Source organism: Streptomyces sp. NPDC005485 (assembly GCF_040606085.1).
GTDB lineage: Bacteria > Actinomycetota > Actinomycetes > Streptomycetales > Streptomycetaceae > Streptomyces.
In genome coordinates this window covers 1-57373 of the sequence record NZ_JBEXDZ010000007.1, presented here as the reverse complement: position 1 = coordinate 57373, position 57373 = coordinate 1, and the positions used below count along the sequence as shown (strand labels likewise).

General features: G+C 70.7%; 48 protein-coding genes (1 of these 48 cut by a window edge). 26 read left to right on the top strand and 22 right to left on the bottom strand.

Features of this window, described 5'->3' with window-relative positions; translation table 11 throughout:
- Positions 1-170, top strand: partial view of an SgcJ/EcaC family oxidoreductase gene (locus tag ABZS97_RS04565; RefSeq protein WP_356133477.1) — the final stretch only. Its footprint begins 292 nt before the window's first position; 170 of the gene's 462 nt are visible here — the last part of the coding sequence; the start codon falls outside the window, past its left edge; the stop codon is at positions 168-170.
- Between the two features lie 82 nt (positions 171-252).
- Entirely contained in the window at positions 253-1134 is an 882-nt protein-coding gene (gene ligD, locus ABZS97_RS04560) for a non-homologous end-joining DNA ligase (RefSeq protein WP_356133475.1), read from the top strand.
- A 661-nt stretch (positions 1135-1795) separates the two neighbouring features.
- Here ligD and ABZS97_RS04555 read toward each other — a convergent pair.
- Positions 1796-2599 carry a nuclease-related domain-containing protein gene (locus ABZS97_RS04555; protein WP_356133473.1) on the bottom strand — a complete coding sequence of 268 codons (804 nt, stop codon included), beginning with the start codon at positions 2597-2599 and terminating at the stop codon, positions 1796-1798.
- Positions 2600-2704: 105 nt separating this feature from the next.
- Here ABZS97_RS04555 and ABZS97_RS04550 point away from each other — a divergent pair, with 105 nt between their 5' ends.
- The 7 genes from ABZS97_RS04550 to ABZS97_RS04520 all read left to right on the top strand — a co-directional run bounded on the left by ABZS97_RS04550 (position 2705) and on the right by ABZS97_RS04520 (position 9463).
- Positions 2705-3211, top strand: a complete 507-nt coding sequence (locus tag ABZS97_RS04550) for a dual specificity protein phosphatase (protein WP_356133471.1) — start codon at positions 2705-2707, stop codon at positions 3209-3211.
- 109 nt (positions 3212-3320) lie between these two features.
- The gene (locus tag ABZS97_RS04545) at positions 3321-4103 is read left to right on the top strand and encodes a hypothetical protein (RefSeq protein ID WP_356133469.1); all 783 of its coding nucleotides are present in this window, start codon (positions 3321-3323) and stop codon (positions 4101-4103) included.
- On the top strand, positions 4100-5557 hold the full coding sequence (locus ABZS97_RS04540; RefSeq protein ID WP_356133464.1) for a HAMP domain-containing sensor histidine kinase: 1458 nt from the start codon (positions 4100-4102) through the stop codon (positions 5555-5557). Before ABZS97_RS04545 ends, ABZS97_RS04540 begins: the two co-directional genes overlap by 4 nt.
- 70 nt (positions 5558-5627) lie before the next feature.
- Positions 5628-6044, top strand: coding sequence for an SH3 domain-containing protein (locus ABZS97_RS04535; protein WP_356133461.1), 417 nt, complete (start codon positions 5628-5630; stop codon positions 6042-6044).
- Between the two features lie 43 nt (positions 6045-6087).
- A complete protein-coding gene (locus ABZS97_RS04530) occupies positions 6088-7458 on the top strand; it encodes an FtsW/RodA/SpoVE family cell cycle protein (RefSeq protein WP_356133458.1) in 1371 nt (456 codons plus the stop codon).
- Positions 7455-8912: a penicillin-binding transpeptidase domain-containing protein gene (locus ABZS97_RS04525; RefSeq protein WP_356133456.1), complete on the top strand. Its 1458-nt coding sequence runs from the start codon at positions 7455-7457 to the stop codon at positions 8910-8912. The genes ABZS97_RS04530 and ABZS97_RS04525 overlap by 4 nt, the downstream gene beginning before the upstream one ends.
- Before the next feature lie 44 nt (positions 8913-8956).
- Positions 8957-9463, top strand: a complete 507-nt coding sequence (locus ABZS97_RS04520) for a DUF3291 domain-containing protein (RefSeq protein WP_356133454.1) — start codon at positions 8957-8959, stop codon at positions 9461-9463.
- A 195-nt stretch (positions 9464-9658) separates the two neighbouring features.
- Here ABZS97_RS04520 and ABZS97_RS04515 read toward each other — a convergent pair whose 3' ends face one another.
- Both ABZS97_RS04515 and ABZS97_RS04510 read right to left on the bottom strand, forming a co-directional pair.
- Entirely contained in the window at positions 9659-10582 is a 924-nt protein-coding gene (locus ABZS97_RS04515; RefSeq protein ID WP_356133452.1) for an ADP-ribosylglycohydrolase family protein, read from the bottom strand.
- A complete protein-coding gene (locus ABZS97_RS04510) occupies positions 10579-11703 on the bottom strand; it encodes a ferritin-like domain-containing protein (RefSeq protein ID WP_356133450.1) in 1125 nt (374 codons plus the stop codon). Before ABZS97_RS04510 ends, ABZS97_RS04515 begins: the two co-directional genes overlap by 4 nt.
- A 137-nt stretch (positions 11704-11840) precedes the next feature.
- On the opposite strand from ABZS97_RS04510, the gene ABZS97_RS04505 reads away from it, so the two are divergent.
- From ABZS97_RS04505 to ABZS97_RS04490, 4 genes are all read left to right on the top strand, one after another.
- Positions 11841-12779 carry a diiron oxygenase gene (locus ABZS97_RS04505; protein WP_356133448.1) on the top strand — a complete coding sequence of 313 codons (939 nt, stop codon included), beginning with the start codon at positions 11841-11843 and terminating at the stop codon, positions 12777-12779.
- 120 nt (positions 12780-12899) lie between these two features.
- Positions 12900-13625, top strand: a complete 726-nt coding sequence (locus ABZS97_RS04500; RefSeq protein WP_356133446.1) for a TetR/AcrR family transcriptional regulator — start codon at positions 12900-12902, stop codon at positions 13623-13625.
- A 25-nt stretch (positions 13626-13650) separates the two neighbouring features.
- Positions 13651-13950 carry a hypothetical protein gene (locus ABZS97_RS04495; protein WP_356133444.1) on the top strand — a complete coding sequence of 100 codons (300 nt, stop codon included), beginning with the start codon at positions 13651-13653 and terminating at the stop codon, positions 13948-13950.
- A gap of 153 nt (positions 13951-14103) precedes the next feature.
- Positions 14104-15231, top strand: coding sequence for an NlpC/P60 family protein (locus tag ABZS97_RS04490; RefSeq protein ID WP_356133442.1), 1128 nt, complete (start codon positions 14104-14106; stop codon positions 15229-15231).
- Here ABZS97_RS04490 and ABZS97_RS04485 read toward each other — a convergent pair.
- Genes ABZS97_RS04485 through ABZS97_RS04465 form a run of 5 tightly spaced genes read right to left on the bottom strand, consistent with a single transcriptional unit; the run spans position 15204 to position 20818 of the window.
- On the bottom strand, positions 15204-16457 hold the full coding sequence (locus ABZS97_RS04485; protein ID WP_356133440.1) for a styrene monooxygenase/indole monooxygenase family protein: 1254 nt from the start codon (positions 16455-16457) through the stop codon (positions 15204-15206). The two genes, ABZS97_RS04490 and ABZS97_RS04485, sit on opposite strands and share 28 nt — an antisense overlap.
- Positions 16458-16505: 48 nt before the next feature.
- Complete coding sequence (locus ABZS97_RS04480; RefSeq protein ID WP_356133438.1) at positions 16506-17144, bottom strand: ATP/GTP-binding protein; 639 nt, start codon at positions 17142-17144, stop codon at positions 16506-16508.
- The gene (locus ABZS97_RS04475) at positions 17125-17523 is read right to left on the bottom strand and encodes a DUF742 domain-containing protein (protein ID WP_356133436.1); all 399 of its coding nucleotides are present in this window, start codon (positions 17521-17523) and stop codon (positions 17125-17127) included. The genes ABZS97_RS04480 and ABZS97_RS04475 overlap by 20 nt, the downstream gene beginning before the upstream one ends.
- Entirely contained in the window at positions 17520-18029 is a 510-nt protein-coding gene (locus ABZS97_RS04470) for a roadblock/LC7 domain-containing protein (RefSeq protein ID WP_356133434.1), read from the bottom strand. The genes ABZS97_RS04475 and ABZS97_RS04470 overlap by 4 nt, the downstream gene beginning before the upstream one ends.
- On the bottom strand, positions 18026-20818 hold the full coding sequence (locus ABZS97_RS04465; RefSeq protein ID WP_356133577.1) for a nitrate- and nitrite sensing domain-containing protein: 2793 nt from the start codon (positions 20816-20818) through the stop codon (positions 18026-18028). Before ABZS97_RS04465 ends, ABZS97_RS04470 begins: the two co-directional genes overlap by 4 nt.
- A 368-nt stretch (positions 20819-21186) precedes the next feature.
- On the opposite strand from ABZS97_RS04465, the gene ABZS97_RS04460 reads away from it, so the two are divergent.
- Positions 21187-21972 (top strand): protein phosphatase 2C domain-containing protein, encoded by a 786-nt coding sequence (locus ABZS97_RS04460; RefSeq protein ID WP_356133432.1) that lies wholly within the window; start codon positions 21187-21189, stop codon positions 21970-21972.
- Positions 21973-22099: 127 nt separating this feature from the next.
- Here ABZS97_RS04460 and ABZS97_RS04455 read toward each other — a convergent pair whose 3' ends face one another.
- Positions 22100-22591 carry a MarR family transcriptional regulator gene (locus ABZS97_RS04455; RefSeq protein WP_356133430.1) on the bottom strand — a complete coding sequence of 164 codons (492 nt, stop codon included), beginning with the start codon at positions 22589-22591 and terminating at the stop codon, positions 22100-22102.
- A gap of 278 nt (positions 22592-22869) precedes the next feature.
- Here ABZS97_RS04455 and ABZS97_RS04450 point away from each other — a divergent pair, with 278 nt between their 5' ends.
- A complete protein-coding gene (locus ABZS97_RS04450) occupies positions 22870-23706 on the top strand; it encodes a lysozyme (RefSeq protein ID WP_356133428.1) in 837 nt (278 codons plus the stop codon).
- A gap of 19 nt (positions 23707-23725) precedes the next feature.
- Here ABZS97_RS04450 and ABZS97_RS04445 read toward each other — a convergent pair whose 3' ends face one another.
- Complete coding sequence (locus tag ABZS97_RS04445; RefSeq protein ID WP_356133426.1) at positions 23726-26764, bottom strand: COR domain-containing protein; 3039 nt, start codon at positions 26762-26764, stop codon at positions 23726-23728.
- A gap of 235 nt (positions 26765-26999) precedes the next feature.
- Positions 27000-29426: an endopeptidase La gene (lon, locus tag ABZS97_RS04440; RefSeq protein ID WP_356133424.1), complete on the bottom strand. Its 2427-nt coding sequence runs from the start codon at positions 29424-29426 to the stop codon at positions 27000-27002.
- Between the two features lie 162 nt (positions 29427-29588).
- Here lon and ABZS97_RS04435 point away from each other — a divergent pair, with 162 nt between their 5' ends.
- The gene (locus tag ABZS97_RS04435) at positions 29589-30383 is read left to right on the top strand and encodes a GNAT family N-acetyltransferase (protein WP_356133422.1); all 795 of its coding nucleotides are present in this window, start codon (positions 29589-29591) and stop codon (positions 30381-30383) included.
- Between the two features lie 18 nt (positions 30384-30401).
- Here ABZS97_RS04435 and ABZS97_RS04430 read toward each other — a convergent pair whose 3' ends face one another.
- On the bottom strand, positions 30402-31301 hold the full coding sequence (locus ABZS97_RS04430) for a rhomboid-like protein (RefSeq protein ID WP_356133420.1): 900 nt from the start codon (positions 31299-31301) through the stop codon (positions 30402-30404).
- 181 nt (positions 31302-31482) lie between these two features.
- Between ABZS97_RS04430 and ABZS97_RS04425 the strand changes: the two genes are divergently transcribed.
- The 4 genes from ABZS97_RS04425 (at position 31483) to ABZS97_RS04410 (ending at position 38221) form a co-directional block, all read left to right on the top strand.
- Positions 31483-32160: a spermidine synthase gene (locus ABZS97_RS04425; RefSeq protein WP_356133418.1), complete on the top strand. Its 678-nt coding sequence runs from the start codon at positions 31483-31485 to the stop codon at positions 32158-32160.
- Between the two features lie 113 nt (positions 32161-32273).
- Positions 32274-33011 carry a response regulator transcription factor gene (locus tag ABZS97_RS04420; protein ID WP_148010436.1) on the top strand — a complete coding sequence of 246 codons (738 nt, stop codon included), beginning with the start codon at positions 32274-32276 and terminating at the stop codon, positions 33009-33011.
- Positions 33012-33024: 13 nt separating this feature from the next.
- Entirely contained in the window at positions 33025-34128 is a 1104-nt protein-coding gene (locus ABZS97_RS04415) for a HAMP domain-containing sensor histidine kinase (RefSeq protein WP_356133412.1), read from the top strand.
- Positions 34129-34408: 280 nt separating this feature from the next.
- The gene (locus tag ABZS97_RS04410; RefSeq protein WP_356133410.1) at positions 34409-38221 is read left to right on the top strand and encodes a multifunctional oxoglutarate decarboxylase/oxoglutarate dehydrogenase thiamine pyrophosphate-binding subunit/dihydrolipoyllysine-residue succinyltransferase subunit; all 3813 of its coding nucleotides are present in this window, start codon (positions 34409-34411) and stop codon (positions 38219-38221) included.
- A gap of 136 nt (positions 38222-38357) precedes the next feature.
- Here ABZS97_RS04410 and ABZS97_RS04405 read toward each other — a convergent pair whose 3' ends face one another.
- The 5 genes from ABZS97_RS04405 to ABZS97_RS04385 all read right to left on the bottom strand — a co-directional run bounded on the left by ABZS97_RS04405 (position 38358) and on the right by ABZS97_RS04385 (position 47058).
- Positions 38358-39605 carry an FxsB family cyclophane-forming radical SAM/SPASM peptide maturase gene (locus ABZS97_RS04405; protein ID WP_356133409.1) on the bottom strand — a complete coding sequence of 416 codons (1248 nt, stop codon included), beginning with the start codon at positions 39603-39605 and terminating at the stop codon, positions 38358-38360.
- Between the two features lie 395 nt (positions 39606-40000).
- Complete coding sequence (locus tag ABZS97_RS04400; protein ID WP_356133408.1) at positions 40001-43330, bottom strand: SAV_2336 N-terminal domain-related protein; 3330 nt, start codon at positions 43328-43330, stop codon at positions 40001-40003.
- A 3-nt stretch (positions 43331-43333) separates the two neighbouring features.
- A complete protein-coding gene (locus tag ABZS97_RS04395; RefSeq protein ID WP_356133406.1) occupies positions 43334-44380 on the bottom strand; it encodes a MoxR family ATPase in 1047 nt (348 codons plus the stop codon).
- A 238-nt stretch (positions 44381-44618) separates the two neighbouring features.
- Entirely contained in the window at positions 44619-46610 is a 1992-nt protein-coding gene (locus tag ABZS97_RS04390) for a trypsin-like peptidase domain-containing protein (RefSeq protein WP_356133404.1), read from the bottom strand.
- Positions 46603-47058, bottom strand: a complete 456-nt coding sequence (locus ABZS97_RS04385) for a CU044_2847 family protein (protein WP_356133402.1) — start codon at positions 47056-47058, stop codon at positions 46603-46605. Before ABZS97_RS04385 ends, ABZS97_RS04390 begins: the two co-directional genes overlap by 8 nt.
- Before the next feature lie 209 nt (positions 47059-47267).
- Between ABZS97_RS04385 and ABZS97_RS04380 the strand changes: the two genes are divergently transcribed.
- Positions 47268-47453, top strand: coding sequence for a DUF6104 family protein (locus ABZS97_RS04380; RefSeq protein WP_018102711.1), 186 nt, complete (start codon positions 47268-47270; stop codon positions 47451-47453).
- Between the two features lie 25 nt (positions 47454-47478).
- Here the strand turns inward: ABZS97_RS04380 and ABZS97_RS04375 are convergent, their stop codons facing one another.
- The gene (locus tag ABZS97_RS04375) at positions 47479-48306 is read right to left on the bottom strand and encodes a hypothetical protein (protein ID WP_356133400.1); all 828 of its coding nucleotides are present in this window, start codon (positions 48304-48306) and stop codon (positions 47479-47481) included.
- A 233-nt stretch (positions 48307-48539) separates the two neighbouring features.
- Here ABZS97_RS04375 and ABZS97_RS04370 point away from each other — a divergent pair, with 233 nt between their 5' ends.
- Complete coding sequence (locus ABZS97_RS04370; protein WP_356133398.1) at positions 48540-49415, top strand: DUF4097 family beta strand repeat-containing protein; 876 nt, start codon at positions 48540-48542, stop codon at positions 49413-49415.
- 1 nt (position 49416) lies between these two features.
- Positions 49417-50472 (top strand): helix-turn-helix transcriptional regulator, encoded by a 1056-nt coding sequence (locus ABZS97_RS04365; RefSeq protein ID WP_356133396.1) that lies wholly within the window; start codon positions 49417-49419, stop codon positions 50470-50472.
- Positions 50473-50540: 68 nt separating this feature from the next.
- Here ABZS97_RS04365 and ABZS97_RS04360 read toward each other — a convergent pair whose 3' ends face one another.
- The 4 genes from ABZS97_RS04360 to ABZS97_RS04345 all read right to left on the bottom strand — a co-directional run bounded on the left by ABZS97_RS04360 (position 50541) and on the right by ABZS97_RS04345 (position 54036).
- Positions 50541-51110, bottom strand: coding sequence for a Clp protease N-terminal domain-containing protein (locus tag ABZS97_RS04360; RefSeq protein WP_356133394.1), 570 nt, complete (start codon positions 51108-51110; stop codon positions 50541-50543).
- A complete protein-coding gene (locus ABZS97_RS04355) occupies positions 51110-51319 on the bottom strand; it encodes a helix-turn-helix domain-containing protein (protein WP_356133392.1) in 210 nt (69 codons plus the stop codon). Before ABZS97_RS04355 ends, ABZS97_RS04360 begins: the two co-directional genes overlap by 1 nt.
- Positions 51320-51462: 143 nt before the next feature.
- The gene (locus ABZS97_RS04350) at positions 51463-52434 is read right to left on the bottom strand and encodes a zinc-binding dehydrogenase (RefSeq protein ID WP_356133390.1); all 972 of its coding nucleotides are present in this window, start codon (positions 52432-52434) and stop codon (positions 51463-51465) included.
- A gap of 327 nt (positions 52435-52761) precedes the next feature.
- The gene (locus ABZS97_RS04345; protein WP_356133388.1) at positions 52762-54036 is read right to left on the bottom strand and encodes an NADP-dependent malic enzyme; all 1275 of its coding nucleotides are present in this window, start codon (positions 54034-54036) and stop codon (positions 52762-52764) included.
- A gap of 559 nt (positions 54037-54595) precedes the next feature.
- Here ABZS97_RS04345 and ABZS97_RS04340 point away from each other — a divergent pair.
- The 3 genes from ABZS97_RS04340 to ABZS97_RS04330 are packed head-to-tail and all read left to right on the top strand — an operon-like array spanning position 54596 to position 57310.
- The gene (locus ABZS97_RS04340; RefSeq protein WP_356133386.1) at positions 54596-55558 is read left to right on the top strand and encodes an ABC transporter substrate-binding protein; all 963 of its coding nucleotides are present in this window, start codon (positions 54596-54598) and stop codon (positions 55556-55558) included.
- A gap of 28 nt (positions 55559-55586) precedes the next feature.
- Positions 55587-56552, top strand: a complete 966-nt coding sequence (locus tag ABZS97_RS04335; RefSeq protein WP_356133384.1) for an amino acid ABC transporter permease — start codon at positions 55587-55589, stop codon at positions 56550-56552.
- Positions 56549-57310 (top strand): amino acid ABC transporter ATP-binding protein, encoded by a 762-nt coding sequence (locus ABZS97_RS04330; RefSeq protein ID WP_356133382.1) that lies wholly within the window; start codon positions 56549-56551, stop codon positions 57308-57310. The genes ABZS97_RS04335 and ABZS97_RS04330 overlap by 4 nt, the downstream gene beginning before the upstream one ends.
- Positions 57311-57373: the final 63 nt, after the last annotated feature.

Sequence of the window (57373 nt, the reverse complement as noted above, 5' to 3'; positions counted from 1 at the left end):
GGTTCTCCGGCACCGGGACGGCGCTCGTCGTCAACAGGGCGGGACTCGTCCTGGCGGGCGAGACCGAGCCGCGCGGCGAGAACCGGGCACTGGACTCCTGGGTGCTCTCCGAGAAGGACGGCGCCTGGCAGATCCGGGCGTTCCACAACGTCCCGGAGAACGCGGGTTGAGTCCTGGGGCGAGGATCACAGGAGATCGGGTTTCCATCTGTTTCAGGTGATTTGAGCCGGATTTTCGTGGGATTCTCGTCGTATGACGCCGATCGCGGAGGTGGAGGGCCGGCGGGTGGCCCTGTCCAACCTGGAGAAGGTCCTCTACCCCGCGACCGGATACACCAAGGGCGAGTTGCTGCACTACTACGCCACCACCGCGGACGCGCTGCTGCCGCACCTCCGCAACCGGCCGGTGTCCTTCCTGCGCTACCCGGACGGTCCGGACGGCCAGGTCTTCTTCACCAAGAACGTGCCGCCCGGGACGCCCGACTGGGTCGTCACCGCCGAGGTCCCCCGGTCGGAGGGGCCCGCGCGGATGGTCCTCGTCCAGGATCTGGCCTCGCTCATGTGGGCGGCGAACCTGGTGACCGAGTTCCATACGCCCCAATGGCTGATCGATGCGCCCGACGAGGCCGACCGGCTCGTCCTCGACCTCGATCCGGGTGCGCCGGCGACCGTCGTCGAGTGCTGCGAGGTCGCGTTGTGGCTGCGGGAGCGGTTGGCGGCGGACGGGATCGAGGCGTACGTGAAGACGTCCGGGTCGAAGGGGCTGCATGTACTGGCCGCGGTGGTGGCTACGCCTTCGCGGCGGGTGACGTCGTACGCCAAGGAGCTTGCCGTGGCTGCGGAGCGGGCGATGCCCCGGCTGGTCGTGCACCTCATGAAGCGGAGTCTGCGGCCGGGGAAGGTCTTCGTGGACTGGAGCCAGAACGCTGCGCGGAAGACCACGGCGACGCCGTACACGGTGCGGGCCCGGGGGGCGCCGGCTGTGTCCGCGCCGGTTTCCTGGGAGGAGGTGGAGGGGTGTACGGCGGTGGGTGAGCTGGCTTTCCATGCCGGGGACATCGCCGGGCGGCTGGAGGCGTACGGGGATTTGCTGGCGCCGTTGTTCGAGCCGGGGGCGGGGGCGGTGGTGCCGTGAGCTGAGCCCGGTGGGGATCCGCTGCGCGGGGCTGGTGTTGGCCTGGGGTGGGCCCCGGCATCCCCGATTCGTTCGCACCCGGGGTGGGTGGGTAGGCCCCGGGTGCCGCTTCCTTTGCTGGTCACCCGGCGTGGTTGCTGGGCGGGGGTGGGTTGCGCAGCCCGGCGCTTACGGGGCGCCGCTGCGCCCACCCGTGCCGCCCCTGGCGGCACAATTGCCCGCAGAAACGAGGCTCCGCCGGCCACCCGGCACCCCACGCACCCGCCACTGCCGGGTGGGCAACCGCCCCCAGCCACACGCGCGCCCGCAGAAACGAGGCTTCGCCGGCCACCCGGCACCCCACGCACCCGCCACTGCTGGGCGGGCAGCCGCCCCCAGCCACACGCGCGCCCGCACAAACGAGGCTCCGCCGGCCACCCGGCACCCCACGCACCGCCGCAGCGTGGGCGGGCAGCCGCCCCTACCTCCACGCACGCCCGCAGTGACGCGGCTTCGCCGGCCACCCGGCGCCACACGCACCCGCCGCTGCTGGGTGGGCAACCGCCCCGACCTCCACGCGCACCCGCCGCAGTGTGGGTGGGCAGCCCCCCGGCGCAACACGCACACGCACCCCGCTGCATGGCTGGGCAGTCGCACGAATACCCCAGCCAAGCCCTCCCCGTCACACCTCCAACCACGTACGCCGGTCCCTCGCCATTGCGTGGAGGGCCTCTACGTCGGCCGGTTTGAGGGTGCCGCCGAGGTGGGCGAGGGTGGTGAGGTCGGTGTCCTGGAGGATGCGGACCTCGCGGGGCGGGGTGGTGATCTCCAGGGTGGTGGGGCCGCTGAGGGCGAGGAGGGGGCGGACCTCGGCCGTGAGGGCGTACGACGCGCGGTCGGCGTCGGCGCGGACGCGGCGCAGCAGCGCCACCGGTTCGCGGCGGCCGATCGTGACCATGGGGTCGGCGACCAGGACCCGCTGCTTGCGGGCGTACACCGTGCGTACGGCGAAGAGTCCGCCGGGGCCGATGACCAGGTGGTGGATGCGGTCGCCGCCCGGCAGCGACACGGAGTGCAGGGTGTGCCAGCCCGCGCCCTCCAGCCGGTCGAGGGCCTCGCCCACTGCCTGTTCCGCGGCGAGCGCCCGCCGCCGCGGGTCGGGACGCAGGCGGTGCGCCGGCCCCGGGTCGCGGTCGAGGTCGATCACCAGCGCCTCGCCGGGACGGTTCGGCGCGAGGTCGTCGTCCGGGTGAAGCGTGAGCCGGGCCAGCTCCGCCGGGGTCGGGACGGGGGGCGGTCCCACCGTCACCGGGCCGGTCAGGAACGGCCCGAGCGCATCGAGCACGTCCTCCCGCCGGTCGTCGCTGAGCAGGTTGACCCGGGCAGCCTCACGGTCGTACCAGGCGACGTTCCTCCCGTCCGTCAGGCAGACGTACAACCGCTCCTGACCATGCCGCCAGGTCGGTATGACGCGCAGTCCGCTCATGCACCATCACCCCTTGACCATGGGAACAGGCGGGGTGCTCCGGGGGCAAGAACCCGGTTACCTTTGTGAGCAGTTGGGGGAGTTGGGTGGGACTGGGAGGCATCGTTGCGGACCCGCAGAAAGCAACCCGATGTACCGGCTCCGGACAACCCGTGGAGCGAGGTCGTGCCCGGTCTGTGGATGGGCGGGCACGAGTTCGCGGGGGACTTGGGGCAGCTCGAATTCGCTGTCGTGCACGATGAGTTCGACCTCGTCCTGACGCTGCTGCGGCTTCCGGGGCACGGCCCGGACCCGGGCGTCGAGCACCATGTGTGGGCCGTCCCGGACGGGCCGCTGGACGGCACGCAACTGGCCGGCGTGATCCGTCTGGCGCAGGCCGCCTGCGACGCGCTCGACGAGGGCCGCCGCGTACTGGTCCGCTGCTACCACGGCTACAACCGCTCGGGGCTCGTCGTCGCGCATGCGCTGATCCGCAGGGGCCACTCCCCCGACGAGGCGATACGGCTCATCCGCACCCGGCGCTCGCCGTGGGCGCTGCACAACGAACTGTTCGTCGAGTACCTGCAGACCGGCCTCGCCACGGCCCGCCTGCTGGAGGAACTCGCCGAGTGACAGCCGGCGCCGGCCGCCCCCGTGCACCCACCCACCCCCACCGGTGAACAAAAAGGACTTCCCTACGAATAAGGTGTGTACGAGAACGGTCACCTGACGCAGGAGTGCAGTGATCCACAGCCGCCTCGCACGCGCGGCCCTCGGCGCCGCCACCTCCGCCGTGCTGGCGTCGGCCCTGGCGGGCTGCGGCGACGCGGGCGCCCTCAAGGGCGCCGGAGCAACCCCCACGGCCGTCGGGCCCACGAAGCTCTGGCCCCAGGTGCCGCCCGCCTCGACCCCGGCGCTCGACTACGGCGAGGCGGACACCGAGACGGTCAAGGGCGTCACGGCACCGGGCGACGACATCCACAAGGTCGACCCCGTCGACGTCGTACGCGCGGAGGTGGCCGCGCACCCGGACGACTACACCGGCCCGCACGCGGTGTACGCGAAGACGGTCCAACAGCTCAAGGACTGCAGTAACAAGAGCAAGAACAAGCACCAGGGCCAGGACCAGGGCCAGGAACGGAAGAGCAGCAAGAACTGCCCCATCCTCCAGGCGTACTACCGCGATCTCACCGGAGACGGGAAGGACGACCTCGTCCTCGGCATCCGTCTCCCCGACGACCAGCTGGCGGTACGCGTGTACACGTTCCTGCACCACAAGCTGGTGCAGATCATGGGGACCTCGGACAGCACGGTCAGCGTGGAGATCGCGGGCCGTGACGTGATCATCCGCTCGCCCTCGACGCTGCCGGGCTACGAGTACCGCACGGTCTGGTCCTGGGACGCGGAGCAGGACGCGATGCTGGCGACGCGCGACGAGATCCTCCGGGTGGGGACCCCCTCCCCGTCCCGTCACGGCACCGCCCCTCCCACCACCTCCCCGGCGCCCTCCGAGAGCGCCTCATGAGACCCGGACCCCACAGACCAGAGCTCCACAGACCAGAGCTCCGCAGACCAGGGCTCCGCAGGGCCGGACTCCGCAGACCCGCCCTCCCCCACTGGACCGCCACCCTCACCTGGAAGGCGGCCGCCTTCATCACGGTGATGTGCTGCGCGCTCGCCGCGCTCCTCGGTCTGCTCGTGCATGTCTCGGTGACCGACCAGACCGTCGGTGAGGCGCGCGATCTGGCGCTGGACCGGCTGACCGAGGTGGCGGCGGCGTACGAGGCGGGCGACCGGCTCCCGCGGGGTGCCGGGGTCGATCTCCCCGGAATGCCGGAGCCGCTGCGGACGCTCGCCTCGGTCGGGCAGCGCGGCACGATGGTCGGCGACGACGACCCGCACCCCACGATGTGGGCGGCCGGCCCCGCCGACGGCGGGCGCGCGCTCGCCGTGCGGGTCGACTACTCGCAGGGTGCCCACGCCATCGAGGCGCTCGACCGGGCCATCGTGTGGTCGTCGGCGCTGGCGATCGGCGCGACGCTGCTGGTGGGGTCGTTCGCGGTGACCCGGGTGACCCGGCGGCTGCACGCGACGGCGCAGGTGGCGCGGCGGATCAGCGCGGGCGACCTGGACGCGCGCGTCGACGATCCGCGTACCCAGGATCCGACGCGCCACCAGGACGAGGTGGCCGCGGTCGCGGGAGCCCTCGACACGATGGCGGCCTCCCTGCAGAGCAAGCTGCTGAGCGAGCAGCGGTTCACCGCGGACGTGGCGCACGAGCTGCGCACCCCGCTGACCGGGCTGCACGCGGCGGCCGAACTGCTGCCGCCGGGCCGCCCGACCGAGCTCGTACGAGACCGGGTGGCCGCCCTGCGCACGCTCACCGAGGACCTGCTGGAGATCTCCCGGCTGGACACCCGCAGCGAGCGCCTCGACCTGGACTCCGAGCAGCTCGCCCCGCTGGCCGAGCGGGTGGTGCGGATGGTGCGGGCCTCGGCAACCGGCACGGGGACGGACGCCGGGACGGGGACGGACGCCGGGACCGGCACCGGCCCTGGTACCGGCATCGGCCCTGGTACCGGCACGGAGATCCGTGTCGTACGCGACGCGCGCGTCGAGACCGACCGGCGGCGCCTTGAGCGGGTGCTCGGGAATCTGGTGGCGAACGCGCACAAGCACGGCAGGGGGCCGGTGGTGCTGACCGTCGACGGGCCGGTCGTCACCGTGCGGGACCACGGCGACGGCTTCCCCGGCTACCTCGTGGAGCACGGGCCGCAGCGCTTCCGCACCGAGGGCGGTTCGAAGGGCCACGGGCTCGGGCTGACGATCGCGCTCGGCCAGGCGGAGGTGCTCGGCGCACGGCTCGTGTTCGCCAACGCGCCCGACGGCGGCGCGGTGGCGACACTGACGCTCCCTCAGTGCGGGCCCCGTCCGGCGGCGGCGCCGGGCGAGGTCCGCGTCCCCGATGGCTCACTGTGAACTGCGCACACCCGAACCCCCTCCTAATGTGGCGATTAGTCAGCTTCGCCCCATTTCTGGAGGAGCCCTCATGGCCCTGCGGTCCATCCTCACCCGTCTCGCCATAGCCGCCGCGGGCGGCGCCCTCGTCGCCCTCGCCGCCACGACCCCCGCCGTCGCGAACGACGAATGGGGCGACGACCCCGGGGTCAGCAGCCGCAACGACGGCTGGGGACATCACGGCGAGCACCACGGTGACCACCAGAACCCACGCCTCTACGAGGGCCGGGTCACCGCCCGCGGCGGCCTGATCCTGCGCGGCGCACCCAACCGCGGCGGTGCGTACATCCGCACGGCCCCCTACGGCTCGATCGTCTCGATCTTCTGCAAGACGCCGGGCGAGACCATCGGCGGAAACCCGCTCTGGTACCTCCTGACCGACGGCACCTGGGCCTGGGGCGCGGCGCGCTACATCGACAACATCGGGCCCGCGCCACGCTGGTGCTGAGCAGCAAGGCACTCAAGACGCCTGATTTGGGTACGTTCCGGACATGACGATCAATGCCGGAACCACCGTGGCAGCGGATCCGCCGACTCCCGGTGTACGCCTCACCCGGCGCCGTGGCATCGAGTTCACCCTCATCGTCGTCGCCGTCCTGCTCTCCGTGTACGGCTACTGCGCTGTCGGTCTCGCCAAGAACGGCACCGTCCCGCCCGGCGCCGCCGGTTACGGCGCCGGGCTCGGCGTGCTCGCCCTGCTCGCGCATCTCGCGGTGCGGCTGCGGGCGCCGTACGCCGATCCGCTGCTCCTGCCGATCGCCGTGCTGCTCAACGGCCTCGGCCTGGTGCTGATCTACCGGCTCGACCTGGAGACCCCGCACGACCGGGCGGCCACCACGCAGCTCGTCTGGTCGACGCTCGGCGTCGGGCTGTTCATCGCGGCCGTGGTCCTGCTGCGCGACCACCGGGTGCTGCGGCGCTACGCGTACGTCTCGGTCGTCACCGCGCTGTTCCTGCTGCTTCTGCCGGTCTTCTTCCCGCCCGTGAACGGCGCCCGGATCTGGGTGCGGATCGCCGGGTTCTCCATCCAGCCCGGCGAGTTCGCGAAGGTCCTGCTGGCGGTGTTCTTCGCCGGATACCTGTCGGCCAACCGCAACGCGCTCGCGTACAGCGGACGCCGGATCTGGCGGTTCCGGCGGCTCCAGCTGCCCACCGGCCGCGTCCTCGGCCCGATCGTCGCCATCTGGCTGCTGAGCGTGGGCGTGCTGGTCCTGGAGCGGGACCTCGGCACGTCGCTGCTCTTCTTCGGGCTGTTCGTCATCCTGCTCTACGTCGCCAGCGGCCGCACCGGCTGGATCGCGGTCGGCCTGCTGCTCGCCTGCGTCGGCGCCGTCGCGGTCGGCTGGCTCGAACCGCACGTCCACAGCAGGGTGCAGGACTGGCTGCATCCCTTCGCGTCGATCGAGGCGGGCGACGGGCCCAACCAACTCGCCCAGTCCCTCTTCGCGTTCGCCGCCGGCGGAATGCTCGGCACGGGCCTGGGCCTCGGCCACTCGATCCTCATCGGCTTCGCCGCCAAGTCGGACTTCATCCTGGCGACGGCGGGCGAGGAACTGGGTCTGGTCGGACTGTCGGGAATCTTCCTGCTCTACGCCCTGCTCGTCGAGCGCGGCTACCGGGCCGGCCTCGCCCTGCGCGACCCCTTCGGACGGCTCCTCGCGATCGGTCTCGCCTCGATCATCGCGCTCCAGGTCTTCGTGATCGCGGGCGGCGTGACCGGGCTGATCCCCCTGACGGGCATGGCGATGCCGTTCCTCGCGCAGGGCGGCTCCTCCGTCGTCACCAACTGGCTCATCGTGGCCCTGCTGATCCGGATCAGCGACTCGGCCCGCAGCCAGTACGACGGGACGGCCGCCCCGTGACCAAGTACATCCGCAGAGCCGCGGTCCTGTGCGCCGTCCTGCTGGTCGCCCTGCTGGTGAACGCCACCCGCGTCCAGGTCCTCCAGGCCTCCTCCTACGACGACAATCCCGCCAACCGCCGCCAGACGATCGCCCGTTGGGGCCAGCCACGCGGCGACATCGTGGTCGACGGCCGGTCCGTCACCGGCTCCCGGGACACCGGCGAGCAACTCCGCTACGAACGGACGTACCGCAACGGCCCGTTGTACGCGCCCGTCACGGGCTTCGCCTCCCAGGTGTACGGCACCGCGTTCCTGGAAAGCGCCGAGGACAGCGTCCTGTCCGGCACCGACCCGATGCTCTCCCCGCTCCCCCTGTGGAACGACGTCACACGCGCCCAGAACGCCGGCGGCAAGGTCGTCACCACCATCAACGAGGCCGCGCAGCAGGCGGCGTACGGCGGACTCGGCGACCGCCGGGGCGCGGTGGCGGCGATCGAACCGTCGACCGGCAGGATCCTCGCGCTGGTCTCCGCGCCGTCGTACGACCCCGGCGAGCTGTCCGGGACCGGGGAGGAGGTGACAAGAGCCTGGCGGCGGCTCAACGGTGACGAGTCCAGGCCGATGCTCAACCGGGCCATCCGGCAGACCTATCCGCCGGGTTCGACGTTCAAGGTGGTGACCGCCGCGGCGGCGCTGGAGTCGGGTGTGGTGACCGATGTGGACGCGCCGACGAAGTCCCCCAACCCGTACACGCTGCCCGGCACCACCACGTCGCTCACCAACGAGGTCGACGGGTGCGAGGACGCCTCGCTGCGGTACGCCTTCGAGTGGTCGTGCAACACGGTCTTCGCGAAGCTGGGCGTGGATGTGGGGTTGCGCGACATGACGGGCACGGCCGCCAACTTCGGCTTCAACAACCGTGGGTTGAGGATCCCGTTCCCCGTCGCGCCCAGCAACTTCGACACCCGGCTGGACAAGGCGCAGCTGGCCCTCTCCTCCATCGGACAGTTCGACACCCGCGCCACGCCCCTCCAGATGGCGATGCTCTCGGCGGCCGTGGCGGGCGGCGGCTCGGTCAAGTCGCCCTATCTGGTGGAGAGAAGGACTTCCGCGGGCGGCGGCACGGTGTCGACGGCCGGGCCGCGGACCCTGCACCAGGCGATGAACCCGGCGACCGCGATGCGGCTGCGCGAGATGATGACGGACGTCGTGAGCGAGGGCACCGGCACGAACGCCGCGATTCCCGGCGCGACGGTCGGCGGCAAGACCGGCACCGCCCAGCACGGCATCGGCAACGCCGGTACGCCGTACGCCTGGTTCATCTCCTGGGCGCAGGCGGACGACGCCCTGCAGCCCGCCGTCGCCGTCGCGGTCGTCGTCGAGGACGCGGACGCCGACCGCGGGGACATCAGCGGGGGCGGGGATGCGGCGCCGATCGCGAAGGCGGTCATGCAGGCGGTGCTCGGGTTGTGAGACGGGGGTGGTGAGGCCTCCCCGGCCGACCTAACGTTCGGTCCATGACAGCCACGAGGGAAACCGCCGCGTACGAACTCGCCCAGGTCAACATCGCCCGCCTCAAATTCCCGTTGGACTCACCGGAGTTGAAGGACTTCGTGGATGCACTCGACCCGGTGAACGCCGTCGCCGACGCTGCCGACGGCTTCGTCTGGCGTCTGCAGAGCGACTCCGGCGACGCGACGGACATCGCCGTCTTCGACGACTCCTGGCTGATCATCAACATGTCCACCTGGCGCGACAACAACGCCCTGACGGCCTTCATGTACCAGGGTCAGCACCGGGAGCTGCTCGCCCGGCGGCGCGAGTGGTTCGAGCGGGTGGAGGAGGCGATGGCGGTGCTGTGGTGGGTGCCCGCGGGTCATCGGCCGACGGTCGGGGAGGCGGAGGAGCGGCTGCTGCACGTGCGCGAACACGGGGCTGCGCCGTACGCGTTCACGCTGCGGACGTCATATCCGGCCGGCCCGGCGAAGCCGTTGGGAGCCGCCGAGCCGGTCGCCACGGCCTAGGACCTGCCCGGCCGGGCAGGTCCTAGGGGGTGTTCTGAAAGTCCTGTGCGGTGTCCGCGGTGCCCGCGGTGTTCGGTGCGTGCCCTCGGCGTGCCGGACGAAGGTCCTCGTACTGGACGTACTTGGGGCTTCGGTCGGTGCGGCGAGGGTGCGTGCCGGGCGCTGTGGGTGCTGTGCGGGACTTTCAAACACCCCCTAGGCGCCGCCGGGAAGCGACTCCCTGCGCTCCAGCCACTCCTTCGGTACGCCGTCGACTCCTGTACGGGCTCCGACGATTCCGCCCGTGATCGCGCAGGTGGTGTCGACGTCGCCGAAGCCCTCGGCCGTGGTCCACAGGGCGGCGACGAGGTCGTCGGGGTGCCGGGCGGCGCTCCAGACGGCGAAGGGGACCGTGTCGTCGGCGCGGACGCGCTGCCCGTTGCCGAGCACGTCGGCGGCGTTCCAGGGCTCGGTCGCGAAGGGCAGGGCGGCCGCGCGCAGAAGGCCCTCGCGGACCGCGCTCGCCGGAGTGGCCGACGCGACGGTCTCGATGTCCAGTTCACCGCGGGTGGACAGTGCGGCCGCGACGGCCACGGCGACCGCGCCGGCGATGCCCTCCGGGTGCGCGTGGGTCACCTCCGCCGAGAGCGTCGCCTGCTCGACGACGCGGGGCAGGCTGCCGTGGAACCAGGCGCCCAGCGGGGCCACCCGCATGGCGGCTCCGTTGCCGAGGCTGCCCTCGCCCGCGAAGAGCCCGCTCGCCAACTCCCGCCAGCGGTGCGGCTCCTGGACCAGGCGGGGCAGGAGTTCGTGCATGCCGTAGCCGTAACCGCGGGCCGGGTCGGCGTCGTAGCCGAGGCCGAACACCTGGGCCAGTTCGGTGCGGCGGATCTCGCCGTGCTCGTCCAGGATCCGCAGGATGCCTAGCGCCATCGCCGTGTCGTCCGTCCAGTGCCAGTCCGGCTCCTCGGGCATGCGCCGGGCGCGGACCTCCTCGTACGCCTGCGGAGGGTCGCGGAAGAGCGGGAACCAGCGCTCGCCGAAGGCGTCCCCGAGGGCGAGGCCTTCGAGGCTGCGGCGGGCGGCGGATCGCTCCGCGGCGGGCGTGGCGGGCGTGGTGGTGGGCGTCTGGTCGGTCATGTGTCCGATGATGGGGCCGAGGACGCGCCCGCGTCGATCGCGTTCCGCACCTCGGCGACCCGCGCCCCCTCCTCCGCCGCGAACCGCTCCGCGTCCAGCTTCTCCGCGATCTCCTCGTCCTGGGACATCAGGAGGTCCAGGTTCGAGTTGCCCATGTCGAAGACGCCCATGTCGACGTACGCCTCCTGGAGGCGTTTGCCCCACAGGCCGATGTCCTTCACGCACGGGACGATGCGGCTGAAGAGCAACTGGCGGAAGAGGTGCAGGAATTCGGACTGCTCGCTGCACTCCTCGGCCTCGGCCTTCGGGATGCCGAAGTTCTCCAGGACCTCGATGCCGCGCAGCCGGTCGCGCATCAAGTAGCAGCCCTCGATGACGAATTCCTCGCGTTCGCGCAGTTCGGCGTCGCTGAGCTGCTTGTAGTAGTCGCGCAGCGCCATGCGGCCGAAGGCGACGTGGCGGGCCTCGTCCTGCATGACGTACGCGAGTATCTGTTTCGGGAGAGGCTTGTCGGTGGTGTCGCGGATCATGCCGAAGGCGGCGAGGGCCAGCCCCTCGATGAGCACCTGCATGCCGAGGTAGGGCATGTCCCAGCGGGAGTCGCGCAGGGTGTCGCCCAGCAGCGACTGGAGGTTGTCGTTGATCGGGTAGAGCATCCCGATCTTCTCGTGCAGGAAGCGGCCGTAGATCTCCGCGTGGCGCGCCTCGTCCATGGTCTGGGTCGCCGAGTAGAACTTCGCGTCCAGGTCCGGGACGGACTCGACTATGCGGGCCGCGCAGACCATGGCGCCCTGCTCGCCGTGCAGGAACTGGCTGAACTGCCAGGCGGTGTAGTGCTTGCGCAGTTCGCCCTTGTCGCGGTCGGTGAGCTTGGCCCAGTGCTTCGTGCCGTAGAGGGTCATCGCCTCGTCGGGGGTGCCGAGGGGGTCGTGCGGGTCGACTTCGAGGTCCCAGTCGATCCGCGTCCGTCCGTCCCACTGCTTGTCCTTGCCCTTCTGGTACAGGGCGAGCAGGCGGTCACGGCCGTCGTCGTACTCCCAGCTGAAGCGTGCCGCGCCGCTCGCGGGCACTTGCCAGAGGGGGTCTCCCGGATCCTTGGCGTACAGCTCATGCGTCGGCATACACCGCAGGCTCACACGTGGTAGACGCGGGGTCAACAAGTCGCGCAGAGGGGATTGACGGGCTTGCTGACAAGCAGTCTCATAAGAGGTGACCGCCGGTAACCCGTGAACTTCCCGTACGACGAGGTGGGACAGCGATGACGACCGTGACGGAAGGCGAAGACGCAGTCGATGCCCTGCGCGACGCGCTCGGCCTGCTCAAGGACCGTGAGCAGGTGGCCGAGCGGCTGCTCGACTCTTCCGCCAAGCACTCCTTCGACCCCGACAGGGAACTGGACTGGGACGCGCCCTTCGAGGACGGCAAGTGGTTCTGGCCACCGGAGCTGGTGTCCCTGTACGGCACCCCGCTGTGGAAGCGGATGAGCGAGGAGCAGCGGATCCTGCTGTCGCAGCACGAGGCCGCGGCCCTGGCCTCGCTCGGGATCTGGTTCGAGATCATCCTGATGCAGCTGCTGGTACGGCACATCTACGACAAGGCGGCGACGAGCGCGCATGTGCGGTACGCGCTCACGGAGATCGAGGACGAGTGCCGGCACTCGAAGATGTTCGCGCGGCTGATCTCCCGTGGGGGCACGCCGTACTACCAGGTCAGCCGGGCGCATCTGAACCTCGGGCGGCTCTTCAAGACGATCTCGACCACGCCGGGGTCGTTCACGGCGACGCTCCTCGGTGAGGAGATCCTCGACTGGATGCAGCGGCTGACGTTCCCCGACGAGCGGGTCCAGGCGCTGATCCGCGGTGTGACGCGCATCCATGTCGTGGAGGAGGCCCGCCATGTGCGGTACGCGCGGGAGGAGCTCCGGCGCCAGATGGTGACCGCTCCGCGGTGGTCGCAGGAGTTCACCCGGGTCACGTCGGGCGAGTTCGCCCGGGTCTTCTCGGTCGCCTTCGTGAACCCGGAGGTGTACACGAACGTCGGCCTCGACAAGCACCAGGCCGTGGCCCAGGTGAAGGCCAGCGGCCATCGTCAGGAGGTCATGCAGACCGGCGCGAAGCGGCTGACCGACTTCCTGGACGACATCGGGGTGCTTCGGGGCGTGGGGCGGCGGCTCTGGAAGTCGTCCGGCCTGCTCTGACCCGGCGTGGGCCGCTCGCCGGCGTGGGCGCCTCTCACGGGCTCCTTGTGCCGGTGGGGGGCCGGGGCCGCGGGTGCGCGGTCAGTACTCAGGTCTCCGAACACGGTTACGCTGCGGGACATGACCTCCGAGGCTCCCATCCGTGCGTACCGTCGGCTGAGTGTGGAGGAGCGGCGGCGTCAGCTGCTCGAAGCGGCGCTGTCGCTCTTCGCGCACCGCGCGCCGGAGGAGATCTCGCTGGACGACGTGGCGGAGGCGGCCGGGGTGTCGCGGCCCCTGGTGTACCGGTACTTCCCGGGCGGCAAGCAGCAGCTGTACGAGGCCGCCCTGCGCTCGGCGGCGCAGGAGCTGGAGCACTGTTTCGCGGAGCCTCCGCAGGGGCCGCTCACCGAGCGGCTGGGGCGGGCGCTCGACCGCTACCTCGCCTTCGTGGACCAGCACGACGCCGGGTTCAGCGCACTGTTGCAGGGCGGGAGCGTGGTGGAGACGTCACGGACCACCGCCATCGTCGACGGGGTGCGCAGGGCGGCCGCCGAGCACATCCTCGACCATCTCGCCGCGCGGGATCCGGGGCCGCGGCTGCGCATGACGGTACGGATGTGGATCACCGCCGTGGAGGCCGCGTCGCTCATCTGGCTCGACGAGGACAAGCAGCCGCCGCTGGACGAGCTGCGCGACTCGCTCGTCGAGCAGTTCGTCGCGGTGCTCGTGTCGACGGCGGGCCGCGACCCACAGACCGAGCACGTCGTACGGGCCGCGATCGCGCTGGAGAGCGCGGAAGGGGCCGCGGGGACGCTGGCCCGCCGGGTGCTGCCGATCCTCGGGGACGCCGCTCACCTGCTGTGACGGCGGCGTTTGTGACACTGGTGCGGTGAAGCGAGAAGACACGCCCTTCGTGGGCGGCCCCCTGGACGGCCGCGTGCTGCCCGTACTGCTGGGCATCACAGGCCATCCCCCGAAGATCTACCGGGTCCCGGTTCCCGCCGCGGACGGCGGGCCCCCGACGGTCCTCGTCTACCGCCGCGTACAGGCGAAGCAGAGCGCGCGGCTCGGTCTTCACCAGGGTTGGAAGTACGAGTACGCCGCCGAAGGTGAAAAGGGCGCGGGGAAGGCCGGCAGCGGGCTGCGGTGGCCCTGGTCCAAGCCCGGCTCGGGAAGCTCGGCGGGCTGACGCACGGGCCTCCCCGTGCACGTACGTCCTCGCCCTCCCCCTGGACGAGTGAGCGCGTTACGCCGAACCGCCCACCCGCCAGGTGCGGACCGGCCCGGGGCCTGATGCTCGCCGTGCGGAGTGGAGGGGCCGCCCCGCAGCGGAGGTGATGGCGTGTCAGGAAGGCTTCTGCGTCTGGTGTGCACGGCGGCGGTGGCGGCCGGCGTGGTCCTCGCGCCCGGGCCCGCCATGGCCGTGCCGGAGCCCGAAGGGCGCTCGGTGAGGCAGTTGCTGACGGACCTTCAGCGGCTTTACCGGGAGGCCGAGCAGGCCAGTGAGGCTTACAACGCGACCGCCGAGAAGCTGAAGGAGAAGCGGGCCGAGGTCGCCGGAATCGATGCGCGGCTCACGAAGGCGAGGCTCTCGCTGCACGACAGCCGTGGCGTCGCGGGGCGGCTGGCGCGGCAGCAGTACCAGAACAGCAGCGAGATCTCCTCGTACGTCCGCCTCCTTCTCGCCCGTGATCCGCAGCACGCGCTCGACGAGGGGCATGTGATCCGGCAGCTGTCGCAGGAGCGGGCCGAGAGTGTCCAGCGGCTGGCCGGGAGCGAGAAGCAGGCCGACGCGCTGGCGCGGCAGGCCCGCAGGGCGCTCGACGACCGGCTCACCCTCGCCGAGCGGCAGAAGAAGCAGCGGGACGGCGTACGAAAGCGGCTGGAGGCCGTCGAGGAACTGCTCGCCTCGCTCAGCGCCGAGCAGCTCGGGCAGCTCGCCGCGCTGGAGCGGGCGGGGACGGCCGCCGCGCAGCAGAAGTTCGTGGCCTCCGGTGCGCTGAGCAGCGAGCGGGCGCCCTCCGAGGAAGGGGACGCCGCGCTGCGGTACGCCGTACGGCAGATCGGCAAGCCGTACGAATGGGGGGCCGAGGGGCCGGCATCGTACGACTGCTCGGGGCTGACCTCGCAGGCCTGGGGCCATGCCGGGCAGGCGATTCCGCGGACCAGCCAGGAGCAGTGGGCCGAGCTGCCGCGCATCCCGGTCGGTGAGCTGCGCCCCGGTGACCTGGTGATCTACTTCCCCGAGGCCACGCATGTCGCCCTCTACCTCGGCGACGGCATGGTGGTGCAGGCCCCGCGGCCGGGGGCGAAGGTCAAGGTCTCGCCGATCGCGGCCAATCCGGTGCTGGGCGCCGTCCGGCCCGACCCCGGCGGGGAGCCCGTGCGGCGGTACACGCCGCCGAAGCTCCCCCGCGGTGCCACGGACGGGTCGGACGAGGGCTACGCGCCGGTGACGGAGGCGAGGTAGGCCGCGGTCTTCTCGGGCTCGTAGAAGAAGTTCTCGAAGTCCGACGGGTCGTCGAAGCCGTTGGCGAAACGGTCGGCGACCGGCGGGAGTCCGCCTGCCGCGCCGATCAGGTTGAGCACGTGCTCCGGCGGGACCCCGAGCATGGCGTTCGTCCACTTCGTCACGTGCTGGGCCGTGTCCCAGTAGCGGTCGAAGGTGGCCTGCATCCACTCCTCGTCGAAGGGCTTGTCGCCCTGGTCGAGGATCGAGGCGAGGTACGCGGCCGCGCACTTGGCGGCCGAGTTGGAGCCCTGGCCGGTGATCGGGTCGTTCGCCACGACCACGTCCGCCACGCCCAGGACCAGGCCGCCGCCGGGGAGGCGGCCGATCGGGTTGCGGACGGTGGGGGCGTAGCGTCCGGCCAACGTGCCGTTCACGTCGGTCAGTTCGACCTTGGTGGCCCGCGCGTACTCCCAGGGCGTGAACTTCTCCATGAGTTCCAGGGTCAGGGAGAGGTGCTCGGCCGGGTCCTTGACGCCGTTGAAGACGTCCAGCGGGCCGCCGGGTATGCCCTCCCAGAACAGGATGTCGGCGCGGCCGGAGGTGGTGAGGGTCGGCATCACGAAGAGCTCGCCGACGCCCGGGACGAGGTTGCAGCGGACCGCCTCGTGCTCCGGGTGCTCGGGGCGGGGGCCGAGGCCGTGGACGTAGGCGACGGCGAGGGCGCGCTGCGGTTCGCTGAAGGGGGACCGCTCAGGATCCCGGCCGAACATCGAGACCAGCTCGCCCTTGCCCGCCGAGACGAGTACGAGGTCGTAGGTGCGGGAGAAGTAGTCGAGGTCAGAGACCGCCGCGCCGTGTATCACCAGCTGGCCACCGCGCTGCGCGAACGTCTCCAGCCAGCCGGCCATCTTCACGCGCTGGTCGACCGACTGCGCGTACCCGTCGAGCCTGCCCACCCAGTCGATCGCCCGCTGGGTCGGCCCCGGGTCGTGCGAACCGGGGGCGGCGACCGAGACGCCGAGTCCTTCGATCTTCGGGGCCTGGGACTCCCAGAAGTTCAGCTGGAGATCGCGCTCGTGCTGCAGGGCCGTGTCGAACATGCACTGTGTCGACATGACGCGCCCGGAGCGGATCTCGTCCGCCGTCCGGTTCGACATCAGGGTGACCTCGTACCCGTGCGACTGGAGGCCGAGGGCGAGCTGGAGTCCGGACTGGCCGGCTCCGACGACGAGTATCTTCCGCATGCGGGTCCCTAACTCTCCGTGCGACGTACGACGTACGACTGTTCGCGACTATTCGGGGCTCACGTCGAGCGCGTGTCCCACCAGTGCGAGCAGGGTCTCGACGGCCGAGATCCTGCGCCGCGCGTCCATGATCATGACAGGTATGTGTGCGGGCACGGTGAGCGCCTCACGCACGTCCTCCGGCTCGAACCGCTCGCTGCCGTCGAAGTGGTTGACGGCGACGACGTACGGCAGTCCGCAGCTCTCGAAGTAGTCGAGTGCCGGGAAGCAGTCCGAAAGACGGCGCGTGTCGGCGAGGACCACCGCGCCGATCGCCCCGCGCACCAGGTCGTCCCACATGAACCAGAACCGCTGCTGGCCCGGCGTACCGAAGAGGTACAGCACCAGGTCGTCGTCGAGCGTGATGCGTCCGAAGTCCATGGCCACGGTGGTGGTCAGTTTCCCCGGTGTGCCGGTGAGGTCGTCGGTGTCCTCGCTGGCCTCGGTCATCAGCGCCTCCGTCTGGAGGGGCGTGATCTCCGAAACGGCGGTGACGAGCGTGGTCTTGCCGACGCCGAAGCCGCCCGCCACCACGATCTTCGTGGCGATCGGGGCGCGCGTGCGGTCGGTCTGCCAGGCCCTGAGGCTCTCCTCCTCGTCGAGGAGCGGGGCGACGCCCGGGGGGACGTCAGAGACGGCGGAGTCCACTCAGCACCCTTTCCAGCAGAGCGCGGTCCGGCTGTCCCGGGCCGTGACCGGTTCCGTACACACGGATCTTTCCCTGGTCCGCGAGGTCGCTGAGCAGCACCCGGACGACGCCGAGCGGCATCCTCAGCAGTGCGGCGATCTCCGCCACCGTGCGCATCCTGCGGCAGAGTTCGACGATGGCCCGCATCTCCGGCATCACCCGGGTGTTGAGCGAGCCGTTCGTCAACTCCTTGCGCTCGTCCGGGGCTTCGAGCGCCGCCACGAACGTCTCGACGAGCAGGACGTGGCCGAAGCGGGTGCGGCCGCCGGTGAGCGAGTAGGGCCGTACGCGGGCGGGTTTGCGGTCACTGCCCCGTATCGGAAGCTTCGGCGCGCTCATCGGCCACTCCCCGCCGTCTCGGTCTCGGTCTCCAGTGACCTGCGCAGCTCGCTGCGGAGTTCGGGGGTCAGGACGTGTCCGGCGCGGCCGACGAAGAGCGCCATGTGGTACGCCACCACGCTCATGTCGCAGTCCGCGGAGCCGTGCACCCCGAGCAGCGAGCCGTCGCTGATCGACATGATGAACAGGCTGCCCTCGTCCATGGCGACCATCGTGTGCTTGACCCCGCCGGAGTCCATCAGCCGGGCGGCGCCGATGGTCAGGCTGCCGATGCCGGAGACGATGGTGGCGAGGTCGGCGGAGGAGCCGCGCGGGCCCGTGGGCCTCTCGTCCCGGGCCGCCCGTGCCTCCTCGTTTCTTCCCGGGTCGGAGGAGAGCAGCAGCAGTCCGTCGGAGGAGACCACCGCGACCGACAGCAGGCCCGGCACCTCCTCGACGAGGTTCGTCAACAGCCAGTGCAGATTGCGGGCTTCACTGCTCAGTCCGAAGGTACTGGGCGCGGTCAACTGCTTGCCTCCTCGACAGTGCCCCCCGATGGTTCTACGTCCTGTGCCGCGTTCCGTGCCGCGGGCGCCTTTGTCTCCGCGGTCTTTTCGGCGATCTCCGCCTCCACGTCGCGGCGGCCCTCCTTGGCACCGTGGTGGAAGCCGCCGAGCCTGCGCCGCAGCGCCTCGGCGTCCACGCCCCCGGCGCGCGGCCTGGCCGCCGGCGCGGGTGCGGAGATCTTCGGGGTGCGCTTGGGCAGGCCCTTGTCGGTGACCCGCTGCTGCGGTTCCGGCTCCTCGTGGGCCCGCTCGTGGGCGTCGGGGCCTATGGCGTACGGGTCGCCGGTCGCCTGGGCGGGGAGGTTCACCTCGGGAGCGGGGTCGGGGCGGGGAGCGGACCGGGCCCGGTCCTCATCCTCTTCCCCGGCCTCCGCAGTGGTCTCCTCGGCCGGGAGCTCCGGTACCAGAAGCTCCATCGTGGTCTCGGGCGTCACCTCGGGCGTCGGCTCCGGGGCGCCGGGTTCGGCGGACTCGGTGGGCTCCGTCTCCCGTACGGCCTGCTCGGCCGCCGCGATCAGCGGATCCCGGGTCGAACGGCCGTACAGGACATTGGAGTTGACCTCCGCGTCCGCCCCGGGGAGCGTCAGCGGGAACGTACCGTCGCCGATGACGACCGATGCCGCCGGGGGAACTGCGGTGCCGGGCGCGGCGGGCAGCATGCCCTCGGGGAGGACGACGACGGCCGCGATGCCGCCCTGCTTCTGCTCGCGCAGCTGCACCCGGACGCCGTGCCGGTGGGCGAGCCGGGCGACCACGTACAGGCCGAGCCCGAGTCCCTCGCCGCTCTCCTGCTCGTAGGCGTCCTCGGGATCGAACTCCGCGAGGCGGGAGTTGAGCCGGGTCATCCGCTCGGCGGTCATCCCGATGCCCTCGTCCTGCACGGAGAGCATCACCTCGCCGTTCTCCAGCAGCCACCCGGAGACCTCGACCGAGAGGTCGGGCGGCGAGAACGAGGTGGCGTTCTCCAGGAGTTCGGCGAGCAGATGGCTGAGGTCGTCGGCGGCGAAGCCGGCGAGGTGGGCGTGCGGCGGCAGCGTGGCGATGCGGACGCGCTCGTACCGCTCGATCTCGCTGACCGCGGCCCGTACGACGTCGACGAGCGGGACGGGCCCGGCGTGCTGCTGGCCGTGCTCCGCGCCGGCGAGGACGAGAAGGTTCTCGCTGTGACGGCGCATGACCGTGGCGAAGTGGTCGAGCTTGAAGAGCGTGCCGAGGCGGTCCGGGTCCTGCTCGCGCTCCTCCAGGCCCTCGATGACGGCGAGTTGCCGCTCGACGAGGCCGAGGGTGCGCAGCGCCAGGTTGACGAAGGTGCCGTGGATGCTGCCTCGCACCTGCGCCAGGTGGGTGGCGGCCTCGGCGAGTTCGGCGCGCAGCTTCTCGCGTTCGTCGGCCATCAGCTGACGCTGGCCGATGAGGTGCTTGCGGTCCGATTCGAGGGTCGCGAGCCGCTCGTGCAGGCCGGCGGCGTGCGCGTGCAGCGCGTTGACGGAACGGACGACCTGGGCGAACTCGTCGTTGCGGCCGGTGAACTTGACCGGTTCCTCGGCGGCCGGGTCCTCGGATCCGGCCAGCCTGGCCGAGCCGCGGCGCAGCACGGACAGCGGGCGGGTGAGCGTACGGGCCATGGCCATGGTGACGCCGGAGGCGACCAGCAGCAGGGCGCCGATGAGGGCGATCCGGATCTCCAGCGCGGTGACGTCGTCGTCGCGCAGTGCCTCCAGGTCCCTGGTGCGGTGGTCGTTGAGGGAGGCCTCGGCGCCGCGCATCAGCTCGACGCGGGCGGAGAGCGCCGCGTCCACCTTCTTCGTGCCGGTGCCGAGTTCGTCGTCGGAGAGCTTCGGCTGGTCGGTGAGGGCCGCGAGGTACTTGTCGGCGGAGTTGACGTCGGGGCCGGTGACCGTGGAGTCGTACGAGGACCGGGCGGCCGTGGGCGCGGTCTCGTGGAAGTCGGCGAGGGCCGCGTCGGAGCGGAGGCGGGCCTGCTGGGCGGCGGCACTGAGCGCGTCGCGCTGCCTGGTGTCGGCCTCCGACGAGGTGGTCGTGGTGGCCGGCAGACCGGTGATCGGGTCGATGGTGGTCTGCGTGGTGCGCGGGATGCTCAGGGCCGCGAGGAGCAGTCCGCGGGCGGCGGCGGCCTGCTGGACGGCGGAGTCGAGTTCGGCGACGGCGTGCGCGCCGGAGCCCGCGCGGGGCGGCAGCTGCTCGGCCAGGTCCTCGGCGAGGGCGTGGAGTTCGGTGATGGTGGCGGAGTACGCCCGATGCGCTTCGAGAGCGGTGCTCTTGCCGGTGAGCGCCGCTCTGCGGACGGCGGCGATGGTGTCCAGGTCCTTGCGGAGCGAGGCGGGCGCGTCGGTGTCCGCCCGCAACTCCTCGACCTGCCGGTCGACCCGGGCACTGCGCTGCTCGGCGGGCGCCTTGGCCTTGGACCTGCCCGCCGCGATGTACGAGGTGACCTCGTCGCGCTCGTCGGCGAGGGAGTGCGCGAGGGTCAGCGCCTCCTGCGTCCGCTGCGCGAGCGTCACCAGGTTCTGGGAGTCGTTCAGTTGGCCGGCGGCGGCCAGCACCGTGGGGGCTCCGGCGCCGGCGATGGCGGCTGCCACCACGGCCACGGAGACGATCAGCCGATTGCGCACACGGGCGGGGCGGCGGCCCTTGCCTGCGGGGTTCTCTCCCGTGGCGCCCGGCTTGCGCCCGGCGCTTCCGTCGGAGGCCGTCTGCTTGCCTGTGCGCCGAGGCCGCATTTTCTGCACCGGTGCTCGCATTCCTGACTCGTGTACCCATGGGCCCGGGTGACGTTCCGTCAACCGGTACGTCCTCCCGGTACGGCTCCCGACCCTCCCAGTGCCGGTGGGCAGTGGTCCTGCATCGCCTGGCCCGCCACCCGAAGGAGTGAACATCGGACGGGAGTTGGCGGGCAAGTTCCGCCGGCCCGTGCAGCGGCCTTGCGCGGCGGGCCGGTTGGACGTCGGCGATGTGCTTTGGCAGTATTCGCCGCCACGCTTCACCGGAGTCGATCATTCCATGCCAAAACCGGCGGCTGAGCTGCTGGTCTGCACCTGTTCGGCAACCGTTGCCAGCCTTTCGTGGACCTTGTGAAGGGCTCGTGCAGACTGGCCGGATGCGCACTGAACTCGTCTCGGAGCCCGGCGACCGGGCCCGCCCCAATGAGGACTTCGCATCGGTCGGGCTTCCCGCCTCGGGACAGGGCGGCTCGCTGGTCGTGCTGGACGGCGTGACCCCACCGGCGGACGGTTACGCGTGTCTGCATTCCGTCGCCTGGTTCGCCTCGCGCCTCGGCGGAGCCCTGACCGAACTATCCGTTTCCCGCCGGGATCTCCCGCTGTCCGCGGTGCTGGCGGAGGCCATCCGCCGCACCGCCGACGCCCACGCCGATTCCTGTGACCTTTCTCACCCGCGTACGCCTCAGGCAACCGTGGTGCTGGTCCGCTGGTCCGCCGACACCGTCGAGTACCTGGTCCTCTCCGACTCGGCGCTCCTCGTCCAGTCGGCGGACGGCGCCGTCACCGCCGTACTGGACGAGCGTCTGTCCCTGCTCCCCCGCGCCTCCCTCGCCACGGACGCCATCGCCGACACGACGGTCCGCAACAAGGAGGGCGGCTTCTTCACCGCCGCCGCGGACCCCTCGGTCGCCTCCCGCGCGGTGAGGGGCACCCTTCCGCGTGCCGAGGTGCGCGCCCTCGCCGCCCTGACGGACGGCGCCGGGCGCTGGGTGGAGAAGTTCCGCGAGGGCGACTGGAACGCGTGCTTCACGATCGTGCGCAAGGAGGGCGGGCAGGCCCTGATCGACCGCGTACGCGCGCTGGAACGCGCCGACACCCGGCGGGTGCACCTGCGGCGGAGCAAGACCCACGACGACGCGACGGTGGTGTTCGTGGAGCTGTGAGGGGACGGGTGGCGGACTCGGTGAAGTCCGCGCCGTCCGCGCCCTGAAGGGGCGCGGGGAACTGCGCGACCAGCCACGACCGGCCCGCAGACGTCCGACGGCCGGACTCGAAATATCCAGCGGAGCGCTACCGCTCCATCCTGGTGTTCAACTGATGCAGCAGCCGGGCCAGTTCGGCGACCTCGCCGCGGTCCCAGCCGGAGAGTTCGCTCACATACCGGGCGCGCCGCGCGTCGCGGGCGGTGCGGAAGCGGGCGCGGCCCTCCTCGGTGAGGCGGACGAGCCAGGCGCGGCCGTCGGCGGGGTCGGGCTCGCGGGCGACCAGGCCCAGGTCCTCCAGCGCCCGCAGCTGGCGCGACATGGTGGCCTTGCCTACGCCGATGTAGGCGGCGAGCTCGGTGGCCCGCTGGGCGCCGCACTCCTCCAGTCGTACGAGCAGTCCGTACGCGGAGGACTCCAGGTCGGGGTGGACCTCGCGGACCATCTCGCCGGAGGAAGCCCGGGCGCGCCGCAGGAACACGGTCAACTCGCGCTCCAGCGACAGGAATTCGTGGTCCACACCACTTCCCGGCGCCTCGGATTCGACACGCGGCCCGCCGCCGTTTCCGTCCTCGTGCACGTCAAGCCCCTGACCCGGTTTCCCGATCCTGAAAGTTTCTGCCAAAAGTCGCCATTGCCGCAGCTCCGCCAGTATTTCGCAGGAGTAGACCAACGGCAGCCGCCGGGCCCTCTTCCCACCTGGTCTTCTACGTGCGTAGCTTCTTTATCAGGCAATCACTGGCATGCCCACGCCATCGACAAGTCGATGAGGTCCTGACCCCCCACAGTCGGCGCATGCCCCCCAGCGTCCCCCCACCGAGCACCATCGCGCACCACCGAGCTTCTCGGAGGCATGTCATGCCTGTGCACAGATCCGGAACCGGAACGGACCGCCGCTCGCGTGCCCTGCGGCGGCTTCCCGCGGTCGGCATCCTGCTCGCCGCCCTCTCCCTGCTGTTCGCCCTGCCCGCCCCGGCCGCCGACACCCCCGCCCGCGGCTCCGCCCGCATGGGCATCGGGGTCATCGCCCACGACGGCCGGGGCGGCCTGCCCAGCAGCGGTGACGCCACCCAGACGGAGGGCGTGGACGTCAGCGCCTACCAGGGCAACGTCGCCTGGTCGACCCTGTGGAACAGCGGGGTCAGATGGGCGTACGTGAAGGCGTCGGAAGGCACGTACTACACGAACCCGTACTTCGCGCAGCAGTACAACGGCTCGTACAACGTGGGCATGATCCGGGGGTCGTACCATTTCGCCACCCCGGACACGACGAGCGGAGCCACCCAGGCCAGTTACTTCGTCAGCCACGGCGGCGGCTGGTCCAGGGACGGCAGGACCCTCCCGGGCGCCCTCGACATCGAGTGGAACCCCTACGGTGCCGCCTGCTTCGGCAAGTCGACGAGCGGCATGGTCAGCTGGATCGCCGACTTCGTCAACACCTACCACTCGCTCACCGGCCGCTACCCCGTGATCTACACGGCCACCAGCTGGTGGACCCAGTGCACCGGCAACTACGCCGGCTTCGCGGCGAACAACCCGCTGTGGATCGCCCGCTACGCCTCCGACCCGGGCACGCTCCCGGCGGGCTGGGGCTACTACACGATGTGGCAGTACACCTCGTCCGGCCCGACCGTCGGCGACCACGACAAGTTCAACGGGGCGCTGGACCGGGTGGTGGCGCTGGCCAACGGATAGCCGCCAGGTGCTCCCGGGTTCACGGCGCGGCGGGCTGTGGTTCACCGTCCGCGCGCGGGCCCGGGAGCACCGGTGTGCCGCCGGGAGCGGTGAGCCCGGCCGGCCCCGCGGGCAGGTAAGGGCGGGCATGCTGCGCGCAGAGCCAGAGCGTGTCGCCCTCCGGGGTGACGACCTTGTTCAGGTCTCCCCAGCGCCGTTCGGGGTCGAGGCTTTCGAGCAGCGCGTGCATGGCCCGGAAGTCCGAGTCGAACTCGGCCCGGGTCAGCGAGCGCAGCCCGTCCAGCTCCGGAAGCTCCTCGCCGGGCACCGCGTCGACCAGGACCTGCATCAGCTTGATGTCGTCCTTGAGCTGCTTGTTGAGCTCCTCCGCGGCGACGTCGAGCACCGCGCCGGCCACCGGGACGGCAAACCTCAGCACCTTCAGGACCGTGCGCGCGTACGGCAGGAGTTCCGCGACCCGCTCGGAGGTGGCCCGGACCTCGTAGGGCTCGTGGCCGGGCGCCGGGTGCCAGGCTCCCGGTGCCTCGCAGTACAGCCGTAGCTGGAGGACCCGGACCGGCGTCAGGCGCAGTGCCCTGCGCCGTTCCACCCGGGTGACGGAGAGGAGGGTCGGACAGCTCACCTCCTGCGCCGTGCGGTCGCCGCGCCAGGTCGCGAGGGCCACGCGCTGCTGCTCGGCGGCGATCGCGGTCCGCTGCGCCTTCGCCAGTTGCAGTTCCTCCAGCAGGTCCGTCTGGCGTACCGCCTGGTCCTGGCCCTGCTCCTGGACCATGACCTGCAGTCTGCGCACGGCCTCACGGGTCTCCCTGGCCAGCTCCACGGACCGGTCGGCCGAGGGTGACTCGATGCCCTGGAGCAGCAGCCGGACGTCGTGGTCGTCGTAGTCGACCGGGCACTCCACGGTGTCGCGGGGCGGTGTCCGCGTCAGCCGGTCCTTCAGCTGCGCGTGCGGGAACTCGTGGGTGCAGCCCGCCCCACCGGCGAGCCTGCCGGGACAGGGCACGAGCCGGGTGATCTCCAGGCCCGGATAGCGCTGGAGCGTCTGTTCGAAGCCGTCCTTGAGCACGGCGAAGAAGTCCTGCGGGTAGGGGCCGCGCACCTGCAGCTCGGCCGTCTTGGTGAGGCGGTCGACCGTGATGAGCGCGGTGTGCTCGCCGTCCTCGGTGGACTGGCGCAGCAGCGCGCCGGTGCGCCAGTGCAGGCCCTGGGTGAACCGGTGCTCGCGGGCGATGAACCAGGTCGGGATGCCCGGTGGCACGGTGTGCATCCGGTAGCGCAGCCGCAGTTCACGGTGGTGGCGCAGCGCCGCGGCCGCCCACTCCGCCTCGTAGGCGGGCGGGTCGAGGGGGAGCAGTTCCACGACGAGGCTGTGGGCGCCGACGTCGGTGCGGTAGGAGAGGTCGAAGCGCTCCATCATCGCCACGAAGTGCTGGCGCAGGCTCGGATCGAGGTCCCGCCACAGCTGGGCCTGATGCTGCCTGGTGAACAGGGCACGGTTCTGGCGCACGCCGCGCGAGTCGAGGACACGGCTGATGTATCCGGTCACCCACTGCGGGCGCAGTACGGCGATGTCCTCCAGCTCCGGGTCGTCGGCGTACGCCAGGATGTCCCCGAGGCTGTTGAGGGCCGCCCGCAGGCCGCGCTGGTGGTCGGGGTCGCGGACGCCGTACGCGGCCAGCAGGTCGTCCAGTTCGGCGGGCGTGACGTGGTTGCGGCGGTCCGCGCGCACCGCTTCCGAGGCACGCAGCCAGGTGCCGGGCCACCTCACGCCCATCAGGGGCAGCCGTGAGGCGCGCAGGGCCAGGCACTCGACGACCTTGTCGATTCCCTCGCCGGTGCAGCTGTCGGCGGTCAGCGAGTCCACGATCATGCCCGGGTACGCCGACTGCAGCTCGGCCAGCGGCAGTTCGGCGGGGCGGGGTCCCAGATGGGTGGCGACGAGCACCACGGGTGCCCGGGGCGCCCTGGCCTTGATCATGTCCAGCCAGTAGTAGAGCTTGCTCGCCTCCCAGCCGAGCTGGGCGTCCCAGACGAGGACGAAGAGCGAGCGGTCGGTGAGGAAGAACTGGTGGGTGGCGTGGTAGATCTCCTGGCCGCCGAAGTCCCAGGTCGCCAGGTTCATGGTGACGTGGGCGTGGGCCGGGTCGGGGTGCGGGAGTTCCAGGGTGTCGACGTGCAGGCCGTGGGTGCTGCTCTCCTGCGGGTCGAAGCGATCGCCGCGCACGGCCTTGAGCAGCGAGGTCTTGCCGGAGCGGCCTTCGCCCACGACGACGATCTTGGAGGACCACTGCGGAACGGGGGCCCGGGCGCGCTCCCGGAGGAAGGCGAGGAGGGTGCCCGTGCCGGCCGAGACCACCTCGGGGGGCAGCGCGGTCAGGGGGTTCGCGTCCAGCCGGAGCGAGGCGAGCCCGATGAGGGAGCCGAGGGAGTCCGGCAGGTCCCGCAGCTCGTTGGCGTCCACGACGAGTGTGGTGAGGGCGGTGAGGTCGCCGAGCCAGTCCGGCAGTTCGGTCAGCTGGTTCGCCCTCAGGTACAGGTTCCTGAGCCGGAAGAAGCGGCGCATGGAGTCCGGCAGCGAGGTCAGCCGGTTGTTGCCCAGGTCGATGCCCTGGAGCCGGCTGAGACTGCCGAACGACTCCGGCAGCTCGGCGATCTTGTTGAAGTCCAGGTTGACGGAGGTGAGTGCGTCGAGGTCGCCGATCCACCAGGGCAGTTCGGTGAGGTCGTTCTGGCTCAGGTCGAGCGAGGTCAGCGAGGCGAGACCACGGACCGCCACCGGGAGCGTGCGCAGACTGCACTGGCGCAGATAGAGCGTACGCAGGGAGGTGAGGTTGCGGACCGAATGGGGAAGCGTGCTGATCGGGTTGTCGCTCAGGAGGAGCCCGGTGAGCGAGGTGAGTTCACCGATCCGGCCTGGCAGAGTCGTCAGCCGGTTGCGGGACAGGTCGAGCATCCTCAGCCTGGTGAGTTCGCAGACCTCCTCCGGCAGCGAGGTCAGCCCCATCTCGCTCAGGTCCAGGTTCCCCGACTCCCGCGCCGCGGCGATACGTGCCGCCACAGCGCCCTCCATGAAGGCCACCACGCACCCGACTCCCGAACTTCCCCGCCCGACCCCGACACTCCCAGTGTGGCGATCCGGAGCCCCGCCGACGTGCGCGTTCCCCTATCGGGGGAACCGTTCGAGGCGCTGTTCGGCGTTTCCGGGGCGGTGTCGGGCCGTCCGGAAAGCCGGGTGGCCCCCGCCCGGAGCCTCAACTCCTCGGCGGGGGCCACCCTTTACCGGTGAACGTCCGTCACGCGGCCACCGGAACCTCCGTGCTCGCGCCGTTCGTCGCCGGGGCGAGGGCCAGGTCCAGGACCTGGCGGACGTCCGTGACGGCGTGCACGTCGAGCTTGGCGAGGACCTCGGCGGGGACGTCGTCGAGGTCGGGCTCGTTGCGCTTGGGGATGATGACGGTGGTCACGCCGGCCCGGTGCGCGGCGAGCAGCTTCTGCTTGACGCCGCCGATGGGCAGGACACGGCCGGTGAGGGAGACCTCGCCGGTCATCGCCACGTCCGTGCGGACGAGCCGTCCGGACAGCAGCGAGGCCAGTGCCGTCGTCATCGTGACGCCCGCGCTCGGTCCGTCCTTCGGGACCGCGCCCGCCGGGAAGTGGATGTGCACACCCCGGTCCTTCAAGTCAGCCACGGGGAGCTCCAGTTCGGCGCCGTGACTGCGCAGGAACGACAGGGCGATCTGTGCGGACTCCTTCATCACGTCGCCCAGCTGGCCGGTCAGCGTCAGGCCCGCCGCCCCCGTCTCCGGGTCGGCCAGCGACGCCTCCACGAAGAGGACGTCGCCGCCCGCGCCGGTCACCGCGAGACCGGTGGCGACACCGGGCACCGCCGTACGGCGCTCGGCCGGGTCCTGCGCGGACTCGGGCACGTGGTGCGGCCGTCCGATCAGGTCGCGCAGCTCGCCGTCGGTCACCGTGAACGGCAGTTCCCGCTCCCCCAGTTCGTGCTGGGCCGCGACCTTGCGCAGCAGCCGCGCGATGGCCCGCTCCAGGGTCCGTACACCGGCTTCCCGGGTGTACTCACCGGCGAGCTTGCGCAACGCGCTCTCGTCCAGCGTCACTTCGGCCTTCTCCAGACCGGCACGCTCCAACTGCCGCGGCAGCAGGTGGTCCCGGGCGATGACGACCTTCTCGTCCTCGGTGTAGCCGTCGAGCCGGACGAGCTCCATACGGTCGAGCAGCGCCTCCGGGATGGCCTCGAGGACGTTTGCCGTGGCGAGGAACACCACGTCGCTCAGGTCGAGTTCGACCTCCAGGTAGTGGTCGCGGAAGGTGTGGTTCTGGGCGGGGTCGAGGACTTCGAGCAGGGCCGCGGCCGGGTCGCCGCGGAAGTCGGAGCCGACCTTGTCGATCTCGTCGAGCAGGACCACCGGGTTCATGGACCCGGCCTCCTTGATGGCGCGGACGATACGGCCGGGCAGCGCGCCGACGTAGGTACGCCGGTGGCCGCGGATCTCCGCCTCGTCCCGCACGCCGCCGAGCGCGACCCGCACGAACTTGCGTCCCATCGCGTGGGCGACGGACTCGCCGAGCGAGGTCTTGCCGACGCCGGGCGGCCCGACGAGCGCGAGCACGGCGCCGCCGCGGCGCCCGCCGACGACGCCGAGGCCCCGGTCGGCGCGCCGCTTGCGCACCGCGAGGTACTCGGTGATGCGCTCCTTCACGTCCTCCAGACCGGCGTGCTCGGCGTCCAGGACGCGCTGGGCGCCCGTGATGTCGTACTCGTCCTCGGTCCGCTCGTTCCAAGGCAGTTCGAGGACGGTGTCGAGCCAGGTGCGGATCCAGGAACCCTCGGGCGACTGGTCGCTCGAACGCTCCAGCTTCTCGACCTCCTTGAGCGCGGCCTCGCGGACCTTCTCGGGGAGGTCGGCGGCCTCGACGCGGGCCCGGTAGTCGTCGGACTCCTCGGCGTCGGAGGAGTCGCCGTTCAGCTCGCGCAGCTCCTTGCGGACGGCTTCGAGCTGGCGGCGCAGCAGGAACTCGCGCTGCTGCTTGTCCACGCCCTCCTGTACGTCCTTGGCGATGGACTCGGCGACGTCCTGCTCGGCGAGGTGCTCGCGCAGCTGCTCGGTGGCGAGCTTCAGCCGGGCGACGGGGTCCGCGTTCTCCAGCAGTTCGACCTTCTGCTCGATGGAGAGGAAGGGCGAGTAGCCGGAGTTGTCGGCGAGCGCGGAGACGTCCTCGATCGCCGTGACGCGGTCCACGACCTGCCAGGCGCCGCGCTTGCGCAGCCAGCTGGTGGCGAGTGCCTTGTACTCCTTGACCAGTTCGGTGACATGGCCGGGCAGCGGGTCGGGCACGGTCTCGTCGACGCGGGTGCCCTCGACCCAGAGCGCGGCACCGGGGCCGGTGGTGCCGGCGCCGATCCGCACCCGGCCGCGCCCGCGGATCAGCGCGCCCGGGTCGCCGTCGGCGAGCCGGCCGACCTGCTCGACGGTGCCGAGCACGCCCGTGCTCGCGTACGTGCCGTCGATGCGCGGCACCAGCAGCACCTTGGGCTTGCCCGGCGTCGACCGCGCGGCGGCCTGCGCGGCCTCCACGGCGGCGCGTACGTCGGGGTCGTTCAGGTCCAGCGGCACCACCATGCCGGGCAGCACGACCTCGTCGTCGAGCGGCAGCACGGGCAGGTTGAGTGACGTGGACGGAATGGACTCGGCAGCCATGATCTCCCTCTCGACAAGCAAGTTGAGCTATACGCACTCAATGCTTGTGAGCCCCCGAATGTTCCCCCAGGGGCGTTCGCTGTGAGCGATCACGTCCGCCAGGCTCTCCCGCACCAGGAAAACCAATGTCCCCACCGCCTTTATGCCCCGTACGGTCACCGCGTGACAGACAAAGCGATCCTCCTCGCGGCCTACGACGACCAGATGCGCGGCGCCCCTCCGCACCCGCCCGCCGGAATCACCCACGAACAGGACGGGCCGCTGCTCAGGATCGTCGGCCAGTTCCGCGGCTTCGTCAGCGGGCCGCGCGACCTCGGGGTGCGGGGCGCGGAGTTGGACGGGCTGATCGCCCGGCAGCGCGACTTCTTCGCCGCCCGGGGCGAGGCGGTGGAGTGGAAGACCCGTGGGCACGACCGCCCGGCCGACCTCACCGACCGGCTGCGGGCCGCGGGGTTCGTGCCCGAGGAGCGGGAGACGGTGCTCGTCGGTGCCGCCGAGGACATGGCTGTACGACAGCCCGCCCTGCCGGCGGGTGTGGTGCTGCGGCAGGTCACGTCGGACACGGACATGCACCGGATCGCCGCCCTGGAGACGGCCGTCTGGGGCGAGGACATGAGCTGGCTCGCCAAGGACCTGATCGGCCGGGTCGCCGCCGCCCCCGACGAGATCGCCGTGTTCGTCGCCGAGGCAGCAGGTGAGGTCGTCTCGGCGGCCTGGCTGGTCTTCCGCGCGGGGACGGAGTTCGCCGGACTCTGGGGCGGTTCGACGCTGGCCGAGTGGCGGGGCCGGGGCATCTACCGCGCCCTCGTCGCCGTCCGCGCCGAACTCGCCGTCAACCGCGGCGTGAAGTACCTCCAGGTGGACGCCTCCGACGACAGCTCCCCCATCCTCCAGCGGCTGGGCCTGCACGCGGTGACGACCACGACGCCGTACGTCTGGACCCCACCGGGCTCCTGAACCGGCAGCCCGCCCGCCTCACAGGGCGTCAGACGGCGGGGCCGACGCGCTGACGACGCGGGAGCGCATACGGCGGCCGCGGCGCACCAGCGGCCAGGTCGCGACGCCGATCGCCAGGGCCGTCAGATGGCCCCAGTTCGTCATCGGGTCGGTGAACGCGAGCAGGTCGTCGACGAGCATCGCGCCGAAGGCGGCGAGTACCGGCCAGCGCAGCCACGGTGTCAGCAGCCCGGCCAGGGCGCCCACGCTCGCGGCGACACCGAAGCTGATGCCGTAGTCGAGGCGGTGCAGGGAGCTGTCGGGAAGGTGGCCCACCCATACGGCGACGCCGACCGGGATCTCGGTGGCGAGGGTGGCGAGCACATGCCCGAGCAGGAAGACGCCGGCCGCGCACCGGGCGCCCGTCCGCCGCTCCAGGGCGGTGAGGACGAGCAGGAACACGATCGCGTACGACGAGGTCACGCCGCCCACGATCCACAGGGCGCTGGCGGGCAGGACGAGGACCGGGTCGCTCAGGAGGTGGGCGACGTCCGTGCTGGAGCCCTGGCGCAGGGAAGCCACGAGCGCGGGGTCGAGGTGCTCGGAGACCACCGAAATGACGGCGAGGACGGCGGCGTAGAAGAAGGTGAAGGGCGTGCCCGTGGGGCTGGGCAGCAGCCGCCAGGGGCGCAGCGCGCGCAGCCGGGCGAGGGCGTCGGCGGCGCAGGGAACCGGACTTGCGGTCAGCGCGTCGGCGGCGCAGGGAACCGGACTTGCCGTCGGGGCCTCGCCCGGGCCCGGTGTCGCGGTGTCCGTGGGCCCGATCGCGGCGACGGGTGCCGTCGCACGCTGCCGTGGGATCCCGTCCAACAGCGGGAAGGGCGGCGCGTCCTCGGCGGGTTCGGCCGTCGCGGGCGCGGTCCGGTGCGCGATGTTCAAGGTGAGGCGCTCCTTCCTTCGCCCCCCACCTTTCGTTGTCCCGCGCGTCGCTGTCTATGACCTCCGCCACGCGAGACCCGATTCACAGCAACCTCCAAGGGTTTTTTCGCGTCCGGACACCTCCGGGTGACCGGCCCGAAATTCCGCACCTCCAGCGCGGACGGACTGCCACGATGGGCCGATGCCCACCTCGTACGACATTCCGGAAGTCATAGACCGTCGCGAGGGCCCCTACGGCGAGGTCGTGCTGCGGAGGCACGGGACGCTGCTGCAGATCATCGCCAACGGGTGTTTCCTGATGGACACCTCGGACGGCCGCTCGGAGCGGCTGCTGGTCGACGCGGCGCTGGACGCCCTCGACGGGCGCGCGGAGCCGGACGTGCTGATCGGCGGACTCGGCGTCGGCTTCTCGCTCACCCACGCCGCGGCCGATCCCCGCTGGGGGCGGATCAGCGTGGTGGAGCGCGAGCCGGCCGTCGTCGACTGGCATCGCGAAGGCCCGCTGGCCGAGTTGTCCTCCCGGGCGCTCGCCGACCCGCGCACCGAGATCGTGGGAGCCGACCTGATCACATACGTCCATGAGACTTCCGCCACGTACGACGCCTTGTGCCTGGACATCGACAACGGGCCCGGCTGGACGGTCACGGAGGGCAACGGCAGCCTCTATTCAGCGGCCGGACTTGCAGGCTGCGCACGGGTGTTGACACCGGGCGGGGTGCTCGCCGTGTGGTCCGCTCGGCCCTCTCCGGAATTTGAAGGAAGTTTGCGGAATGCCGGGTTCCAGGGGGTGCGTACCGAAGAGATCCCGGTTGCCCGGGGCGTTCCGGACGTCGTCCACCTCGGGGTCCGACCTGGATAGCCCCAGCACGGTGACTGCCCGTACTCTGCTCACCTGACGCGGATCATTCAAGCGTCAAGCGCAGTCATGGGATCACCCCACGGATTCCGGAAAGCACACATCAGGGGCGGGCGATGGAGCAGACCCACACATCCCACAACGGCACGGCGGCGACGCAGGGCGCACAACGCCGGGTGCTGGTGGTCGAGGACGACCCGACGATCGTCGACGCCATCGCGGCCCGCCTGCGCGCCGAGGGATTCCTCGTGCAAACCGCGGGCGACGGCCCGGCCGCAGTCGACACCGCCGAGGCCTGGCAGCCCGACCTGCTGATCCTCGACATCATGCTGCCCGGCTTCGACGGCCTGGAGGTCTGCCGCCGGGTGCAGGCCCAGCGCCCGGTGCCGGTGCTGATGCTCACCGCGCGCGACGACGAGACCGACATGCTGGTCGGGCTCGGCGTCGGCGCCGACGACTACATGACGAAGCCGTTCTCGATGCGGGAGCTGGCGGCACGGGTGCACGTGCTGCTCCGCCGGGTCGAGCGCGCCGTCGTGGCCGCCTCGACACCGCGCAGCGGGATCCTGCGGCTCGGCGAGCTGGAGATCGACCACGCGCAGCGCCGGGTACGGGTGCGCAGCGAGGACGTCCACCTCACTCCCACCGAGTTCGACCTGCTGGTCTGTCTCGCGAACACGCCGCGAGCGGTACTCTCGCGCGAGCAGCTGCTCGCCGAGGTGTGGGACTGGGCGGACGCGTCGGGTACCCGGACCGTGGACAGCCACATCAAGGCTCTGCGCCGGAAGATCGGCGCCGAACGGATCCGCACGGTCCACGGGGTGGGCTACGCGCTGGAGACACCGACTCCCTGAGAGGGTTGACGTCATGAGCGGTATCGGCGAGCCGCGCAAGAGCACGGGCCCCTGGGGCGGGCTGCGTCCCTTCTCGATCAAGACGAAGCTCGGAGCACTCGTCGTCATCTCGGTGCTGATCACCACCGGCCTGTCGATGATCGCGGTGCACACCAAGACCGAGCTGCGCTTCATCACGGTCTTCTCGATGATCGCGACCCTGCTGATAACGCAGTTCGTGGCGCATTCGCTCACCTCGCCGCTGGACGACATGAACGCGGTGGCCCGGTCCATCTCGCACGGCGACTACACACGCCGGGTGCGCGAGAACCGCCGGGACGAGCTGGGCGACCTGGCCGAGACGATCAACGTCATGGCCGACGAGCTGGAGGCCCAGGACCGCCAGCGCAAGGAACTCGTGGCGAATGTCTCGCACGAGCTGCGCACCCCCATCGCGGGCCTGCGCGCGGTCCTGGAGAACATCGTGGACGGCATCTCCGCCGCCGACCCCGAGACGATGCGTACGGCGCTGCAGCAGACCGAGCGGCTGGGCCGGCTCGTGGAGACACTCCTCGACCTCTCCCGGCTCGACAACGGCGTCGTACCGCTGAAGACGCGCCGCTTCGAGCTGTGGCCGTACCTGTCCGGGGTGCTGAAGGAGGCCAACATGGTCGCCTCCGCGCGCGCGGGCATCGCCTCCGGCTCCGGCAGCCACACACGCACCGACGTCCATCTGCATCTCGACGTCTCCCCGCCCGAGCTGACCGCGCACGCGGACCCGGAGCGGATCCACCAGGTCGTGGCCAACCTGATCGACAACGCGGTCAAGCACAGTCCGCCGCACGGCCGCGTCACGGTGAAGGCCCGGCGCGGCACCGCCCCGGAGTCCTTGGACCTGGAGGTCCTGGACGAGGGGCCCGGCATTCCGCAGTCGGAGTGGCACCGCGTCTTCGAGCGGTTCAACCGCGGCGGGGTCCCCTCTCCGCACGGTCCTGGCAGCGACGGCGGTACGGGTCTCGGGCTGGCCATCGCCCGTTGGGCGGTGGATCTGCACGGCGGGCGGATCGGGGTGGCCGAATCCCGGCGGGGTTGCCGGATCCAGGTCACTCTTCCGGGACTCCCCCTGCTGCCGAGTTGACGTAAAGTTCGAACCGGAGCAACAAGATCCACGACTGTCCCCGCTGCGGGACACGTGTGACCAGGCAAAGGCCCGCGCCGTCATGGCCGCGGGCACGGGTCGGCGTACCCATTCCGCACCGGAACCCCGCTTGTTTCCCGCCATTTCCTTGCCTGAAACACAGCTTCCGGTGTGACTTACGCGACGATGACCGGCCCGGCCTGCACCTCTCGGCCATGGGGGCGTAGCCTTAATTCCCGCTGTCCATCACCTTGTGAAGCGGAAGAGGGCGGTTGCCGCCGTGTCGCCACAGTCCCCCAGTAACTCGAGCATCTCGACCGATGACCAAGCCGCCGGGAAGAACCCCGCCGCGGCGTTCGGTCCCAATGAGTGGCTCGTCGACGAGATCTATCAGCAGTACCTCCAGGACCCGAATTCGGTAGACCGAGCCTGGTGGGACTTCTTCGCCGACTACAAGCCGGGGGCGGCCACGTCCCCGACTCCGGCGGGTACTGCGGCCGCGGGGGCCGCAGGCACCACCACCGCGGCTCCTGCCGCACCCGCAGCGTCGCCCGCGGCTCCGGCCCAGGCCGCGCCCGCGGCTGCTCCGGCCGCCCCCGCTGCGCCGAAGCCCGCCGCTGCTCCGGCTCCGGCCGCCGCACCGGCTCCGGTGAAGGCCGCTCCGGCCGCCGCCAAGCCGGCCGCTGCCGCGAAGCCGGCCGCCGCGCCCGCCACCGAGGCCCCCGAAGGCCCCGAGTACGTGACGCTGCGCGGACCCGCCGGTGCCGTCGCGAAGAACATGAACGCCTCGCTGGAGGTGCCCACGGCGACGTCCGTGCGCGCGGTCCCGGTGAAGCTGCTCTTCGACAACCGCATCGTCATCAACAACCACCTCAAGCGCGCCCGGGGCGGGAAGATCTCCTTCACCCACCTCATCGGCTACGCGATGGTGCAGGCCATCAAGGCCATGCCCTCGATGAACTACTCGTTCGTCGAGAAGGACGGCAAGCCGACCCTGGTCAAGCCGGAGCACATCAACTTCGGCCTCGCCATCGACCTGGTGAAGCCCAACGGCGACCGCCAGCTGGTCGTCGCGGGCATCAAGAAGGCCGAGACCCTGAACTTCTTCGAGTTCTGGCAGGCCTACGAGGACATCGTCCGCCGCGCCCGCGACGGCAAGCTGACGATGGACGACTTCTCCGGTGTCACGGTCTCCCTGACCAACCCCGGCGGCCTCGGCACCGTCCACTCCGTCCCGCGTCTGATGCCCGGCCAGTCGGTCATCATGGGCGTCGGCTCGATGGACTACCCCGCGGAGTTCCAGGGCACCTCCCAGGACACCCTGAACAAGCTCGGCATCTCGAAGGTCATGACGCTCACGTCGACCTACGACCACCGGGTGATCCAGGGCGCCGCCTCCGGCGAGTTCCTGCGGATCGTCGCGAACTTCCTCCTCGGCGAGGGCGGCTTCTACGACGACATCTTCGAGGCGCTGCGCATCCCCTACGAGCCGGTCCGCTGGCTCAAGGACATCGACGCCAGCCACGACGACGACGTCACCAAGGCCGCCCGCGTCTTCGAGCTGATCCACTCCTACCGGGTCCGCGGCCACGTCATGGCCGACACCGACCCGCTGGAGTACCGCCAGCGCAAGCACCCCGACCTGGACATCACCGAGCACGGCCTCACCCTGTGGGACCTGGAGCGGGAGTTCGCGGTCGGCGGCTTCGCCGGCAAGTCCCTGATGAAGCTGCGCGACATCCTCGGCGTGCTGCGCGACTCGTACTGCCGCACCACCGGCGTCGAGTTCATGCACATCCAGGACCCCAAGCAGCGCAAGTGGATCCAGGACCGCATCGAGCGCTCGCACTCCAAGCCGGAGCGTGAGGAGCAGCTGCGCATCCTGCGCCGCCTGAACTCCGCCGAGGCCTTCGAGACGTTCCTGCAGACGAAGTACGTCGGCCAGAAGCGCTTCTCCCTGGAGGGCGGCGAGTCCGTCATCCCGCTGCTCGACGCCGTCATCGACAGCGCCGCGGAGTCCCGCCTGGACGAGGTCGTCATCGGCATGGCCCACCGCGGCCGGCTGAACGTCCTCGCGAACATCGTCGGCAAGTCGTACGCGCAGATCTTCCGGGAGTTCGAGGGCAACCTCGACCCGAAGTCGATGCACGGCTCCGGCGACGTGAAGTACCACCTGGGCGCCCAGGGCACCTTCACGGGCCTCGACGGTGAGCAGATCAAGGTCTCGCTGGCCGCGAACCCGTCCCACCTGGAGACGGTCGACCCGGTCATCGAGGGCATCGTCCGCGCCAAGCAGGACATCATCAACAAGGGCGGCACGGACTTCACGGTCCTGCCGGTCGCCCTGCACGGTGACGCGGCCTTCGCGGGCCAGGGTGTGGTCGCCGAGACGCTCAACATGTCGCAGCTGCGCGGCTACCGCACGGGCGGCACGGTCCACATCGTCATCAACAACCAGGTCGGCTTCACCGCCGCCCCGGAGTCGTCGCGCTCCTCCATGTACGCCACCGACGTGGCCCGCATGATCGAGGCGCCGATCTTCCACGTGAACGGCGACGACCCCGAGGCCGTCGTCCGCGTCGCTCGCCTGGCCTTCGAGTTCCGCCAGGCGTTCAACAAGGACGTCGTCATCGACCTCATCTGCTACCGCCGCCGCGGACACAACGAGTCCGACAACCCGGCGTTCACGCAGCCGCTGATGTACGACCTGATCGACAAGAAGCGCTCGGTGCGCAAGCTCTACACCGAGTCCCTCATCGGTCGCGGCGACATCACGCTGGAAGAGGCCGAGCAGGCGCTGCAGGACTTCCAGGGCCAGCTGGAGAAGGTCTTCACCGAGGTCCGCGAGGCTGTCTCGGCTCCGGCCGAGGCGCATGTCCCGGACCCGCAGGCCGAGTTCCCGGTGGCCGTGCAGACCGCGATCTCCCAGGAGGTCGTCAAGCGCATCGCCGAGTCGCAGGTCAACATCCCCGACCACGTCACCGTGCACCCGCGTCTGCTGCCGCAGCTGCAGCGCCGCGCGGCGATGATCGAGGACGACACGATCGACTGGGGCATGGGCGAGACCCTCGCCCTCGGCTCGCTGCTGCTGGAGGGCACCCCGGTCCGCCTGTCGGGCCAGGACTCCCGCCGCGGCACGTTCGGCCAGCGCCACGCGGTCCTCATCGACCGGCAGACGGGCGAGGACTTCACCCCGCTCCTCTACCTGTCGGACGAGCAGGCCCGCTACAACGTCTACGACTCCCTGCTCTCCGAGTACGCGGTCATGGGCTTCGAGTACGGCTACTCGCTGGCCCGTCCCGAGTCCCTGGTCATGTGGGAGGCGCAGTTCGGTGACTTCGTCAACGGCGCGCAGACGGTCGTCGACGAGTACATCTCGGCGGCGGAGCAGAAGTGGGGCCAGACGTCCGGCGTCACGCTCCTGCTCCCGCACGGCTACGAGGGCCAGGGCCCGGACCACTCCTCGGCCCGCATCGAGCGCTTCCTCCAGCTGTGCGCCCAGAACAACATGACGGTCGCCCAGCCGACGCTCCCGTCGAACTACTTCCACCTCCTGCGGTGGCAGGTGCACAACCCGCACCACAAGCCGCTGGTGGTCTTCACCCCGAAGTCGATGCTGCGCCTCAAGGCCGCCGCGTCGAAGACGGAGGAGTTCACCACGGGCCAGTTCCGCCCGGTCATCGGCGACGACTCGGTCGACGCGGCCGCGGTCCGCAAGGTCGTGTTCTGCGCGGGCAAGCTGTACTACGACCTCGACGCCGAGCGGAAGAAGCGCGGCATCACGGACACCGCGATCATCCGTCTGGAGCGTCTGTACCCGCTGCCGGGTGCCGAGGTCCAGGCGGAGATCGCCAAGTACCCGAACGCCGCGAAGTACCTGTGGGCCCAGGAGGAGCCGGCGAACCAGGGCGCATGGCCCTTCATCGCCCTCAACCTGATCGACCACCTGGACCTCGCGGTCGGCGCGGACATCCCCGGCGCCGAACGCCTGCGCCGCATCTCCCGCCCGGCCGGCTCGTCCCCCGCCGTGGGTTCCGCGAAGCGGCACCAGGCGGAGCAGGAGCAGTTGGTGCGTGAGGTGTTCGAGGCCTAGGCCTCAACGGCTGTACATACGGTGGGCCCGGCCCCGAGTCCCTACGACTCGGGGGCGGGCCCAGCGGCGTTTTTCGGATCGGCTACCGCTCGATCATCGTTCAGCCGTGCAATGAGGCGTACGTCGAGGACGACGCTCACGACCGCTTGTCGACGATGGTCTGTATATCCGCGAGTACGCGATCACCGATATGTCCGATCAGTTTGGTCAAGTCGGCGCAGTACACGGTGGGATTGAGGAAGCCGCTGCCATTTCGATAGCGGTGCGCATAGTTGCCCGCCCCGCAAACCTTCACGATCGGACAGTCCTGACAGGATCGGCAGAGTCCGATCGGATCACGTTGTCTGGCAACGACCCCGGGTTGCAACATCGCCTCGTCGAAGGAGTTGCGAAAGACATTCATGCCCGTCACCATCGCACCGGCATAGGTCGACTTGAGGACGTGGGCGAGGTCAAGGGAGCCATCGGTGTCAACGGTGAGCACCCGGATCGGAGTGAGGCCCAGCCCTTCAGTGCGGCTCGCTCCGCCGAGCAGCAATGCGATGATCTCGTCGAACAGCCGGATGTGCGTCGGCACGGGGACCGTGCTGTACCAACGGTCGAAGATGGGGATGAGCCAGTCGGCGAACGGGGTTCCACCTCGATGACCGGCCCAGTTGGGCGGCTGCTCCGACCAGTTGGCATGGGGGAACAGGAAATGGATGGACGGCGGCTGCACGCTCAGCAGCGTCTCGTACACCGCAAGTGGGTCATATTCCACCTCTATCGTACACAGCACACTCCGCAGCAGATCCGCGGAAGGTGAACGGCGCAGCGCTCCGAGGCCCCGCAGCACCGCGTCGAAACTGCCTCTACCGTTGGCGTACTTGCGGTGCCGGTCGTGTGACTCACGTGGACCGTCGATGCTCACCCCGAGCTGGATGTTGTGTTCGCGCAGCACGGGCAGTGTCTCCTCGTTGAGCAGCACCCCATTCGTCTGCATCGCCAACGTGAGTTCGACATCCGAGGGGACCGCCGCCCGAAACGCCTCCGCCGCGTACCCGATCCGTTCCGGCCCGGCCAGCAGGGGTTCGCCGCCGTGCATCACCATGCGGATCGACGGCACTTCCTCCGAATGCGCCCGCAGGTGCTCCCCGAGCCGCTCAGCCAACCGATCGATGGTCGATGACGTCATGACCATCGGCTTTTCACGCCAACTCTGGTCGGCCATTTCATAGACATAGCAATAGTCGCAGGAGAGGTTGCAGCGACTTTCTATCTTGACGATGTATTCGGCAAACGGAAACGGGCGCCAGGACGGGTCACCAAGCGCCTCGTCGACAAACGCCTGAGTCGGCCACTCCGAGGCACGCTCGGCCGCAGAAATATTCGGCAGGTCGATCAAGACTTCTCCCGGAGGGTAGGGAATGCGCCATCGGTGTGGCGACACCCTGGGTGCCGCCACACCGATCAGCTCACGGGGCGTCTTCGTATACGGCCAGAGCCGGGCAACTCCCCGCAGAGCTGACCCTTTCGAGCGCTACATACAGAGCACTTTCGGACTGCGCGCCCATTGTTGCGGCGACAGCGCTCACCTCGATGGCAGCGAGCGTGGCACCCACCGAACCCGCCCTTTGGGCGAGTTCCCCTCTTTGCTCATTCAACATGCAGCCTTCTCCTTCAGGAAATCCTCAGGGGCTACTTGACGGGACACGGTCAGACTAGTGACACGATCGGGCTTTGATGGGAGGCTTTTCAGCCTCGTTGCCACTGACGCGGCCTCGTTCCGTGCAGGGGCACTCACGCCTGGGCCGTTTCGCCGGGCGGGGTCCCGAGGTCGTCGATGCGGGCGCGCAGCCGGGTGGCCTGGTCCGTGTGCGTCGTGAGGCGGAGGGCCTCTCGGTACGCCGCCTCGGCCTGGTGGACCTCGCCGAGTCGTTCGAAGACCCCGCCCCGACTCTCGTGCGCGCTGGCCGCGATCCCCGGCTCACCGTTCTCCAGGGCGCTGTCCACGGCGTTGCGGAAGTGCTTGGCGGCTCTGTGCAGGTGGCTGGTCATTCCCGTGCGGGCGGCGAGCATCTGGGCCAGGGATGCCTGGAAGAACCAGGCCTGTGCGGCCTCACCGGGCGCATCCGTGGTCCGGGCGGCCTCCCCGAAGATCCAGTCGGCTTCGTACAGGTCGGAGAGGACCTCGGTGGTCTCGTACCGGGCGAGGTAGGCGGTGCCCAGTTGCATGCGCCGCGACGGCAGCGCGGGGTCCGTCTCGGCCGTCTCGTCGACCGCGGCCCGCAGGGTACGCACGGCCTGCTCGATGTCCTCGACGGAGACCTGGTCCATCCCCTTCTGGAGCAGCGTGGTGCCGTACTCCTTGAGGGCACCGGCCGTTCGGGGATCGTCCTGGTCCAGCAGGAGCAGGGCCTCCTTCCAGGCGGCGATGGAGCTGTCGAGGTCGGCGCCACGAGCCGTGCCGTCATAGCGTGCGCGATAGGTCCGGGCCGCCCACACATGGCACTCGTACCGCAGCGCGCTGTCCTCGCCGGCCGCCGCCATGGCCTGGTCGACGGCGCCCAGGATCATGCGGCGCTCCCGGCCGTCCTCGCGCGGCGGCTGGGCGATCTCCAGGGCGGAGGCCACGTCCAGCCAGGCGCGGCACCGCTCGGGGGCGGGGAGGACGTCCTCGGGGCGTACCGCCACCATGAGGTTGTCGACGGCGGTCTGAGCAGCGCCCACCGCGAGGTTCCGGGCCGCCGTCGCCTCCACGAGACCCTGCCCCGCGTACTGCCGCGCCAGGTCGAGCCACAGCCGGCCGCAGACGAGGCGGCCACGCTCGGTCGGCGGGAAGTCCAGCAGGGGCTTGACGCTTTCGATGGCCCGGTGCAGCCCGCGTACGTACCACTCCTCCGGACTGTCGGCACGTAGCGTTGGATCCCCGTGCGGGCTCGCCAGGTGCGCTGCCTGCTCGGCGAAGGCACGCCGCACGGCCGGGAGTGCCTCGGCGGCGAGCAGGCGCCAGCTCGGCGGCTCGATCTCCCGAAGGCCGAACAGAGCCTGTGACAACAGGAGATCGGCGCAGTACAGCAGCTCGACCAAGGTCCACTTCTCCCTCGGATGCGCGCTGTCCTGATCCCGGACCCAGTCGTGCACTCCTTGGGGGATTCCGTCGAAGTCGGCTCCCAGGACCGGCAGTTCACGGGCGAGAGTCCAGTAGATCAATCCACGCATCACCTGCGTGCGGGGCCCACCGCCCGGCTCGCCCCCCACCGCCTCCAGCGCATCCCGCAGATCCTCCCCCACCCTCCGCACCCGCCACCGCGTGAGCAGCGCGAAAGCGAGCTCCTCGGCGGCGGCGGCGCGCCTTTCCTCACCGGCCGATTGCGCCAATGCCCCCTCGAAGTGCCCGATGGCGGCGTCGAGTTCACGTGTCAGCCCCTCCGCCTCGTACCGGGCGAGGGCGGCACGGCCCTTGGCGATGAGTTCGGCGAAGTCCATCGGGGGCAGCGATGGCGCGGGGACGCGCTGTCCGAGGTCGCGCAGTACGTCGGCCGAGACCTCGGCGAACGCGCGGAGCCCGGCGGGCCCTTCGCCCTCGTCGGCTGTTCCGGCCGCGGCGGGGTCGACCGCGCCGCGCAGGAACGCGCCCGCCATCGCCGGGAAGTTGCGCGCACTGCGGCCGAAGCGCCGCTCGACGTACTCCGAGCAGTGCTTGAAGAGCAGTTCCACCTCGTGGAGGGCGAGCTGCGCGCGGAGTTCCCGGGCGACTCCGGGCAGGAAGTCGTAGCGGACGGCGCGCGGGTCGGACGCGTCCTCGCGGCGCTTGAGGAGGCCGCTGAGGAGGACCTCGGAGAGGACCTCGGGTCCGCTGCCGGCGAGCATCGCGTGCTGCACGAGCTGCATCACCGGGAGATAGAGCGGCACCGCGGACAGGTACACCGCGAGCCGCCTGGCCTCCTGCGAGGCGGGGCGCCAGAAGACCCGTACCCGCTCCTCGCCCGAGATGTCCTCGGCGGCGCGCACCGGCGCCGAGGACGCCGGGTGGTCCGCGCGGACCCAGCCGGCGGCGGTGGACAGGGACTGCCCGGTGGAGCCCGCGACCAAGCGGGCCCAGCCCTCGACGGAGCCGCGGCGCAGGGCGAGCACGGGAATGGGCAGCGCACCGCGCTCGGGGCGCCCGCGGTCCGGGGTGAACTCCAGTTGCCCGGCGGGCCCTTCGCGCCGGTGCAGCAGTCCGCGGCGGGCGGGCAGATGAGTCCGCAGCCACATACGCTGCGGCAGCGGCTGGACGACGGCGACGGGTGCCGTGGACGCCCAGCGGTGCAGGAGCCGCTGCATCCGTCCGCCACGCCACATGGGTCCGGCGCAGTCGCTGAGGACGAGGGTCAGGCGCCGGCCGGTGGGGTCACAGAGCTGCTCGGGGGCGTGCAGCGGGCCGGTGCGCTCAGGGGTTGCGGCGCAGCCGGGCTGTCCGCCCTCGGCCTCGTGGAGGTACTGGACGTGCACTTCGCGGAAGGCTCCGGCGCGCTCGCAGACCTGGCGCAGCTCGTCGAGTGCCTGCTGCCACACGATGGTCGAGGTGGAGACGTCCATGAGGAGTAGGAGACGTGCCTCGCGGCGCCGCTCGGTGCGCAGGACGGGCAGCAGTAGCCCGGACTCGGCGGCCCGTTCGGCCGTGGCGTTCTCGTCGAGGACGCGAGGGATGGGGCGTACGGGGGCGCGGTAGCGCTGGAGGGGGCGTAACCCCCGTTGCAGCGCGAGGGGTTCGGGCAGCGCGGGAGCGGCGGGCACGCGCACGGGCCGCATCTCGGCGTCCGCGGTCCCCTCGTCACCGGGCCCGGGTGCGAACAGCCCGGCGCGGCTTGGGGGTTGGGTCTCGCCCACCGTCTCGTACGGCCCGGTCGGGTTCGCGGAGTGGCTGCCGTCAGCGCCTCCGGCCGGCGGGCGGGGTCCGGCGTGAGCGGGCGGGGCGGGTGAGAACGGCCGCTGCGGGGCGGGCAGCCAGCGGGCCAGCCACAGGGCGTCCGCCAGCTCCTCGACGCTCGGCGGGATGTCCGCCTCGCGCATCCGCGCGACCAGCGCCGCGAGCTGTGCGCTCGCGCCGCCGGACGGGGCGCTCCGGGGAGCCGGTGCGGACATCGGTCACCGGGGCCCGCGGTCCAGGGGCTGCATCAGCAGCTCGGAGATCTCCTCGCGCCGGTGGGCGGCGTCGCGTGCGGCGTGCTGGGCGAGGAAGATGGCGTTGAGCAGCTGGTCGGTGGGGCGCAGCGCGCCGTCCGCCTCGGCCTCCGTGAACTGGTCGACGATGTCGTGGTTGTCCTCGTACGAGCCGCTGCCGAAGTGTGCCTGCACCAGCGCGGCGAGCCGCTCGTCGCGCGGCGCCTTGAGGTCGAGCGGAATGCAGCGGCGCAGCAGCGGAGCGGGGAAGTCGCGCTCGCGGTTGCTGGTCATGACGACGAACGGGAAGGCGCGGCAGCGGACCTGGCCGCCGGTGACCGCCACGCGCCGGCCGTCGTCGGTGAGGACACGCACGGTCTCCTGTCCCGGCCGGTCGGCGATCCGCTCCAGCTCCGGGATCGCGAACTTGCCCTCCTCCAGCACGTTCAGGAGGTCGTTGGGCAGGTCGATGTCGCTCTTGTCCAGCTCGTCGATGAGCAGCACCCTCGGCCGGTCGGCGGCGAGCAGCGCGGTGCCGAGCGGTCCGAGCCGGATGTAGCGGCCGATGTCCTGGGCCGCGGTGTTCGGGGACGAGGTGCTCGGGGTGGTCTCTTCGGGGTGCGCCGCGCGGTCGAGCTGGGCGTCCTGGAGGCGGCCGATGGCGTCGTAGGTGTAGAGGCCGTCCCTGAGTTCGCTGCGGCTGACGATCGGCCACTCCAGGACCCGGCCGAGACCGAGTTCGTACGCGATGGAGTGCGCGAGAGTCGACTTGCCGACGCCCGGTTCGCCGGTGACGAGCAGGGGGCGCCTCAAGTAGAGGGCGGCGTTGACGAGTTCGAGGGTGTCGGAGTCCTGGATGGGGAGCGGGACGTTGCGCGCGCCCAGCCTGCGGCGGGTGGTGGAGTCGAGCCCGGGTACCTCGTACGGCACGGCAGGGGCGTCGAAGGCACGCCATGGCGGCGGGGCGGGGAGGCGCTGGATCCTGTCCGGATCCGGCCCCCCGGTGCCCTCGTAGATAAACCACTCGCTCATGGTGTGCTCCTCGTCGACGGTCGGTGGTCATCCACGTCCTGGCCGACGGGGGCGTCAGGCACCCGCAACGGGCCCCTGGCAATGTACCCAGGGCAGGCTTGCCACACGAAGGGTTTCGGCCAGGCCCCGGGTGAATTCGGGGCGGTGGCCACGCTCTTGACGGCGGTGTCCGCGCTCTTCACGGCGGTGTCCGCGCTCTTCATGGCGGTGTCCGCGCGCTGCGTCGCGGTGTCGGTGCTCACAGCGGGGAGTCCACGGGCTCGGTCTCCTCGGCGGGCAGCGGTCGCCGGGGATCGTCGTACAGGAGAGCCAGGGGTTTCGCCCAGCGGCGGTCGGGGTGCCGTTCGCTGATCTCCTGGCGTACGTGCCGTACGCGGTCGGGGAGTTCGGCGAGCGAGTCGAGGGTGCCGAAGAGTTCCTCCACCTTGACGTAGAGAACATCGCAGGCGTCCGGGCAGGCGCGGCTCGCGTGGCCGTCGACGTGCCACAGCGCGACTCCGTGGCCGCTCTCCAGGGCGAGCTTCATCGCGACCCGTCCCGTGCCGCTGCCGGCCGGGCGGCACATGACCGGTATGAGGCCGCACGCCGCTTCCTGGTAGCGCAGGGCGTTCTGGCTCACGCCGCGCTCGGGGGTGCGCCAGGCGCTGAACCGCTGCTCCGACGCCATGGCCTGCCAGCGGTCGACCCAGAGTTTGTCCGGTTCTCCCCGGCGTGCGAGGGCGCGCAGCACCAGCCCGCGGCGCGCTCCCAGGTGTCCGGTGTCGTCCAGTTCCGCGATGTCGTCGAACCGCCATTTGTGCACGGGGGTGTCGAAGTACTCGGCGGGCAGGGCGACTTCGAGCGGTACGGGCCGACGGTCGGCGTCCTTCAGTTTGAACAGCCTGCCCAGCGGCGTACGCAGCGACTGGACGAGTTCGCCGGGCAGGGATCCGTGCAGCGAGCGGTCCGTCGCATACAGCTCGGGTTCCTTGCCGTCGTCGGTGCCGTGGCCGCCGTCGACCCAGATCTGCCAGAAGAAGTGGGTGGGGTTCGAGCCGATCACCGGGTCCAGCAGGACGGTGACGACAGGGCCCTCGCCGGGGCCGGGGTAGCGGATGACGACCCGCCCGGGGCCGTCTTCGGGGCGGGGCCGCAGCTCGTCGGGGAGCCGGACCTCCTCCACCAGGGCGTACAGATCGCGCGAGGGGTGCCTGCGCAGCCGCTTCGCCGTCCACGTCCGCAGGGCCCTGGTGTCGCCGCCCCGGCAGCTCACGTACTCCGCGACGAGCGTGAGGTATCTGAGGAAGGCGAACGGGCTGAGGGCGTGGGTGCCTTCGTAGAGCAGTCCGCAGCCGTCGCGCCAGGTCAGCAGCTCGGGTGTGCCCCCGGGCCACTTGTGCCTGCTCCTCGCGAGGCCCGCCAGCAGTTCCACGGTCGGCGTGTCCGGGGGCGGGGGGAGTTCGGCGAGCAGGGCCAGGGCCGACCGGCGGTCCTCGGGGGTCCAGTACTCGCCTCTTCCGGCCGCCGGGGACTGCAGATCGACCCAGTTGTCCCCGTCGCCCGACACCGGCTCCCCGCCGTGCCAGGCGTCGTGTGCCGCCATCACGGTCCGGTAGGTGTCCCCGAAGGAGCGCAGCGCGCCGAGCGAGACGGCCTTCCCGCCGTCCCGCTGCATCCTGCGCGACTTGATCAGGCCGACGACCGCCCCGGTGTCGGGGTCGAGCAGCGGCCCGCCCGACACTCCGCCGGGAAAGTCGTTGTCCGGCTTGAAGACCAGTCCGTACGCGTCGTCGTCGTGCCCGTTGATCTCGGCGTCCGCGTTCCAGGCCACGGCGCGGCGCCGCGCGCCCTCCGGCGGATCGGGGCGGTAGCCGTACGCCTTGAGGGCACCCGAGTGCCGCTCGGCCCGGTCGGTGAGCCAGACGCACTCGTGCTCGACGGTGTCGTCGGCGAGCCGTACGAGGGCGAGATCCTCCTCCGGCGGCACCACGGGGCGGGCCGGTTCGGTGATCAGCCAGCTCTCGAGACGCGCCGCGCAGTCGACGCCGTCGCCGCGCACCCTGAAGACCACACTCCGGTCCTTGGCGAGGTGGGGGCGCAGCACATGGGCGGCGGTCAGCACCCAGCCGGGCGCGATGAGGAAACCACTGCCCCACAGGGGGGTCGCGTCGCCCTCGGCGGGCAGCAGATGGACGGTCGCGGCACGGGCGAGTGCGCTGAGCCGGGCGAGGCGGGGGCTCTGGTCAGTCATGCGGGGCCGGGTCGGCGGCGGAGGTGCCGGTGGTCACGGCAGTGGTTGCGGTACCCGTACCGGCATCGGCGTCGGGGCTGCCGGAGGCGGGGCTGCCGGAGGCGGGCGACCGTGCGTCCCGCTCCCGCTGCTTGTCGAACTGCCATGTGAGAGTGACCTGCAAGGACGCCTTGGCCTCGCCCCTGGCCAGCACGGCCATCGCCATGCCCTCCTTCGCGGTGATCTCCACTCCGAAGGTGATGGCGGCCTCGTCGGGTCCGGCCGCGCGAGCGGCCCCGAGGACGCTGGTCCCGACACCCGAGATCAGTTCCCCCAGATCCTCCACCTTGGACCTGGCGACATCGAGGAAGCCGACGTCCTGATCGTCCCCGCCGTAGCTGTCCGGCGTACCGACCCGGGCCGTGACAACCGTCCCGTCCGGCAGCTCGATCTCCTGGATATGACTCATCCCGCTCCCCGTCGCCCCCCGCTCCGGTCAACTCTCCGTATCCGGAGCACACTTGAACTGCGACGAGGCTAATACCCCGGTCGGTTGCATACGAGACCGCAACACGCGCCGAACCGGGCACGAGGACGCCCGGAGCCGGGCCCGCCCGACACGGCCTACCCTGGTTGCGTAGACCCGAGGGCTTGTCCCGTCCGCATCAGGAGCAAGAGTTGTACTTCACCGACCGTGGCATCGAGGAACTGGAGAAGCGGCGCGGCGAGGAAGAGGTCACCTTCGAGTGGCTCGCCGAGCAGCTGCGTACGTTCGTCGATCTCAACCCGGACTTCGAGGTGCCGGTGGAGCGGCTGGCGACCTGGCTGGCGCGGCTGGACGACGACGAGGACGAGGACGAGTAGGACCCCCTCGGGTTCGGCAGGGGCGTCAGTCCGGGGCGCGCATGCGGTCGTAGGCGAAGCCCAGCGCGCCGTGGATCACCAGCAGCGCGCCCGCGACGATCCAGCCGCCGCTGCGCCGGCGTACGCCCCAGGCGGCGAGGGGGAGACCGGCGGCCAGCTGGGCGGCGGCGAGGGCGCGGGCGCGGGGACCGCGCAGCCAGGGGCCCAGCGTGGTGTTCTCGACGGCGTCGAGTTCCGCGCGGACGGCGTCGCGCCAGCCTGTCCACTCGACGGCTTCGGCGCCGGGCCGGCTCCGGGCCGCTGCACACAGCCGGTCGGCGGGTTCTCCGGGGCCGAGGCCGGCGGGCAGTGACAGTCCCGCGCGCGTGAGGACCGCGAGCAGGCCCGTCATGCGCGCGTGCGCGTCGGCGTCGGTGTCGGGTTTCGTCAGCCGGTCCAGGGACTCCATGTCCAGCACCGGGTCGAGACCCAGGCGCGCCGCGAAGGTGCGCATCGCCTCGTCCTCGCCGACCGGGGTGCCGTTCGCGAGCCATACGTAGCCGACGGTGCGGCGGAATCCGGACGCGAGCGTGCAGCCGCAGCGGTCCGCGTCCCACCACAGCGCGAGTACGGGCCAGGGGGCGCCGACGGCCAGGGCCGTGGCCCAGCCGGTGAGCACGCGGTCGACGGGTTCGCCGCCGTGCAGCCAGGGCTCGCCCTCGGGGACCAGCACGCTCCACTCGGCGCCGGCCCGCAGGAGCACCATCCGCTCGCGCAGCAGCTGGGCGGGGGTGCCGACGACGTCGGGCCCCGCCCGGCACAGGAGCAGGGCGCCGGCGGCCTTGGCCGGGGGCTCGTCGGGCGTCGTCGACATGGTCACACCGTAGGCCGATTCACCCCTTTTGACCCTTCGATGATCCCCAGAACGGGTGTCTTGACTTTCCGTACCCGCGATATATCGTGTCTCTTGGAAGACGCGATATGGCGTGTTGCGCCGTACGGCGTCAGACGTCGTACGGCGTTGTCGTGGACGGCGCCGTACGTGGCTGTCGCGTACGCCGCTGTCCGCGCCCCCCTGTGTCAGATCCTGCCGAGGAGGTCCGCACCATGTCCGAGTGGTCCGTCACCGAGCCACGCAAGCTGTCCTTCGACGACCCCGTGACAGCGCTCCAGGTGCGCATCGTCAACGGAACGGTGAACGTCGTGGGCACGGACGAAGGTTCCGCCCGTCTCGAAGTCTCGGAGATCGACGGCCCGCCGCTGCTCGTGACCCAGAAGGACGGCACCCTCACCGTCGCGTACGAGGACCTGCCCTGGCGGGGCTTCCTCAAGTGGCTCGACCGCAAGGGCTGGCGCCGCAGTGCGGTGGTCTCGCTGGCCGTCCCGGTGGGCACGAACGTCGAGGTGGGCGTCGTCGGCGCCAGCGCCGTGGTCTCGGGGACGGAGGGGCGGACAGAGGTGAAGGGCGTCACGGGCGACACGACGCTGGTCAGGCTCTCCGGCCCGGTGCGCGCCGACACGGTCTCGGGCAACGTGGAGGCGCAGGCAGTCACCGGCGATCTCCGCTTCAACTCCGTCTCCGGCGACCTGACCGTCGTCGAGGGCTCGGGCCCCTCCGTGCGCGCCGACTCGGTGAGCGGGTCGATGATCGTCGACCTGAACCCGGGAGGCCGCCCGACGGAGGTCCACCTGGTGAACGTGTCGGGCGAGATCGCCATCAGGCTGCCGCACCCCGCGGACGCGCGGGTGGAGGCCAACACCGCGAGCGGCACGGTCTCCAGCGCCTTCGAGGACCTCCGGGTCCGCGGCCAGTGGGGCGCCAAGCAGATCACCGGCCAACTGGGCGCGGGCAACGGCAAGCTGAAGGCGACGACCGTCTCCGGCTCGATCGCCCTGCTGCGCAGGCCCCCGGCCGAGGACGAACCGTGGGACGCGGAACCCGAGGACGCCCCGCAGGCCCCGACCGACAAGAAGGTGCTCTGAGATGGCTCCCGTCTTCGCCCACGGCCGCCTGCGGCTCTACCTGCTGAAGCTGCTGGACGAGGCCCCGCGCCACGGCTACGAGGTGATCCGCCTCCTGGAGGAACGCTTCCAGGGGCTGTACGCACCCTCCGCCGGCACCGTCTACCCCCGGCTCGCGAAGCTGGAGGCCGAGGGGCTGGTCACCCACACCACCGAGGGCGGCCGAAAGGTCTACGCGATCACGGACGCGGGCCGCGCCGAACTGGCGGACCGCAGTGGCGAGTTGGCCGACCTGGAGCTGGAGATCCGCGAGTCGGTCGCCGAGCTGGCCGCGGAGATCCGTGCAGATGTACGGGGCGCGGCGGGCGACCTGCGCCGCGAGATGCGGGCGGCGGCCACGGAGGCCCGCCAGGGCTCCGCCGGGACCAAGGAGCAGGGGCGGCACGAGAACGCGTACCGCGACTTCACCGAGTTCGGCGACAAGGAGGCGTGGCGGGCCGCGAAGGAGGAGATGCGGCGCGCCAAGCAGGAGTGGAAGGAACAGGCACGGCGCGCGAAGGACGAGAGCCGCCGGGCGCGTGACGAGGCCCAGCGGGCGCGCCGCCAGGCCAAGGAGGCGCAGGAGCGGGTCCGGGAGCAGGCGCAGGAGGAGATGCAGCGCATGGCCAAGCGGGTCCAGGACCATGTCCAGGACCACTTCGCGCGGGGCGACTGGCCGACGGGCGTGCGGGAGGGACTGACCGAACTGGCCAAGGAGTTCGGCGACTTCGGAAAGGAGTTCGGGAAGGAGTTCGGCAAGGACTTCGGGAAGGGCTTCGGGCGCACCGCGCAGACGGAGCCCGAGTACACGGTCACCCCCGAGGACTTCCCCGCCGAGTACGAGCCGTCCTGGGCACACGAGGACTCCTCCGGGAACCCGGCCCGCGACCTCGACCGCCTGCTGGACCGCTTCCGCGACGACATCCGCGACGCGGCCCGCGACCACGGGGTGACGGAGCAGCAACTACGCGACACCCGGGGCCACTTGTCGGCGGCGGCGGCACACATCGGGGCGATACTGCGCACACCGCGGGCATGATGCTGCCCTCGCGCCTGTGGTGCCCGGTCCTGTGGGCACCCCAGACGCCCCGCCCCGGGCCCGGGCCCTCATCCCGCCTCGGCGGCTCCCCCGTCGCCGTAGAGCACGCGCGTGACCTTCTCGTACGTCACCCCGTGGTCGGCGAGCACCTCCGCGGGGACGCCGGGGCGGACGGTGAGGGCCAGCAGGAAGTGCTCGTCCCCGATGCGCCGGTCGTGCCGGGCAACGGCGATCCGCAGGGACTGCGCGACCGCGCCCTTGGCCCCCTGGGCGAACGGCCGACGCTTCACCCAGCGCCCTCCTGCCCGGCGCCCTGGTTCGAGCACCCCTTCTCCATGGGCCTCCTCCACGCGGGAGACGATCGCCGAGAGGTCGATGCCGAGCCCGGAGAGGGCGTCCGCGTCGGCGCGAGAGAGCCCGCCGCGGCGGCGGGCCTCGGTCAGGGACCGCTCCACGGACTCCCGGGCCTCGTCCGTCAGCCCGAGCGAGGCCAGCGCGAACGACGCACGACTGGCCTCCCGGTCAAGGAGCGCGAGGAGCAGATGTTCCTCCTCGACCGTCTCCGCACCCACCCGTTCGCAGTGCCCGACGGCACCCTCGACAACAGCACGGGCGTCCTTGGTGAACCGCTCGAACATCACTGCCTCCCGTACTTCTTGTGCACGGCCTGTCTGCTCACTCCGAGTTCCGCGGCGATCTCCTGCCACGACCAGCCCTGATTGCGCGCACTGCGCACCTGCACCGCCTCCAGCTGCTCCAGCAGCCTCCGCAGCGCGGAGACCGCCCGCAGCCCGATCCGCGGATCGCGGTCGCCCGCGCGCTCGGCGAGATCCGTTGCGTCCGTCATAAATGTCAACCTACGTTGACACCATGACGCTGTCAACCTTAATTGACATGGCAACGGCCGACCCGCTGGGCGGATCGGCCGTTGTAGGAGCTGTGGGTGCTGTGGGAGCTGTAAGGGCTGTACGAAGACTGGCGCGCGGCAGCTCAGGAAGCGGACGGCGTCAGGACGATCTTCCCGAACTGATCGCCCGACTCCATCCGGGCGAAGCCCTCGCGGGCCCGGTCGAGCGGAAGCACCTCGTCGATGACGGGACGGACGCCGGTGGCGGCGCAGAAGGAGAGCAGGTCCTCCAACTCGTCCTTGGTGCCCATGGTCGAGCCGACCACCTTCAGCTCCAGGAAGAAGATGCGGGTCAACTCGGCGTGCGAGGGACGGTCACCGCTCGTCGCACCCGAGATGACCAGGGATCCGCCGGGCTTCAGCGACTTGACCGAGTGGGACCAGGTCGCGGCGCCGACGGTCTCGATGACGGCGTCCACCCGCTGCGGCAGCCGCGCCCCCGACTCGACGGCCTCCACCGCGCCCAGCTCGAGTGCCCGCTTGCGCTTGGCCTCGTCACGACTGGTGGCGAAGACGCGCAGCCCCGCGGCCTTCCCGAGCACGATCGCGGCGGTCGCCACGCCGCCGCCGGCCCCTTGGACCAGAACGGAGTCACCGGGCCGTACGCCGGCGTTGGTGAAGAGCATCCGGTAGGCCGTCAGCCAGGCGGTGGGCAGACAGGCGGCCTCCTCGAAGGACAGCTCCTTCGGCTTCGGCAGCACGTTCCAGGTCGGGACGGACACCTGCTCGGCGAAGGTGCCCTGGTAGTGCTCGGTGAGGATGGAGCGGGGCTCCTTCGGGCCGACGCCGTGCCCGGTCTGCCCGATGACGGAGTGCAGCACGACCTCGTTGCCGTCCTCGTCGACCCCGGCGGCATCGCAGCCGAGGATCATCGGCAGCTTGTCCTCGGCAAGGCCCACGCCACGCAGGGACCAGAGGTCGTGATGGTTGAGCGAGGCGGCCCTGACGTTCACGGTCGTCCAGCCGGGCCTCTGTTCGGGAGCCGGGCGCTCCCCCAACTCCAGGCCGTTCAGTGGCTGGTCACGGTCGATTCGGGCGGCGTAGGCAGCGAACATGACCACGACGATAGGCTCCCCCGCCCCCGCTGCGGAACGCTTCCCCTCTGTGACACGCGTCCCGCCAAGAAGGCCTTTTCGCCCCCTCCGCCCCTACCCGTCCCGTCTTCCGGGGCTCCGCTCCTCAAACGCCGGAGGGGCTGGGTTTTAGCCCGTCCGGCGTTTGAGGACGAGCGCGAAGCGCGATGCAGGGGGCGAGGGGGCGCAGCCCCCAGGTCAACGGGACGGGCAGGGGCGGAGGGGGCGAAAACCATCCGCCCGGCCCAACCCCCAGGTAAAAAAAATGGGCCCCGCCGGAGCATCCCGGCGGGGCCGCAAGAACCCGCGTCAGCGGCGAGCCACACCCTCGGCCCGAGCCGCGGCAGCCACCGCGGCCGTCACCGCCGGAGCCACCCGCTCGTCGAACGGCGAGGGAATCACGTAGTCCGCGGCAAGGTCGTCCCCGACGACCGCGGCCAGCGCGTCAGCGGCGGCGATCTTCATCCCCTCCGTGATCCGGGAGGCCCGCACCTGAAGCGCCCCCGCGAAGATCCCGGGGAACGCCAGCACGTTGTTGATCTGGTTCGGGAAGTCGGACCGCCCGGTGGCGACCACAGCCGCGTACTTGTGCGCGACCTCCGGATGCACCTCGGGGGTCGGGTTGGCCATGGCGAACACGAACGCGCCCTCGGCCATCGAAGCCACCGCAGGCTCCGGCACCGTACCGCCGGAGACCCCGATGAAGACGTCGGCTCCGGAGAGCGCCGCCTCCAGCGAGCCGGAGATCCCGGCCTTGTTGGTGATCTCGGCGAGCTCCCGCTTGACCGGCGTCAGGTCGTCCCGGTCCGCCGAGACGACGCCCTTGCGGTCCGCGACCGCGACATCGCCGATGCCCGCGGCGAGCAGGAACTTGGCGATGGCGACCCCGGCCGCACCGGCACCGGAGATCACCGCCCGCAGATCACCGAGCGCCCGCCCGGTCAGCCGAGCCGCATTGCGCAGCGCGGCGAGGGTGACGACCGCTGTCCCGTGCTGGTCGTCGTGGAAGACCGGGATGTCCAGCCGTTCCTGGAGCTGCCGCTCGATCTCGAAGCACCGAGGAGCCGAGATGTCCTCGAGGTTCACACCGCCGAAGGACGGCGCCAGCCGGACGACGGTCTCGACGATCTCGTCGACACCCGTGCAGTCGAGCGCGATCGGCACCGCGTCGACCCCGCCGAACTGCTTGAACAGGATCGCCTTGCCCTCCATCACGGGCAGGGAGGCTTCCGGGCCGATGTCGCCGAGCCCGAGGACGGCCGTCCCGTCGGTCACGACGGCGACGACGGACGACTTCCACGTGTAGTCGTGGACGAGCTCCGGCTGCTCGGCGATCGCGCTGCACACCTTCGCGACGCCGGGCGTGTACGCCAGGGACAGGTCGTCCTTGTCACGGATGGGCACGGTGGCCTGCACGGCCATCTTGCCGCCGCGGTGCAGCGCGAACGCCGGGTCGAAGGCGAAGGAACCGACCGATTCAACGGATTCGGCGCCCTCGGCGCCGAGGCCGGAATTCACCGGCTCCGCGTCGCCTTCGTGGCCCGTACTGCTGTCGCTGCGAGGATTGACGATCTCCGCTGCCACTTTGTTTTACCCCTTAAGTCTTCAAGGTTTGAGGGTGACCACTCCTGGTTGAGGGGTGGGCGGGCACCGCGTATGCCCTGCCGCCGTGGTTGCGTACGGGCGGATACGCGACGGGCGCGCCGCACACGCGCCCTGAGCCCCGGATGAGGGGTGTAAAGAACCTTCTTACCGGACCGATGGTGCCGTGGACGAGTCCATAACGCGAAGGTCACATGCCAGTGACATGACTCATGGCGAAATGGATGGACAAGTCCTGGACAACGGCTCAAGGCGCCGCAAGTGCGGAGTAACGGCCGCTCGCATCGTGAGATGCACCGAAGATCTTCCGGCCGGAAGGGGAGATTCCCGCAGAAGGTACGGCCCAGTGGTACCGGCCGGTAGCAGATCGGGGGTCACCCGTTATCCGATTTTGACATAGCGAGTCCCCTGAACGGCGCAGTCCGAATGGCAAGATGCCGTCATCACACGAGGTCGCGACACCCGAAGGTGTGTGTTCTCGTCGGTGTGTGTTCTCGTCGACCCATCGGCAACTCCATCCATTCCCGCCGGAGGAACCAACATGACCGCAAGCTCCACCCGTCGTCCGAACATCGCGCGCTCACGCACCGCCGCGGTCGGTGCGATCGCGGTCGCCGGCGCCCTGCTGCTCGCCGGCTGCGGCGACCAGACCAACGGCAGCGGCGGGGGCAAGAAGGAGACGGGCGACACCAACAGCGCCCCCCTCTTCTCCAAGCTGCCCAAGAAGATCCAGGACGCGGGCGTCATCAAGGCCGGCACGAACGCCGAGTACGCCCCCATGGAGTCGACCGAGGGCGGCAAGATCGTCGGCGTCGACCCGGACCTGGCCGACGCGCTGAGCAAGCAGCTCGGTGTGAAGTTCCAGTTCACCTCCGGCTCCTTCGACGGCCTGATCACGGCGGTCAACTCCGGTCGCTACGACATCGCGATGTCGTCCATCACGGACAACAAGCAGCGCCAGGAGGGCCTGGACGACAAGGGCAAGAAGCTCGGCGAGGGCGTCGACTTCGTCGACTACTTCGTCGCCGGTACTGCCATCTACGTCAAGAAGGGCAACCCGGAGAAGATCTCCGGCATCGAGGACCTGTGTGGCAGGACCGCCGCCGTGCAGCGGGGCACCACCTACGAGCAGGCGCTCAAGGACCAGTCCACCAAGTGCAAGAGCTCCGGCAAGAAGGCCATCGACATCGAGTCGTTCGACAACGACACCGAGGCCCAGACCCGAGTGAAGTCCGGTGGCGCGGTGGCGGGCATCAACGACTACCCGGTCGCGCTGGACCTGGCCCGCAAGGCCGACGGCGGCAACGCCTACGAAGTGATCAACAAGCAGTACGACGCCGGCCCGTTCGGCATCATCCTCGACAAGAAGAACACCCAGCTGCGTGACGTGCTGAAGGAAGCCGTCGACGCGATCATCAAGGACGGTTCGTACCAGAAGGTCCTGGAGAAGTGGGGCGCGCAGTCGGGCGCGATCGAGAAGTCCGCGATCAACGGCGGCAAGTAGGCCCAGCGCACCACTGAAGGGCAGTCACGTGACTGACAAGTTCGACAAGTCTCCGGCGGATACTCCGCCTCCGGGAGGCCCGGTCTCCAAGACCTCGGCGTCCGGAACCGACCCGGAGGCCATCAAGGCGATCCCGGTACGGCACTACGGCCGGTGGGCCAGCGGCGTCATCGTCGTCGCGCTCCTCGTAGCGCTCGTCTTCGCGTTCTCGCAGGGCGACATCCAGTGGCACACGGTCGGCGACCAGCTGTTCGTGTCCAGTGTCGTCAAGGGCGCGGGCCGTACGCTGCTGATCAGCGTGCTCGCCATGATCGTGGGTGTGGTGCTGGGCATCCTCCTCGCGGTGATGCGCCTCTCGAAGAACCCGGTGACCAGCACCGTCGCCTGGCTCTACATCTGGTTCTTCCGCGGTACCCCGGTCTACGTCCAGCTGCTGCTGTGGTTCAACCTGGCGCTGATCTTCCCCGTCCTCAATCTCGGTCCGATCTACAAGAACGAGATGACGGACGTCATGACCCCGTTCATGTGCGCCCTGCTGGGCCTCGGCCTGAACGAGGCCGCGTACATGGCGGAGATCTGCCGCGCCGGCCTGCTGGCCGTCGACGAGGGCCAGACGGAGGCGTCGCACGCCCTGGGCATGAGCCACGCCAAGACCCTGCGCCGGATCGTGATCCCGCAGGCGATGCGCGTGATCGTGCCGCCGACCGGCAACGAGTTCATCAACATGCTCAAGACCTCGTCGCTGGTGTACGCGGTGACGTACAACGAACTGCTGCGCTCGACGTCGGCGATCGGCTCCACGTCGTACGCCGTGATGGAGATGCTCTTCGTGGCCTCCATCTGGTACCTGGTGATGACCAGCGTGTTCAGCGTCTTCCAGTACTACCTGGAGCGTTACTACGCGAAGGGATCCAGCCGCAGCCTGCCGCCGACGGTCTTCCAGAGGATCAGGGCGAACATGCTCGGGCTGGGCAGTGAGAGGGGCAAGGCGTGACCGCCATGGTGAAGTCCGAGGGCGTCCACAAGTCCTTCGGCCCCGTAGAGGTCCTCAAGGGCATCGATCTGACGGTGAACACCGGTGAGGTGTTCTGCCTGATCGGCCCGTCCGGCTCCGGCAAGTCGACGTTCCTGCGGTGCATCAACCACCTGGAGAAGATCAACGCCGGTCGGCTGTACGTCGACGGCGAGCTGGTGGGCTACCGCGAGAAGGGCGACAAGCTCTACGAGCTCAAGGACAGCGAAGTCGCCCTGAAGCGCCGGGACATCGGCATGGTCTTCCAGCGCTTCAACCTGTTCCCGCACATGACGGCGCTCGAGAACGTCATGGAGGCGCCGATCCAGGTCAAGGGCGTCAGCAAGTCCCAGGCGCGGGAGCGCGCGGGCCAGCTGCTGGACCGCGTCGGCCTCGCCGACAAGGCGAAGAGCTACCCCTCGCAGCTCTCCGGCGGCCAGCAGCAGCGTGTGGCCATCGCCCGGGCGCTGGCCATGGACCCGAAGCTGATGCTCTTCGACGAGCCGACCTCGGCGCTCGACCCGGAGCTGGTCGGTGACGTCCTCGACGTCATGCGCGACCTCGCCGAGTCGGGTATGACGATGGTCGTCGTCACCCACGAGATGGGCTTCGCCCGCGAGGTCGGCGACAGCCTGGTCTTCATGGACGGCGGCGTGGTCGTCGAGTCGGGCAACCCCCGCGACGTACTGACGAATCCGCAGCACGAGCGGACGCAGTCGTTCCTGTCGAAGGTGCTGTAGCGGTACACGACGGAAGGGGCGGTACGGGACTCCCGTACCGCCCCTTGCGCGCGTGCGGCTAAG

Excerpts from the sequence above, each read along its gene's own strand:
- ligD (WP_356133475.1), top strand. The coding sequence starts at position 253 with ATGACGCCGATCGCGGAGGTGGAGGGCCGGCGGGTGGCCCTGTCCAAC.
- ABZS97_RS04555 (WP_356133473.1), bottom strand. The coding sequence starts at position 2,599 with ATGAGCGGACTGCGCGTCATACCGACCTGGCGGCATGGTCAGGAGCGG.
- ABZS97_RS04540 (WP_356133464.1), top strand. The coding sequence starts at position 4,100 with ATGAGACCCGGACCCCACAGACCAGAGCTCCACAGACCAGAGCTCCGC.
- ABZS97_RS04535 (WP_356133461.1), top strand. The coding sequence starts at position 5,628 with ATGGCCCTGCGGTCCATCCTCACCCGTCTCGCCATAGCCGCCGCGGGC.
- ABZS97_RS04530 (WP_356133458.1), top strand. The coding sequence starts at position 6,088 with ATGACGATCAATGCCGGAACCACCGTGGCAGCGGATCCGCCGACTCCC.
- ABZS97_RS04520 (WP_356133454.1), top strand. The coding sequence starts at position 8,957 with ATGACAGCCACGAGGGAAACCGCCGCGTACGAACTCGCCCAGGTCAAC.
- ABZS97_RS04515 (WP_356133452.1), bottom strand. The coding sequence starts at position 10,582 with ATGACCGACCAGACGCCCACCACCACGCCCGCCACGCCCGCCGCGGAG.
- ABZS97_RS04510 (WP_356133450.1), bottom strand. The coding sequence starts at position 11,703 with ATGCCGACGCATGAGCTGTACGCCAAGGATCCGGGAGACCCCCTCTGG.
- ABZS97_RS04505 (WP_356133448.1), top strand. The coding sequence starts at position 11,841 with ATGACGACCGTGACGGAAGGCGAAGACGCAGTCGATGCCCTGCGCGAC.
- ABZS97_RS04500 (WP_356133446.1), top strand. The coding sequence starts at position 12,900 with ATGACCTCCGAGGCTCCCATCCGTGCGTACCGTCGGCTGAGTGTGGAG.
- ABZS97_RS04485 (WP_356133440.1), bottom strand. The coding sequence starts at position 16,457 with ATGCGGAAGATACTCGTCGTCGGAGCCGGCCAGTCCGGACTCCAGCTC.
- ABZS97_RS04475 (WP_356133436.1), bottom strand. The coding sequence starts at position 17,523 with ATGAGCGCGCCGAAGCTTCCGATACGGGGCAGTGACCGCAAACCCGCC.
- ABZS97_RS04460 (WP_356133432.1), top strand. The coding sequence starts at position 21,187 with ATGCGCACTGAACTCGTCTCGGAGCCCGGCGACCGGGCCCGCCCCAAT.
- ABZS97_RS04450 (WP_356133428.1), top strand. The coding sequence starts at position 22,870 with ATGCCTGTGCACAGATCCGGAACCGGAACGGACCGCCGCTCGCGTGCC.
- lon (WP_356133424.1), bottom strand. The coding sequence starts at position 29,426 with ATGGCTGCCGAGTCCATTCCGTCCACGTCACTCAACCTGCCCGTGCTG.
- ABZS97_RS04425 (WP_356133418.1), top strand. The coding sequence starts at position 31,483 with ATGCCCACCTCGTACGACATTCCGGAAGTCATAGACCGTCGCGAGGGC.
- ABZS97_RS04420 (WP_148010436.1), top strand. The coding sequence starts at position 32,274 with ATGGAGCAGACCCACACATCCCACAACGGCACGGCGGCGACGCAGGGC.
- ABZS97_RS04415 (WP_356133412.1), top strand. The coding sequence starts at position 33,025 with ATGAGCGGTATCGGCGAGCCGCGCAAGAGCACGGGCCCCTGGGGCGGG.
- ABZS97_RS04400 (WP_356133408.1), bottom strand. The coding sequence starts at position 43,330 with ATGTCCGCACCGGCTCCCCGGAGCGCCCCGTCCGGCGGCGCGAGCGCA.
- ABZS97_RS04395 (WP_356133406.1), bottom strand. The coding sequence starts at position 44,380 with ATGAGCGAGTGGTTTATCTACGAGGGCACCGGGGGGCCGGATCCGGAC.
- ABZS97_RS04390 (WP_356133404.1), bottom strand. The coding sequence starts at position 46,610 with ATGACTGACCAGAGCCCCCGCCTCGCCCGGCTCAGCGCACTCGCCCGT.
- ABZS97_RS04385 (WP_356133402.1), bottom strand. The coding sequence starts at position 47,058 with ATGAGTCATATCCAGGAGATCGAGCTGCCGGACGGGACGGTTGTCACG.
- ABZS97_RS04375 (WP_356133400.1), bottom strand. The coding sequence starts at position 48,306 with ATGTCGACGACGCCCGACGAGCCCCCGGCCAAGGCCGCCGGCGCCCTG.
- ABZS97_RS04370 (WP_356133398.1), top strand. The coding sequence starts at position 48,540 with ATGTCCGAGTGGTCCGTCACCGAGCCACGCAAGCTGTCCTTCGACGAC.
- ABZS97_RS04365 (WP_356133396.1), top strand. The coding sequence starts at position 49,417 with ATGGCTCCCGTCTTCGCCCACGGCCGCCTGCGGCTCTACCTGCTGAAG.
- ABZS97_RS04360 (WP_356133394.1), bottom strand. The coding sequence starts at position 51,110 with ATGTTCGAGCGGTTCACCAAGGACGCCCGTGCTGTTGTCGAGGGTGCC.
- ABZS97_RS04355 (WP_356133392.1), bottom strand. The coding sequence starts at position 51,319 with ATGACGGACGCAACGGATCTCGCCGAGCGCGCGGGCGACCGCGATCCG.
- ABZS97_RS04350 (WP_356133390.1), bottom strand. The coding sequence starts at position 52,434 with ATGTTCGCTGCCTACGCCGCCCGAATCGACCGTGACCAGCCACTGAAC.
- ABZS97_RS04340 (WP_356133386.1), top strand. The coding sequence starts at position 54,596 with ATGACCGCAAGCTCCACCCGTCGTCCGAACATCGCGCGCTCACGCACC.